General features: G+C 35.3%; 62 protein-coding genes (2 of these 62 only partly in view). 28 read left to right on the top strand and 34 right to left on the bottom strand.

Translation table 11 applies throughout. The annotated features are described in order from the left end of the window. The 4 genes from hflX to LY01_RS03695 all read right to left on the bottom strand — a co-directional run. Window positions 1-1,181 carry the 5' portion of a GTPase HflX gene (gene hflX / locus LY01_RS03710; protein WP_104514453.1) on the bottom strand. The gene continues 34 nt to the left of window position 1, outside the view, so only the first 1,181 of its 1,215 coding nucleotides appear in the window; it begins with the start codon at window positions 1,179-1,181; its stop codon lies beyond the left edge, outside the window. A gap of 131 nt (window positions 1,182-1,312) precedes the next feature. Then, complete coding sequence (locus LY01_RS03705) at window positions 1,313-1,774, bottom strand: hypothetical protein (RefSeq protein WP_104514452.1); 462 nt, start codon at window positions 1,772-1,774, stop codon at window positions 1,313-1,315. A gap of 69 nt (window positions 1,775-1,843) precedes the next feature. Next, complete coding sequence (locus LY01_RS03700) at window positions 1,844-2,884, bottom strand: transporter (protein WP_104514451.1); 1,041 nt, start codon at window positions 2,882-2,884, stop codon at window positions 1,844-1,846. A gap of 101 nt (window positions 2,885-2,985) precedes the next feature. Continuing rightward, window positions 2,986-3,339 (bottom strand): hypothetical protein, encoded by a 354-nt coding sequence (locus LY01_RS03695; RefSeq protein ID WP_104514450.1) that lies wholly within the window; start codon window positions 3,337-3,339, stop codon window positions 2,986-2,988. 173 nt (window positions 3,340-3,512) lie between these two features. On the opposite strand from LY01_RS03695, the gene LY01_RS03690 reads away from it, so the two are divergent. Further along, on the top strand, window positions 3,513-4,436 hold the full coding sequence (locus LY01_RS03690) for a histone deacetylase family protein (RefSeq protein ID WP_104514449.1): 924 nt from the start codon (window positions 3,513-3,515) through the stop codon (window positions 4,434-4,436). Window positions 4,437-4,465: 29 nt separating this feature from the next. Here the strand turns inward: LY01_RS03690 and LY01_RS03685 are convergent, their stop codons facing one another. Next, the gene (locus tag LY01_RS03685) at window positions 4,466-4,897 is read right to left on the bottom strand and encodes a hypothetical protein (protein WP_104514448.1); all 432 of its coding nucleotides are present in this window, start codon (window positions 4,895-4,897) and stop codon (window positions 4,466-4,468) included. 234 nt (window positions 4,898-5,131) lie between these two features. Between LY01_RS03685 and LY01_RS03680 the strand changes: the two genes are divergently transcribed. Continuing rightward, the gene (locus tag LY01_RS03680; RefSeq protein WP_104514447.1) at window positions 5,132-5,683 is read left to right on the top strand and encodes a hypothetical protein; all 552 of its coding nucleotides are present in this window, start codon (window positions 5,132-5,134) and stop codon (window positions 5,681-5,683) included. Between the two features lie 366 nt (window positions 5,684-6,049). Continuing rightward, the gene (locus LY01_RS03670; protein ID WP_104514445.1) at window positions 6,050-6,712 is read left to right on the top strand and encodes an ATP-binding cassette domain-containing protein; all 663 of its coding nucleotides are present in this window, start codon (window positions 6,050-6,052) and stop codon (window positions 6,710-6,712) included. Between the two features lie 2 nt (window positions 6,713-6,714). Here the strand turns inward: LY01_RS03670 and LY01_RS03665 are convergent, their stop codons facing one another. The 5 genes from LY01_RS03665 to LY01_RS03645 all read right to left on the bottom strand — a co-directional run bounded on the left by LY01_RS03665 (window position 6,715) and on the right by LY01_RS03645 (window position 10,159). Further along, window positions 6,715-7,443: a hypothetical protein gene (locus tag LY01_RS03665; RefSeq protein ID WP_104514444.1), complete on the bottom strand. Its 729-nt coding sequence runs from the start codon at window positions 7,441-7,443 to the stop codon at window positions 6,715-6,717. A 33-nt stretch (window positions 7,444-7,476) separates the two neighbouring features. After that, window positions 7,477-8,535: a CNNM domain-containing protein gene (locus tag LY01_RS03660; protein WP_104514443.1), complete on the bottom strand. Its 1,059-nt coding sequence runs from the start codon at window positions 8,533-8,535 to the stop codon at window positions 7,477-7,479. 76 nt (window positions 8,536-8,611) lie between these two features. Beyond that, the gene (locus LY01_RS03655; protein ID WP_104514442.1) at window positions 8,612-8,872 is read right to left on the bottom strand and encodes a GNAT family N-acetyltransferase; all 261 of its coding nucleotides are present in this window, start codon (window positions 8,870-8,872) and stop codon (window positions 8,612-8,614) included. Beyond that, on the bottom strand, window positions 8,802-9,179 hold the full coding sequence (locus LY01_RS03650; protein WP_104514441.1) for a GNAT family N-acetyltransferase: 378 nt from the start codon (window positions 9,177-9,179) through the stop codon (window positions 8,802-8,804). Before LY01_RS03650 ends, LY01_RS03655 begins: the two co-directional genes overlap by 71 nt. 29 nt (window positions 9,180-9,208) lie before the next feature. Next, window positions 9,209-10,159, bottom strand: a complete 951-nt coding sequence (locus LY01_RS03645; protein WP_104514440.1) for an HU domain-containing protein — start codon at window positions 10,157-10,159, stop codon at window positions 9,209-9,211. 189 nt (window positions 10,160-10,348) lie between these two features. Here LY01_RS03645 and LY01_RS03640 point away from each other — a divergent pair, with 189 nt between their 5' ends. The 5 genes from LY01_RS03640 (at window position 10,349) to LY01_RS03620 (ending at window position 13,805) form a co-directional block, all read left to right on the top strand. Beyond that, entirely contained in the window at window positions 10,349-11,059 is a 711-nt protein-coding gene (locus tag LY01_RS03640; protein ID WP_104514439.1) for a hypothetical protein, read from the top strand. Window positions 11,060-11,084: 25 nt separating this feature from the next. Continuing rightward, complete coding sequence (pheS, locus tag LY01_RS03635; RefSeq protein WP_104514438.1) at window positions 11,085-12,104, top strand: phenylalanine--tRNA ligase subunit alpha; 1,020 nt, start codon at window positions 11,085-11,087, stop codon at window positions 12,102-12,104. Window positions 12,105-12,115: 11 nt separating this feature from the next. After that, on the top strand, window positions 12,116-12,511 hold the full coding sequence (locus tag LY01_RS03630; protein WP_104514437.1) for a GTPase: 396 nt from the start codon (window positions 12,116-12,118) through the stop codon (window positions 12,509-12,511). Between the two features lie 48 nt (window positions 12,512-12,559). Continuing rightward, entirely contained in the window at window positions 12,560-12,958 is a 399-nt protein-coding gene (locus LY01_RS03625; protein WP_104514436.1) for a hypothetical protein, read from the top strand. A gap of 265 nt (window positions 12,959-13,223) precedes the next feature. Continuing rightward, window positions 13,224-13,805, top strand: a complete 582-nt coding sequence (locus LY01_RS03620) for a fasciclin domain-containing protein (protein ID WP_104514435.1) — start codon at window positions 13,224-13,226, stop codon at window positions 13,803-13,805. A gap of 76 nt (window positions 13,806-13,881) precedes the next feature. Here LY01_RS03620 and LY01_RS03615 read toward each other — a convergent pair whose 3' ends face one another. The 4 genes from LY01_RS03615 to hemA all read right to left on the bottom strand — a co-directional run bounded on the left by LY01_RS03615 (window position 13,882) and on the right by hemA (window position 17,294). After that, window positions 13,882-14,415, bottom strand: coding sequence for a 3-hydroxyanthranilate 3,4-dioxygenase (locus tag LY01_RS03615; RefSeq protein ID WP_104514434.1), 534 nt, complete (start codon window positions 14,413-14,415; stop codon window positions 13,882-13,884). A 76-nt stretch (window positions 14,416-14,491) separates the two neighbouring features. Further along, complete coding sequence (gene hemC / locus LY01_RS03610) at window positions 14,492-15,445, bottom strand: hydroxymethylbilane synthase (RefSeq protein ID WP_104514433.1); 954 nt, start codon at window positions 15,443-15,445, stop codon at window positions 14,492-14,494. Between the two features lie 10 nt (window positions 15,446-15,455). Beyond that, window positions 15,456-16,022 (bottom strand): hypothetical protein, encoded by a 567-nt coding sequence (locus LY01_RS03605; protein WP_146080365.1) that lies wholly within the window; start codon window positions 16,020-16,022, stop codon window positions 15,456-15,458. An 18-nt stretch (window positions 16,023-16,040) separates the two neighbouring features. Beyond that, on the bottom strand, window positions 16,041-17,294 hold the full coding sequence (gene hemA / locus LY01_RS03600) for a glutamyl-tRNA reductase (RefSeq protein ID WP_104514431.1): 1,254 nt from the start codon (window positions 17,292-17,294) through the stop codon (window positions 16,041-16,043). Window positions 17,295-17,485: 191 nt separating this feature from the next. On the opposite strand from hemA, the gene LY01_RS03595 reads away from it, so the two are divergent. Next, window positions 17,486-18,361 (top strand): helix-turn-helix domain-containing protein, encoded by an 876-nt coding sequence (locus tag LY01_RS03595; protein ID WP_104514430.1) that lies wholly within the window; start codon window positions 17,486-17,488, stop codon window positions 18,359-18,361. Between the two features lie 573 nt (window positions 18,362-18,934). Here LY01_RS03595 and LY01_RS03590 read toward each other — a convergent pair. Further along, window positions 18,935-19,840: a nicotinic acid mononucleotide adenyltransferase gene (locus LY01_RS03590; protein ID WP_104514429.1), complete on the bottom strand. Its 906-nt coding sequence runs from the start codon at window positions 19,838-19,840 to the stop codon at window positions 18,935-18,937. 135 nt (window positions 19,841-19,975) lie between these two features. Further along, window positions 19,976-20,572: a CvpA family protein gene (locus tag LY01_RS03585; protein WP_104514428.1), complete on the bottom strand. Its 597-nt coding sequence runs from the start codon at window positions 20,570-20,572 to the stop codon at window positions 19,976-19,978. Between the two features lie 189 nt (window positions 20,573-20,761). Between LY01_RS03585 and LY01_RS03580 the strand changes: the two genes are divergently transcribed. Continuing rightward, complete coding sequence (locus LY01_RS03580) at window positions 20,762-21,199, top strand: hypothetical protein (protein WP_104514427.1); 438 nt, start codon at window positions 20,762-20,764, stop codon at window positions 21,197-21,199. Window positions 21,200-21,331: 132 nt separating this feature from the next. Here the strand turns inward: LY01_RS03580 and LY01_RS03575 are convergent, their stop codons facing one another. Both LY01_RS03575 and LY01_RS03570 read right to left on the bottom strand, forming a co-directional pair. After that, window positions 21,332-22,879: a glycine--tRNA ligase gene (locus LY01_RS03575; RefSeq protein ID WP_104514426.1), complete on the bottom strand. Its 1,548-nt coding sequence runs from the start codon at window positions 22,877-22,879 to the stop codon at window positions 21,332-21,334. A 208-nt stretch (window positions 22,880-23,087) separates the two neighbouring features. After that, entirely contained in the window at window positions 23,088-23,969 is an 882-nt protein-coding gene (locus tag LY01_RS03570; protein WP_104514425.1) for a hypothetical protein, read from the bottom strand. Between the two features lie 255 nt (window positions 23,970-24,224). Between LY01_RS03570 and LY01_RS03565 the strand changes: the two genes are divergently transcribed. From LY01_RS03565 to LY01_RS03555, 3 genes are all read left to right on the top strand, one after another. After that, window positions 24,225-24,860, top strand: coding sequence for a ComF family protein (locus LY01_RS03565; RefSeq protein ID WP_104514424.1), 636 nt, complete (start codon window positions 24,225-24,227; stop codon window positions 24,858-24,860). 134 nt (window positions 24,861-24,994) lie between these two features. After that, window positions 24,995-25,762, top strand: coding sequence for an enoyl-CoA hydratase/isomerase family protein (locus tag LY01_RS03560; protein WP_104514423.1), 768 nt, complete (start codon window positions 24,995-24,997; stop codon window positions 25,760-25,762). Between the two features lie 102 nt (window positions 25,763-25,864). After that, on the top strand, window positions 25,865-26,131 hold the full coding sequence (locus LY01_RS03555) for a hypothetical protein (RefSeq protein ID WP_104514422.1): 267 nt from the start codon (window positions 25,865-25,867) through the stop codon (window positions 26,129-26,131). A gap of 65 nt (window positions 26,132-26,196) precedes the next feature. Here LY01_RS03555 and LY01_RS03550 read toward each other — a convergent pair whose 3' ends face one another. The 10 genes from LY01_RS03550 to LY01_RS03505 form a co-directional block, all read right to left on the bottom strand. Then, entirely contained in the window at window positions 26,197-27,354 is a 1,158-nt protein-coding gene (locus LY01_RS03550; RefSeq protein WP_394340825.1) for a metal ABC transporter permease, read from the bottom strand. After that, window positions 27,351-28,463, bottom strand: coding sequence for a metal ABC transporter permease (locus LY01_RS03545; protein ID WP_104514420.1), 1,113 nt, complete (start codon window positions 28,461-28,463; stop codon window positions 27,351-27,353). The genes LY01_RS03550 and LY01_RS03545 overlap by 4 nt, the downstream gene beginning before the upstream one ends. A gap of 4 nt (window positions 28,464-28,467) precedes the next feature. Continuing rightward, entirely contained in the window at window positions 28,468-29,205 is a 738-nt protein-coding gene (locus LY01_RS03540; protein ID WP_104514419.1) for a metal ABC transporter ATP-binding protein, read from the bottom strand. After that, window positions 29,205-30,113: a metal ABC transporter solute-binding protein, Zn/Mn family gene (locus LY01_RS03535; RefSeq protein WP_104514418.1), complete on the bottom strand. Its 909-nt coding sequence runs from the start codon at window positions 30,111-30,113 to the stop codon at window positions 29,205-29,207. The genes LY01_RS03540 and LY01_RS03535 overlap by 1 nt, the downstream gene beginning before the upstream one ends. 51 nt (window positions 30,114-30,164) lie before the next feature. After that, a complete protein-coding gene (locus LY01_RS03530) occupies window positions 30,165-30,953 on the bottom strand; it encodes a transporter (protein ID WP_104514417.1) in 789 nt (262 codons plus the stop codon). After that, entirely contained in the window at window positions 30,953-31,606 is a 654-nt protein-coding gene (locus tag LY01_RS03525) for a metal-dependent transcriptional regulator (RefSeq protein ID WP_104514416.1), read from the bottom strand. Before LY01_RS03525 ends, LY01_RS03530 begins: the two co-directional genes overlap by 1 nt. A 96-nt stretch (window positions 31,607-31,702) precedes the next feature. After that, window positions 31,703-32,293 (bottom strand): nicotinate (nicotinamide) nucleotide adenylyltransferase, encoded by a 591-nt coding sequence (nadD, locus tag LY01_RS03520; protein ID WP_104514415.1) that lies wholly within the window; start codon window positions 32,291-32,293, stop codon window positions 31,703-31,705. Next, window positions 32,277-32,876, bottom strand: a complete 600-nt coding sequence (gmk, locus tag LY01_RS03515; protein WP_104514414.1) for a guanylate kinase — start codon at window positions 32,874-32,876, stop codon at window positions 32,277-32,279. The genes nadD and gmk overlap by 17 nt, the downstream gene beginning before the upstream one ends. After that, on the bottom strand, window positions 32,876-33,751 hold the full coding sequence (locus tag LY01_RS03510; protein ID WP_104514413.1) for a YicC family protein: 876 nt from the start codon (window positions 33,749-33,751) through the stop codon (window positions 32,876-32,878). Before LY01_RS03510 ends, gmk begins: the two co-directional genes overlap by 1 nt. A 46-nt stretch (window positions 33,752-33,797) precedes the next feature. Then, the gene (locus LY01_RS03505; RefSeq protein WP_104514412.1) at window positions 33,798-34,388 is read right to left on the bottom strand and encodes a Crp/Fnr family transcriptional regulator; all 591 of its coding nucleotides are present in this window, start codon (window positions 34,386-34,388) and stop codon (window positions 33,798-33,800) included. 389 nt (window positions 34,389-34,777) lie between these two features. On the opposite strand from LY01_RS03505, the gene LY01_RS03500 reads away from it, so the two are divergent. The 6 genes from LY01_RS03500 (at window position 34,778) to LY01_RS03475 (ending at window position 40,038) form a co-directional block, all read left to right on the top strand. Continuing rightward, window positions 34,778-35,434 (top strand): uroporphyrinogen-III synthase, encoded by a 657-nt coding sequence (locus tag LY01_RS03500; RefSeq protein WP_104514411.1) that lies wholly within the window; start codon window positions 34,778-34,780, stop codon window positions 35,432-35,434. After that, window positions 35,427-36,452 (top strand): uroporphyrinogen decarboxylase, encoded by a 1,026-nt coding sequence (gene hemE, locus LY01_RS03495; protein WP_104514410.1) that lies wholly within the window; start codon window positions 35,427-35,429, stop codon window positions 36,450-36,452. The genes LY01_RS03500 and hemE overlap by 8 nt, the downstream gene beginning before the upstream one ends. 9 nt (window positions 36,453-36,461) lie before the next feature. Continuing rightward, window positions 36,462-37,268 carry an EI24 domain-containing protein gene (locus tag LY01_RS03490; protein ID WP_104514409.1) on the top strand — a complete coding sequence of 269 codons (807 nt, stop codon included), beginning with the start codon at window positions 36,462-36,464 and terminating at the stop codon, window positions 37,266-37,268. Further along, window positions 37,265-38,167, top strand: coding sequence for an oxygen-dependent coproporphyrinogen oxidase (gene hemF, locus LY01_RS03485; protein WP_104514408.1), 903 nt, complete (start codon window positions 37,265-37,267; stop codon window positions 38,165-38,167). Before LY01_RS03490 ends, hemF begins: the two co-directional genes overlap by 4 nt. 176 nt (window positions 38,168-38,343) lie before the next feature. Further along, entirely contained in the window at window positions 38,344-39,306 is a 963-nt protein-coding gene (locus tag LY01_RS03480) for an OmpA family protein (RefSeq protein ID WP_104514407.1), read from the top strand. Window positions 39,307-39,327: 21 nt separating this feature from the next. Then, entirely contained in the window at window positions 39,328-40,038 is a 711-nt protein-coding gene (locus LY01_RS03475) for a hypothetical protein (protein WP_104514406.1), read from the top strand. 69 nt (window positions 40,039-40,107) lie between these two features. Here the strand turns inward: LY01_RS03475 and LY01_RS03470 are convergent, their stop codons facing one another. Beyond that, window positions 40,108-41,205: a DNA helicase PriA gene (locus tag LY01_RS03470; protein WP_104514405.1), complete on the bottom strand. Its 1,098-nt coding sequence runs from the start codon at window positions 41,203-41,205 to the stop codon at window positions 40,108-40,110. 95 nt (window positions 41,206-41,300) lie between these two features. Continuing rightward, complete coding sequence (locus LY01_RS03465; protein ID WP_104514404.1) at window positions 41,301-42,455, bottom strand: SPFH domain-containing protein; 1,155 nt, start codon at window positions 42,453-42,455, stop codon at window positions 41,301-41,303. 250 nt (window positions 42,456-42,705) lie between these two features. Here LY01_RS03465 and LY01_RS03460 point away from each other — a divergent pair, with 250 nt between their 5' ends. The 3 genes from LY01_RS03460 (at window position 42,706) to LY01_RS03450 (ending at window position 46,451) form a co-directional block, all read left to right on the top strand. After that, entirely contained in the window at window positions 42,706-43,863 is a 1,158-nt protein-coding gene (locus LY01_RS03460) for an imelysin family protein (RefSeq protein WP_104514403.1), read from the top strand. Between the two features lie 93 nt (window positions 43,864-43,956). After that, on the top strand, window positions 43,957-45,351 hold the full coding sequence (locus LY01_RS03455) for a di-heme oxidoreductase family protein (RefSeq protein ID WP_104514402.1): 1,395 nt from the start codon (window positions 43,957-43,959) through the stop codon (window positions 45,349-45,351). 2 nt (window positions 45,352-45,353) lie between these two features. Continuing rightward, window positions 45,354-46,451 (top strand): imelysin family protein, encoded by a 1,098-nt coding sequence (locus tag LY01_RS03450; protein ID WP_104514401.1) that lies wholly within the window; start codon window positions 45,354-45,356, stop codon window positions 46,449-46,451. On the opposite strand, the gene LY01_RS03445 is transcribed toward LY01_RS03450, so the two are convergent. Next, entirely contained in the window at window positions 46,448-47,191 is a 744-nt protein-coding gene (locus LY01_RS03445; RefSeq protein ID WP_104514400.1) for a metallophosphoesterase, read from the bottom strand. The genes LY01_RS03450 and LY01_RS03445 overlap by 4 nt on opposite strands. After that, complete coding sequence (locus LY01_RS03440; protein ID WP_104514399.1) at window positions 47,188-48,324, bottom strand: ATP-binding protein; 1,137 nt, start codon at window positions 48,322-48,324, stop codon at window positions 47,188-47,190. Before LY01_RS03440 ends, LY01_RS03445 begins: the two co-directional genes overlap by 4 nt. Window positions 48,325-48,461: 137 nt before the next feature. On the opposite strand from LY01_RS03440, the gene LY01_RS03435 reads away from it, so the two are divergent. The 4 genes from LY01_RS03435 to LY01_RS03420 all read left to right on the top strand — a co-directional run bounded on the left by LY01_RS03435 (window position 48,462) and on the right by LY01_RS03420 (window position 52,166). After that, window positions 48,462-49,220 (top strand): UDP-2,3-diacylglucosamine diphosphatase, encoded by a 759-nt coding sequence (locus LY01_RS03435; protein WP_104514398.1) that lies wholly within the window; start codon window positions 48,462-48,464, stop codon window positions 49,218-49,220. A 93-nt stretch (window positions 49,221-49,313) separates the two neighbouring features. Continuing rightward, the gene (locus LY01_RS03430; protein ID WP_104514397.1) at window positions 49,314-51,155 is read left to right on the top strand and encodes a PAS domain-containing sensor histidine kinase; all 1,842 of its coding nucleotides are present in this window, start codon (window positions 49,314-49,316) and stop codon (window positions 51,153-51,155) included. Window positions 51,156-51,299: 144 nt separating this feature from the next. Then, a complete protein-coding gene (locus tag LY01_RS03425; RefSeq protein WP_104514396.1) occupies window positions 51,300-51,686 on the top strand; it encodes a response regulator in 387 nt (128 codons plus the stop codon). A gap of 120 nt (window positions 51,687-51,806) precedes the next feature. Continuing rightward, window positions 51,807-52,166: a hypothetical protein gene (locus LY01_RS03420; RefSeq protein ID WP_104514395.1), complete on the top strand. Its 360-nt coding sequence runs from the start codon at window positions 51,807-51,809 to the stop codon at window positions 52,164-52,166. Here the strand turns inward: LY01_RS03420 and recJ are convergent. Further along, window positions 52,163-53,860 carry a single-stranded-DNA-specific exonuclease RecJ gene (gene recJ, locus LY01_RS03415; protein WP_104514394.1) on the bottom strand — a complete coding sequence of 566 codons (1,698 nt, stop codon included), beginning with the start codon at window positions 53,858-53,860 and terminating at the stop codon, window positions 52,163-52,165. The two genes, LY01_RS03420 and recJ, sit on opposite strands and share 4 nt — an antisense overlap. 126 nt (window positions 53,861-53,986) lie before the next feature. Here recJ and LY01_RS03410 point away from each other — a divergent pair, with 126 nt between their 5' ends. Continuing rightward, complete coding sequence (locus LY01_RS03410) at window positions 53,987-54,577, top strand: carboxymuconolactone decarboxylase family protein (RefSeq protein ID WP_104514393.1); 591 nt, start codon at window positions 53,987-53,989, stop codon at window positions 54,575-54,577. Window positions 54,578-54,651: 74 nt separating this feature from the next. On the opposite strand, the gene LY01_RS03405 is transcribed toward LY01_RS03410, so the two are convergent. Then, window positions 54,652-55,518, bottom strand: coding sequence for a hypothetical protein (locus LY01_RS03405; RefSeq protein WP_104514392.1), 867 nt, complete (start codon window positions 55,516-55,518; stop codon window positions 54,652-54,654). Window positions 55,519-55,761: 243 nt separating this feature from the next. Between LY01_RS03405 and recQ the strand changes: the two genes are divergently transcribed. After that, on the top strand, window positions 55,762-57,516 hold the 5' portion of the coding sequence (recQ, locus tag LY01_RS03400; RefSeq protein ID WP_104514391.1) for a DNA helicase RecQ. The gene runs 408 nt beyond the window's last position; 1,755 of the gene's 2,163 nt are visible here — the first part of the coding sequence; its start codon is at window positions 55,762-55,764; the stop codon falls past the right edge of the window.

Raw genomic sequence — 57,516 nt, 5'->3', positions numbered from 1 at the left:
AATGCGTTATAAGGAAAACGCTTCACGTGAATCTCACGTACACGATCATATACTTTCTTACGGAAATCATCCATATTTTCCTTTTCGGTAGCTGAAATAAAGATCACGTTTTCACCCATTTTTGCCATCCATGTTTCACGCCATTCTTCTAGTGAGTAATGAGCAGAAGTACGCTCTTCCATTAAATCAGTTTCGTCATAATCTTGAGCCTTGTAAGCATCAATTTTATTAAAAACCATAATCATAGGCTTATCGGTCGCGTCTATTTCTCCCAAAATTCTATTTACAGAAGCAATATGATCTTCAAAAGATTCATGGGATATATCTACAACATGAAGCAGTAAATCAGATTCTCGGACTTCATCTAACGTCGATTTAAAAGACTCTACCAGTTGTGTAGGCAGTTTTCTTATAAACCCTACCGTATCTGTCAATAAAAAAGGCATGTTGCGCAGCACTACTTTGCGTACCGTAGTATCTAATGTTGCAAAGAGTTTATTTTCTGCAAATACCTCACTTTTTGCAACGGTATTCATCAACGTACTTTTTCCAACATTTGTGTAACCGACTAACGCTACACGAACTAATGCACCACGATTACCACGTTGTGTGGACATTTGCTTATCGATGGTCAGGAGTTTTTTCTTAAGTAATGTGATGCGATCGCGTACAATACGTCTATCGGTTTCTATTTCAGTTTCTCCAGGACCACGCATTCCTATACCACCTTTTTGTCTTTCAAGGTGCGTCCATAGTCCAACTAATCGAGGTAAGAGGTATTCATATTGTGCCAGTTCTACTTGAGTACGTGCATAACTGGTTTGTGCTCGTTGTGCAAATATGTCTAGAATCAAATAGGTTCTATCAATAATTTTTGCCTCGAGAATTTTTTCAATATTCTTTTGCTGAGATGGAGAAAGCTCATCATCAAAAATAATGGTACCTATATTATGTGATTGCACATAGGCTGCGATTTCTTCCATTTTACCCTTTCCTACAAAAGTCTTAGGATTGGGTTTTTGCATTTTTTGATGAAAACGTTTACTAACGGTTGCACCAGCGGTATAAGCTAGAAACTCTAACTCATCCATGTATTCATTAAGCTTATCTTCATTTTGTTGTTGAGTAACAACACCTACGAGGATTGCTTTTTCGTATTCGTGATTTTCTAATTCTAACATAAAGATTTTTAGACTATAACAAAGATACTTTTTTCCCTTAAAGCGAGCATACTATTTAATAAGAGCTTATGAAATGAAAAAAGTCACATTACCAGCTGATAATGCGACTTTTAAAATAGATAAAACTTTAATTAGTTAGCTAAAATTTCTTTAGCATTAGTAATCGCCGTCATCGTGTGATCTCTTAATTCTTTAATCTCTACTACTTCTTGTTCTAAAACTGGCATTTTTTTATCAAGATCAGCTTTAGTCTCTGGAGATGGTTCACCATAAGGAAATTTCTCAGAATAGTCTGCCATCCAGTCCATCATACCGTCGTGAGATGCTTTTAAGTTACCTGCAGTTGCATCTAACTTCATTAATTGACCTTCACTTAACTCAGCTCCTTCTTTACTAGCAACTAGTTCTCCTTTAAGCTCTATAAGCTCTCCCATTTTAGGCATGATCTCGTCATGTACATCCATGGCCTCAGTCATAAGAAGGTCGTAGGCTTCTATTTGCTTTTGTAATGCTATCTCTTCTTTACTAGGCTCGTTCTTACATGAGGCAAGAGTTAGAACAGCTAGTAATAAAATATAAATTGAATTTTTCATAGTTTTTCTTTCAAAGTTAATGGAATAACTACAATCTAATCAATAGATTGTAGTTATTCTAGATATAAATTAAAATGCGTATTGCAATCCTGCAGTAAACACGTCTTGATTCTTAAGTTGTACACCGTTAAATTCTTGTACAATAGGTAAGCTATATTCTAAGCCTAATCTAAAACCTTTTAATGATCCAGAAGGCGCATAAAGATTAACACCTAGCCCACCATTTAACCAGCTACCACCAGAATTGCGAGTATCTGCCGTAATAACCATAAGCGGATTCAAGTCAGGGTTTGCGCCATCAATATCCTCTACCTTAACTGCCTCTATACGAGTTGACACGCTTAACCAGTCTGTTGCCTTGTAAGCAGCCCAGTTATTCCAGTTTAAACGATCTCCTAGCGTATAACCATTATCGTTATCGCTGAATCTTTTTTCACCTCTCATTTGAGAACCCCAAGAAAAATTCTTGCTTTGTCCTAAATAAGTAACAGCAAGAATACCGCTATAAGTACCACTACCTACCTGCATAGGATAAGGTAAAACGACGTCGTTACCCATACTTGCAGGAATCACATCTTCATTATCAATAGAACCTGTAGGAATAGACACTCCTAATTGTGCATGAAGTCTATAAGTAGGTTTCTTAAAGAACTGATATAATGCAGACAGTGATGTATCTCCTAATCCACTAGACTCTGTAGTAAAAGTACCACCCATAGCAGTTAAATGCTCCATGCTCATATCCATATACATAGTCATTGCCATAAGTGTCAACTTATCTGTAGGCGCATACATAGCTCCTAGCATGTGCATATTCATGGTCATCTCTGTAGGAGTAACCATATAATCGCCACCGTTAGGTAGTAAAACACTCTCAAAAGAAACATCTTCACTACCTCTTTTTAGATCCTTCATGGTAGTTGTGGCAAATCTATAAGAGAACATAAATTCTCCCTTTGCATGTGTATGGTCTCCCATTACATTAATCGGCGCATGACCATCTGGTCGGTTACCATTGTAAGTATGCTCTGTAGATGTTGTGTTGTTATCGCTTTGAGCGAAAGCTGACATACCAGCAAGCAGTACAGCTATAAATTGAAATTTTTTCATAGTAATATATTTCTACTCACGCCTATTTCTTTTTAGAGGCATAAATAATTAAGAGAATATCCCATCAAAGCGATGGCATAGAATAAGTAAAACTGAAGTAATTAAGAAAGTAACCTAGGAGGCGGATTGTAACTCCAAGACCTAGAGTACCTGTAAGAATTATGATACCTGAAGTTATTATGAATATGAGTACTGAAAACAGGTGTCAAATAATCATTATCTATTACCTGAAAAAAAATAGGGTAAAAAGCATTTGCCAGCTGTACAGTCTTAGAATTTGTACCAGCGTCTTCTTGAGCAGCTAGTGTAATTTGCTTGTTAAGATGGCACTTACCATTGCATTTTAATTGCGGTCTTTCTTTATTCACGCAATACTTTGCCACTATCACATCTATATTCATTTGAAAATAGAGATAATAACTCGCCTGATATGCTGGTCGCATGCCAAAAGTCATTAACATTAAAATTGCAAAAAGTGATTTGATAAAATACTATTTATTGCAAAGATAATTGACAGTAAGTGGTCGTTAAAATAAATGTGTTTTAAATTTCAAATAGATGTAATTCTATTCACCTTACTAAGACTTATTTTTGAAAATACCATTAAATAATCTAAAACAACACTTCATTGTTTCCTATAGCTTATCATTCTATCTACCAGCATGTGCTCCCAGACAGACATCGCTTTCCCATGATTAAGTATGAATTGTTGACTCAACAATTACTACATGAAGGAACAGCTACTGCTTCAGACTTTTTTGAGCCTAGCAAACTATGTCCTGATATAGATGTCTTAAGAGCACATACCGATCAGTATCTTAAAGATTTAAAAGAGCTTACTTTAGATAAGAAAGCTATAAGAAAGACCGGATTTCCATTCAGTGCATTATTAGTAGAACGTGAATTGCGCATTGCCCAAGGTACCATAGATGGCTGCATCAAGGCATATGATCACCGCATCGCTATGAATATAGCAGGAGGCACACACCACGCTTATACCGATCATGGAGAAGCATTCTGTCTATTAAATGACCAGGCTATCGCTGCAAGGTATTTGCAACACCACCATCTTGCTGATAAAATTTTAATTGTAGATCTAGACGTGCATCAAGGAAACGGCACTGCTCAAATATTTCAAAACGATGACAGTGTTTTTACATTTTCCATGCATGGTGCGGGAAATTATCCATTTAAAAAAGAACAATCAGATTTAGACATTGCTGTACCAGATGGATCAGGTGACGACTATTATCTCAACGAACTTAAAAACACATTACCAGATCTCATCCATCAAGAAAAACCAGATTTCATATTTTACCTATGTGGTGTAGATGTCCTAGAGAGTGACAAATTAGGTAGATTAAGTATGAGTCTAGAAGGTTGTAAAAGAAGAGATGAATTTGCGTTGTCCGCTTTCGCGAAAGCGAGATCACAAAATAATTCTTTCCCACCTATACAATGCAGTATGGGCGGCGGTTATTCTCCAGAAATTAAAACCATTATCGAGGCACATGCCAATACTTTTAGAGCAGCACGAGAGATTTTTATGTAAAACCTCTCTTAATCTAGTTGGTTAATCATTTATTTGAGCCAACCTTTACTTTTAATACTACGAGCAAATAACCAAAGTGCCACTGATAATACAGGGACAACTATAAAGAAAGTACGGTCTGCAGTTTCCATCATGTTCCATGCATCTACAGAAAGGTCATAAATTCTACAAATTATCACGGCTAGTAAAGAGATTAAAGCTAGCATAACGGCTTGTTTTCTTTTAAACAATAACCCTACACAACAAAACACACCTGCAAATACCGCTATTCCATATGCCCAAGTATACCAAATCGGGAAGCTGGCATAAAAAGCGACTTGCTCGGCAGTATAATTCTCCATAAGAGTTTCTGTACTTCCCATAGCCTCGGCAGTCCATGCGCCGACACCCATAAGATTCCAAACTAGAAAGAGGATCGTCACGATCCAAAACCACATTTTAGGTTTAGTAGAGTAAGCCATAAGTTAAATATTTAAAGGTTAAGTTATAAATTTAATATATTCTTACTTAAACAACTAAAATACTAACTATTATTAACATTAAAGAACTAGTGATTACATATACTGTATTTAAAGAACAAAATAAATCTATCAGTTTCTTCTATGTTAAAAATTAAATTTTGTAGAAAATAAAAGTTTTGGCACTTTCTTTGACTTAAGATATGCGAACTTTGCAAAAGCATCGTTAACTACATTATGAAGACCAGACTGCCTTTTATTTTTCTATTTATTTTCATCACCTTTTTGAGCAATGCTCAAGAAAAAGAGACTACAGTAGAACTACCATTAACTGATAATTGTAAGATATTATTAAGTAGCAAATTAGACTTTTTAATCAATGGAAGTTTTCAAGATGAATCTAGTCTAAGAAAAGAAATAAGCCGTCTAAAGGAGTGTGGTTTAGATGAGTTTGATGTAAAATTCTTTGGCCGCATGGAGTCTATGTCTGCCATGTTGCGCAAGATGACCAAAGAGAAGCAAATAGAACAACTGACTTTTGAAGATTTATTTACTCAAATAGAAAAAATTAAAGCAACAAGCGGATTCACACAAGTAAAGAAAATTACTTTACTTTCTAAAACTCTTGCCACACGCAAAGGAAGTCTCAAAAACTGGAATAAAGACATCAACCTTTTTCAAGAATTAGGCGCTTCAAAAAATGTGATAGGACAGGTTTATGAATATTTAGAATCTCACCCTGATAATACTAAAACGTATCAAGAGATTTTAGAATCTTTTAAAAAGTAATCCTGTTTCACAATAATAGATTGTTAATTAAAGCGTTAAAAATGAGAGTATAGAACTAACTAAAAGAATTTAATTAACGCATGTGGTACCATAAAATTAATCTCTGGTTTACCTGGCGAGTAATGCTTTACAACAGTTGCTTCTCCTTTTTAAGCCTCGCAAAAGGCGATCCTTATTCTACTCTTTTTGTATTTCTAACTGGTGGCTTTATAGTTGGGTTACTAGCTCAAAAAAATATTCATAAACCAGAAGAATATGTTTTTCAAAATTTAGCAATTTCTAATGTACAACGGTACACATTTGCTTATGTTGGGCATATTTTGTTTTCTCTAGTAGCATTTTCACTCATTTGGTTGATTAAGGACTATGTCTAGACTTCATATTCATATCGATAGATACAAAGTAGGCCGATTTAAAAAAATGACTTTGATTAATAACTTGGATTTAACTCTTGAAAAAGGAAAGATTACAGGACTTTTAGGTAGAAACGGTTGTGGAAAATCTTCTTTGATGAATGTTATTTTTGGAAAATCAAAAGCAGATACCGTGGCTCATTTTGATGGAAAACCTATTCAATTACGTGATCATCTAAAACACCAACTCGTTGCTTATTTACCTCAAGATCCATTTATGATAGGTGCAAGAACTGTAGTAGATGCAGTACAAATGTGGTATCCAGATCCCAAAGACCAGGACAAGATCTTATACGAGCCACTTATTCATAAAGTACATCACGTAAAAGTAAAAGCTCTTTCTATAGGAGAACGACGATTTTTAGAATTCTTATTGGTCATCAACTCAGAGCGACCAATTATTTTACTGGACGAGCCATTTTCTATGCTCGCTCCACTTCAAATAGAACGTGTGAAAGAAATTATCAAAACAGTAAAACCTAGAAGAGGTATTCTGATGAGTGATCATTACTATGATAACGTACTCGAGATGTCAGACTCTTGTTATGTCTTTAAAGAATCTACTCTAGTAGCTGTGGAAAATGAAGAGGATTTAAAAAACAATCTTTATATATAAGCTTAAACCAAAGTGCTATGAAGTCTTTTCACCTCGGCAAAAGTATTTCTATGCAATTTTACATTAGGCTTACTCATATGACTGTACTCTGTAAGAAGCTCTTCTATAAGTTCCTTTGCTGCCTCTGGCTTCTTGCGATCTATTAAAAATTGAGCTAAAACTAGTCGTTCTGGATAATGAGAATATCTAACATCGAGAGATCTCAATTGCTTTTCGGCATTATTTAACTTACCTAATTCCTTATAAGATAACCCAAGAAAGAAATGAACCTTGGACGCTCTTAACTCTGAATTGGGTTTTAAAGATCTAGCGACCTCGATAACCTTATTATAGTTTTTAAGATGATAATGAGTTATCACTAGTTGCTCTTGTACATAGGCATCATCCTTATGAGCACCGCCCAAAACAGTCTCATAATTATCTAATGCTTTTTGATATTCTTGTTTATTAAAATAAGCATCAGCTAGTGCAACACGATTTGCAAAGGTGTCAGAAAATTTCACTTTATTAATAAGGTCGTTAATCTTTTTAGTCGGATTAATGACTGTAGTAATCTCGTCGGTAATTACTTGAGCGTCATTCTTCTTAAGTACATTAAGCACTAGATAAATAAGACTCCCTATAACCGGAAGAAGAAATATGATCGCATACCAATATACTTCACTTCTATTCTTATAGGCATGATAACAGCAAAATATCTGTACCGCAACAGTTAGATAATAAAAAATCATTTCTCAAGAATTAAATACAACTGATTACTAAGACTACTTGTTACGCTTTTCCCAATTCTTACGAGCAAGTTGTTGCATGTCTTCTACTTTATCACTCTCGTCCATAATCTCAAGACCTAACATACTCTCTATAACATCTTCCATAGTAGCTACACCTTGAATACTACCAAAATCATCTACCGCAAGTGCGATGTGTTCTTTAGTAGCGATCATGGTTTCAAATAACTGTGGGATAGGCAAACTAGCAGGCACCATCGTGATTTCCCTTTTTAGGTCTTCAAGTGTATTTGCAGGTTTGTCATTAATAATATCAGACAGTATATGATCCTTAAGAACATACCCTTTAATATCATCTCTATTTGCACCGAATATAGGAATACGAGAAAATCTCAAGTCTTGATTTTGATCAAAGAAATCTCTAATAAGAGTAGTTTGTGGCGCCATAAACATAACCGACCTAGGAGTCATAATATCCTGCACCATAATGCTATTAAAATTCATTAAACTTTTAATGTACTGACCTTCTGTAGGTTCAAAAACACCTTCTTGTTCTGCTGTTTCAGTTATGGCAACAAAATCCTCACGAGTCATTGAATTCATGTGCGCACTTTTACCGATAGCCTTAGTTGTTAATTGGAGTACCCATAAAATTCCAGTCCATTTCAATGGAAAAATCATGATATTAAGAGCGCGAGTCGTAAAACCAGCAAGACCTTTCCAGTAAGTCGCCCCTATGGTTTTAGGTATAATTTCAGAAACTACTAGAATTAATACCGTCATAATTGCTGACACCACACCTACTAATGGAATTCCAAAAACGTCAGCACGATAACCTTCTCCTACTAATGCTTCAGCTTGTACACCGACTAGAATAGCACCTACCGTATGCGCTAGTGTATTTAAAGTAAGAATAGCGATTAATGGTTTATCCACATCTTCTTTTAAGATTTTCAAAGAAGAAATATAAGAAGCACCTTCCTGCTCCTTTACCTTTACAAATGTTCCTGTGACACTTAACAAAACTGCTTCTAGTATAGAACACAGAAATGAAAAGAAAATAGAAACAACGGCATAGATAATAAGTAATGTCATGATAAGTTGATTTGATCACGTAAAAATAAACAATTCTACTGCTGTGATTATTAATTTGTTATTAAGACCTGATTTATTAGTCCTTTTTAATCTGTTCCCATGTTTTTCTGTTGATAGAGTAAACTAAAAAACGATCGGTAATTGTACTATCTATATAGTCAGACTCTAGAGACATGCCGTTGTGCAAAGCAACTTTTATGGAACCTATATTATCTTCATGAATTACAGAAACTAGACTGTTACCAAAATTCTTATCGTATCCTCTTTCAAATGCTAGGTCTCTCAACCTTACTGCAGCCTCTTTTGCAAATCCCTGTTTCCAGAAATGAGGTAAAATAGAATAACCTACTTCTAGTCTTTTTTAATCCATTTACAGTCTGGACTAGTAAACCTGACTGACCTATAAATTCATTGGTCTCTTTATGGATCATCACATTCATACCACTAGTACCTTTATCATATCGCCAGAAAGCTTTTTCAAACCACACATCACATTGTTCTTGAGCGGTTAGACCTTGCTTCATCCCTAGAAACCGACCGGTATCTTCTTCTTTAAATATAGATAACCATGTTTGATAATCTTCTCTCTTTAAGAGTCTGAAAGTAGAACGCACCGTAGATTCTCCTGTAAGTAGGTAGTTCATATTATAAATCGATAAAAGTAATTGAAATCTTATTTAGGTAAACTACCAGTAAATAACCAAGCCTTATCAAAACCAAGGGCTCTTAATTTATTAAGCTCATTAGTTGCGTCATCACGATCTACAAAACTAGAAAATGCAACATTATGGAGACCATAAGAATTAACACCTATACGTTTTGCATCAAAACCTTTACGTTTTAATTGAGCAACACGCTTGTCTGCATTTGCAGGATCACGGAAAGCGCCAGCAACTACATGAAAGTTTTTTGTTAACGGTGCAACATCTATAGATATAGTAGGTAAAGGTTCATTAATTAAAAAACTTGCACTTTCTATAGTAGAATTCACTTTATCAGTAGACAACTGTTCTACTGCAAGGGTATCGGTTTTCACTTGAGTTTGATAACCTTTAAAACCAAGACCTAATCCTAAAAGAATAACACCTGCCGCAGCATAACGTATCCAGGAACCAGAATTAGTTTTAGCAGTTTCTAACTCTACAACAGCAACTTCTTCTACAACCATTTCTTCTTCAGCAACAGTAACCGGTGCAACTGGAACTCTATCGATAGCAAATGTCTCGTGAGAAGTAAGGCCAAAAGCTTCTGGCAAATAATTAACCAGATACATAGGTGTAAACTGTAACGCCTTTTCTTCATTACGAGAAAAACGACCCACCTTATGTATAGTTATTGAACCATTCCTATCCATTTCTTGATCTAGAAAACGTACATAATTACGTATCTCTTGAATAGACTCATCATAAGTCAGATTTGCAACACTTGCTATATAGTTAGCCAGTAACCCATCATTTTGTTGGATTTGAGCATTAAAACTCAATCCTTTTTTAGGTGGATATATAGTATGACTGCTAGCAAAATGTTGTGCAGGAACGCGACGTGAGATAAAAGCTCCAAAACCTGGAACAACTACACACTCGTGGCGGTACAATAAATCTGATATGTAAGTAGCGATTTGCATGTCACAAACATAAAAATTAAAACAAAACGATCAAGCACTTGGGGTAACTAGTTATTAAGAAATTGAGGTCAACGTATCTAACTCATTAATTTTTAACGTATCCGCTTTCGCGAAAGCGTAACTTTTTACATTCATTTAACCATAAACACCTATCAAAAACCCTTTATTTGTCGCTAAAAACAGCTACATATGATCAACTTCTTGCTGCAACAAGTAAATGATAGCGGTCCTATTTACAAAGAAACCATAATGGGACGATTCCCTGTGGAACCATTCAACACGGCTAGCAACCTTATTTTTCTAGCCTCCATTATTTATTTCAGTATTTTAATTTATAAGTCAAAAAAGAAACACTGGTTTTTATCCTGTTGCATGCCTGTTTTCCTAGCAGGATTTATAGGCGACACTATCTATCACGCCACTCGTAGTGATGAGTTTTGGCTCTTATTAGATTGGGTTCCCATAGTCGTGCTGTGTTTTGCCTGTTCTCTATATTTCATATTTAGGTCTCCAGTAAGTTCTTGGGAAAAGATCGCATTAGGTCTTGCTATATTAGGACTAAACATCATCCCTAGAACATTACCTATACCCAAAGGTTATCGCAACTCTATAGGCTATATAGGTACCGCTATTGCCGTATTACTTCCTATTTTTCTATATGCCTACCGTCATAAATGGAAGCATTTTAAATTTATAGCATTTGCTCTACTTTCCTTTATTACCGCAGTTTCTTTTAGAACTCTAGATAAAAAATACGACATAGAGTTTCTATATATGGGCACTCACTGGTTGTGGCATACCTTCGGTGGTATAGCTGTGTTTTTCTTAATGAGATACATTTATATGGACAACGAGAATTCTGAGCGATATATGACTAGAAAGCACCTTAAAAATGATTAAATTTGCCAGCTTATAACGTGAGATCATGCTGGATAAAGTAAAAGAACATATTGAGAAAGTACAAGCCTTTAAAGCAGATTCCAAAGAGTCTATCGAGGCTTTTAGAATTGAATACCTAGGTAGTAAAGGATTACTCAAGGATTTATTTGCAAAGTTTAAAGAAGTCCCTAACGAGCAGAAGAAAGCATTCGGTCAGGCAATCAATGAACTTAAAGAAAAGGCCAAAGAAAAGGTTGAATCTCTAAAAGAAACTATAGAGTCTAAGGAAGAAGAAGCTGGAATTTACGGCGACCTTACGCGTACTGCATATCCTATGGAAATAGGTGCAAGACACCCTATATCTATAGTAAAAAACCAGATTATTGATGTATTCTCTCGCATAGGTTTTAATGTAAGTGAAGGTCCAGAAATAGAAGACGACTGGCACAACTTTACAGCACTTAATTTACCTGCACATCACCCAGCTCGTGATATGCAAGACACGTTTTTTATACAGACAGATCCAGATGTATTATTAAGAACGCACACCTCTAGTGTACAGGTGCGTTATATGGAAGATAATAAACCACCTATAAGAACTATTTCTCCAGGTCGTGTTTTCCGTAATGAAGCGATAAGTGCTCGTGCACACTGTATATTCCATCAGGTAGAAGGACTTTATATAGATAAGGATGTAAGCTTTGCAGACATGAAGCAGACTTTACTGTATTTCACTCAAGAAATGTTCGGTAAGTCTAAAATACGCTTGCGTCCATCTTATTTCCCTTTTACAGAGCCTAGTGCTGAGATTGATATTTATTGGGGTCTAGAAACAGAAACAGATTATAAAATAACTAAAGGTACTGGCTGGCTAGAAATAGGTGGTTGTGGTATGGTAGATCCCGCTGTACTTACTAATTGCGGTATCGACCCAGAGGAGTACAGTGGTTTTGCATTTGGTATGGGTGTAGAACGTATCGCAATGTTGTTATATCAGATAGGTGATATACGTATGTTCTTTGAAAACGATGTGCGTTTTCTCAAGCAGTTTTCTAACGCTTTATAAAAATTAGTATCGTGAAATCACAACTCATTTTTGTTTACAATGCAAACTCTGGTAAGCTTAATGCATGGCTAGATAGCGCGCATAAAATAATAAGTCCCAAAACTTATGAGTGCAGACTTTGCGATCTTACTTATGGTATTTTTAAAGAAAATGCAGAATGGGCACGCTTTCGCGAAAGCGTAACTAACACCTATCCATCGATAGAATTAAAGTTCTTACACATAGATGAATTTGAGAAAGAATATGCCTCAAAGTGGCTGCCTAAATATGAATACCCTTGTATTCTTTTAAAAACTCCTGAGACAGATTCTGGTTTTGAAATTTTTATGAGCGCTGGTGAAATGAATGAAATCACTACTACACCAGACCTTATTAATGCGTTAGAATCTAAAATGAAAGCTATTTAATACTATAGTCGCGCTATCTTTTGTAGATACTAATCAATACATCAATTTATGAAAAAAGACATCGTTATACCAGTGGTAAAGGACGTTTACATCGCTATCGTAAAAGAAGATAATAAAGAAAAAACAGCACAAGACTGGATCGTGTACTTAATTAATGACGGTCTAGAACCTATTGAATCTATCATGATCATGAGTCGTGGTAAACATGAAGACGGTCGCAAGACATCTACATTTAGACACGCCTTCAAATTAGTTGCAGCAAAATCTGCTTTAAAAGTAGAACTGATCATGGAAGACGTATTTCCATTTAAGAATGAATTTATTCTCACTTATTTTATTGGACCTACTCTATATGACCGTGTATTTACTGCAGCACCACACTCTTTAAGTGAGGACCATTTCACTGCTTTACCAATAATGAAACAAGAAGGTATATTACTTTCTTAAATTGCTATATTTTTCATCATAACCCCATTATAAGGATCAATTTACACTGTCAAAAACAGTTCTAATTGACTTATTTACAAAACCTTAAACACCTTAATTAATATTTAATTAAGGTGTTTTTCATTAAAAATAGCCCGTTTTCACAAAGTGTCTTAAAAAAGATTGTTTTAGGTTAATAGAGCGTTAAAACAGGTTAGTTGCAAAACCATATGCATACTAACCTAGTATATCAAACGTATTAACGATATAACTAAAACAAACAATTATGAAAAAGTCAAATTTTTTGAGCGTAGCGCTCGTAGCAATTGCATTATTTGCAGGACAGTCAACATTTGCTCAAGAGGGTAAAATGATGAAAGAAAAAACAGTAATGGTAGGTGGTGCTGAAATGTATCCTTCTAAAACAATTGTAGAGAACGCTGTAAACTCAAAAGACCACACAACTCTAGTAGCTGCTGTAAAAGCTGCAGACCTAGTAGATGTACTATCTAGTACAGGACCATTTACTGTATTTGCTCCAACTAATGCTGCTTTTGAAGCATTACCAGCAGGAACTGTAGAAACGCTTGTAAAACCAGAAAACAAAGAAAAATTACAAGGCATCCTTACTTACCATGTAATCGCAGGAAAATTTAATGCAGCAGATGTAGTTGCGTTAATCAAAAAGAACAATGGAAAAGCAGTTGTAAAAACAGTAGCAGGATCTGAATTAACTTTATCTCTTAGTGGTGACAAAGTAATTGTAACAGACGCAAACGGTGGTAGCGCAACTGTTACTATTGCAGACGTAAATCAATCTAACGGTGTTATACATGTAGTAGACGCAGTATTACTTCCTAAAATGTAAATCCCTATTTATATTTTACAAGAAATCCCAAACTTTATAGGTTTGGGATTTTTTTTGTTATTAAAACTAAACCTTCTTACTCGACAAATCTAGGATCAGTAGGCATGGTTGTATTGCAATTATCACAGGTGCGCAATTCTTCACTTGCATAAAACTCTCTAAAACGTGGCTGAAAATCTTTTTCTATATCTTCTAGAATAAAAAATGTCTCGTGCAATTTATGATTACAATTATCACAATACCATAATAAACCATCTATTGCACCAGCTTCTAGACGCTTGCGTTCTATTACCAGACCTATAGAGTTTTCATGACGTACAGGAGAATGTGGCACTTTAGCAGGATGTAAATACATATCACCAGGCCCTAATTTCATAGTACGCTTCTTACCATCTTCTTGAATATGAACCTCTATATTACCTTCTAATTGGTAGAAAAGCTCTTCAGTTTCGTTATAATGGTAATCTTTACGAGCATTAGGACCTGCCACTACCATTACTATATAATCTCCTGCATCTTTGTACAGATTCTTATTACCTACTGGTGGCTTTAAAAGATCTCTATTATCTTCTATCCACTTATTAAGATTAAAAGGTGCTTGAATAGCCATTTTTTATCGTTTTTTAGAAATTAAAGGTACGAGATTACCTAATCATTCACAACGCACAAATTGTAGTAAGATTTGGTTAGCCAAGAGACTCTTTAATCTCTGCCATTAATTCTTTTCCTCCTTGAGAAAGAACTTTTTGTGATTGCGCTTTCGCGAAATCGATACATGCATCTTTATCTACATTATCAAACCATGGCATAGAATCACTAACATCTATACGTTGCTTGCCATCGAGACTCATCAATGTACCTTTAAACGATAATTGATCATCTTTCACAACAGCAAAGGCACCTATAGGCGCGGTACATCCACCTTCTAGATCTCGTAAGAATGCGCGTTCCATATCTACACATACAGCAGTCTGTTGATGGTTAAGCGCTGCTACAGCAGTAAGAACTTCTTTATTGTTTCCCATAGCAGTGATCATCATCGCGCCTTGTGCTGGTGCTGGGATAAAACTATCTAGGTCAGTATATTCAAAACCGTAATTTGCTTTTAATTTTGCTAAGAGACCTATGCGATCCAGACCTGCTTTGGCAAATATGGCAGCACTCCATTCTTTATTAGTATGTAGCTTAGATAATCGTGTGTTTACATTACCACGTAGATCTACCACATTATGATGACTGTATAAATCTAACCATTGTGATTTACGACGCAAACTACCAGTCGCGATGGTAGTTTCTTCATCTGGATTAAAATTACTTTTATAAACGAGAATATCCTTAGAAGACGCGCGTTCCATAACCGCTGCTTGGACCATTCCTTTAGGCAATTGTGTAGGAACATCTTTTAAACTGTGCACGGCAATATCTATTTCTCCTTTTACCAGCGCCACATCTAGTGTTTTAGTAAAAATACCAGTGATACCCATTTCATACAAAGGCTCTGTTAAGTTAAGATCTCCTTGAGATTTAACAGGATGCAAGATCGTTTTATGTCCCAAAGCTTCTAGCTGTGCTTGCACTGTTTTTGCTTGCCACATAGCAAGCTCACTATCTCTGGTTCCTATTCTTATTATACTAGACATACTTTTAAATCTATTTAAAAAATGTGGTTTTTAATTTAAGTTTTTCAGCGCGGTTTTCTAACCATGTTCCTAAAAGCACAAATATAACTGCAATAAATAAGGAATGAGCTAAAACTAATGCTTGTGTACCTAACATAAGGTCTATCTCAGCAGTGTGCGTAGGTGGTAAATAATCGCGATGTATAGAAGTCACTATAATAACCCAACGCTCCATCCAAAAACCTATATTAGATAAAAGACTTACAAGGAAAAGAATCCATACTTTACTGCCCGCCTTAGGAATAAATAATACTAAAGGAAGAATCAAACTTCCTAACAACATTATTATATAGAAAGAAGAATAAGGACCATTTAATCTATTTAAGCTAAAAATTGCCTGGTCCGTAAAAAATGAAGTGATTACCAATAACCAATGGAATAAACAGTTAATTAGAATCAAAAATCTCATTATTTGTAAGGCAATCTTACTCGATATTTTTGGTAGTAACGATAGGAAGTAGATAAATAGAATAATAACAAAGCCCAGACGAACGAAGTTTGCATTAATAAACTCTTGAATATTTGAGAGTATTTCCATAACCAGAATCTACGGTTATTAGGAATTTATTTGCTCTAGCTTAAAAACCTTATTTAGTAACTCGATAGCCTCTTCAGTACTTTCTTCTTCATTGCGCAAATGATTTGCAAAATGACCGGCTATTTTCTGTATAATTTTATCAGCAATAAGGTCTGCTTGTTCTTGATTAAAATCAGTAATTTTAGTCCTGTTGCTTTTAATTTCTGCTTCTTTAAGAGTAGAAAGCTTTGTTTTTAAGGCATTCATAGTAGGTGCAAAACGACGTGACTCTTGCCATAATTTAAACTCACTATGTATCTCTTTAATAATTTGGTGCGCTTGTGGTATAAAGTTCTCGCGATTTTGAAGGGTGCGATTAGTAATTCTAGAAAGTTCATCTAGATGCACTAGATTTACATTACTTAATTCTTTTACATTCTCGTTTACATTCTTAGGAATAGAAAGATCTAAAATCAATAAAGGTTTATTGGTAAATATAAGATCTTTAGAAACCGTAGGATTTTGCGCTCCAGTGGCCACAATAAGAATATCTGTTTGAGCAATTTGCTCTTCTAATTGCGCATAATCTTTTACAACTAGGTCAAATTTACCTGCAATACGCTCAGCTTTATCCTTTGTCCTATTAATAAGAGTAATCTCCTTATTATCAGTGTGTTTAATAAGGTTTTCACAAGTATTGCGTCCTATTTTACCGGTACCGAATAAAGTTATATTTTGATTAGATCCTTTTTCAAAATTCTCTAAGATGTACTGCACACTAGCAAAACTTACAGATGTTACACCACTACTTAAATCGGTTTCTGTCTTAATGCGCTTACTAGCTTGTATTACGGCATTAATTAATCGCTCCATATAAGGGTTGACTAATTGATACGATTTTGATTTCTTAAAAGACATTTTAAGCTGACCTATAATCTCAAAATCTCCCAAAATCTGACTATCCAGACCAGTTCCTACTGTAAAAAGATGGTCATTTGCAGCTTCATTTTTATAGATGTAAGCTATTTTCTCAAACTCTTCTACCGTTCCATGAGAATGCTCACATAACAATTTAATTAATTGAAAAGGATGTTGAGCAAATCCATACAACTCTGTACGGTTACAAGTAGAGATTACAGCTAGAGAAGGAATACCTTCAGCCTTAGCCTGTATCAGCAGGTTATCAATAGCGTCTGCACTCAATGAAAACGAGCCACGCGTGACAGCGTCTGCCTTGCGGTAACTAATTCCTATTGCGTAAAATGTGAAATGTGATGCTGCTGCCGCGGCCATAAATTACTTTCTGTAGTAGTCGACAAAATTAACAGAGGATTGGCTTTAAAAATAACGCTTAACGATCCTTTTTCGTCGCTATGAGTTATCTTTGCTTTATCAAACTGTATAATAGACTATTGATGGTGCTTATCTCGCTTTCGCGAAAGCGGAATAACACTTATTTAGAGTCGTTTTAAATAACAATGAAAATGGAAAACATCGCTAAAGGTGCTGGAGAGGTAACTATCATAGAAGACGGATTTCACGTCATACGTTTAAAAAATGATAGTGCAGAAAAAACAACTTTTTCACATCATGTCGATAGCAGTTTTTTACAGTTTCACTACTGTCTAAAAGGAAGCGTGCAACTAGCTTTTAATGAAGGTAGTTACAAACTAGATTTAAAAGAACAGAATTCCTACTTGCTATATAATCCGTCACGCGACTTACCTATGGACTTAAGTATAGCGCCTAACACATGGTTTATATCTGTACTGGTTTCTATTAAGAAATTTCACTCTCTTTTTTCTCCAGACGCACAACATGTTAGTTTTTTAAGTGCCGATAATAAGGATAAAAAATACTATGTAGATGGAAAAATATCTCCATCTATGGCTGTTGCCTTGCACCAGTTAATGAACTATAACCTCAACGATACAATAAAACAGCTTTACTTTAAAGGAAAGTCCTATGAGTTGCTATCCTTATATTTTAATACCGAAGAAGAAGCAAATCTAGAGGCATGTCCATTTCTAGCTGACGAAGAAAATATGCGCAAAATAAAACGCGCCAAAGAAATAGTAATAGAACGCATGATCGATTTACCTTCTCTACAAGAGCTATCTATAGAGATAGGGTTATCTCTTAAGAAATTAAAAGAAGGTTTTAAGGAAGTGTATGGCGATACGGTTTTTGGTTTTGCACTAAGTCATAAAATGGATTATGCTAGACAGTTGCTCGATAGCGGCCAGCATAATGTAAATGAGGTAGGCCTAAAAGTAGGATACTCTACTGGTAGTCATTTTATAAGTGCATTTAAAAAGAAATACGGAACAACGCCTAAGAGATATATATCTGGGAAATAAGAATGAATTTGAGAAGGTAAAAGTTTTTAAAATCTAACATATAATGCAACCATTCCTCAGCCTTAAAGAGTGAGGTTTCAGTCATATTTTTGATTAGAATGATCTAGAAATTACAATAATGTTAACCAATTATATTTATGATACTTTATCATTATGCATTCTGTTTATATTACTATTCATTATTTATAAAAAAATACAGAAAGTAAGAAACAACAATGGAAAGCACAGTTTGAAGATTTTACCAATTCTATTGATTCTTATGCTTGTATTTTCATTATTAGCACTGCTGTATTTCATCGTCAAAATTTTATACATCGAGAATTGATTGAATTCAAAACCCAAATCAAAACTTGAAAATGAAATTTAAAACCTTTGCCAAAATTTAAAAGAGTAACAAGTTTTGATTTGTTAACTCAGGTGGATAATAGTAAAATCTATACATCAAGAAAGTCAAAAGCAGATCCTGAATAAAGTTCAGGTTGAAAATACAAGACATAAAAAAAACCGCCTGCGAGCAAAGACTGCTCAACAGGCGGCTTCCAACCAACCAAATCTTAAATCAGTTTTACCTGATTATTTTTTATTTTCCATTGCTCTATTATAATCGAGCATTCTATTCTTTGTACTATTAACGCTAGAAGCGTTTTTTAATTGTATATAACCACGACCTTTAAATCTGTAAGTAGTACCGCTATCGATATGATACATTTCTATAGTCCTATCATCTACGATGTAAAGATCGAAATAATCATTCCATATAAAATCATAACCTAACGTTAATTGCTTGTTAATACTTCCTGGAGACTGATCGCGGACGGTATAATCACCACTGTAGTCCCAAAACAAACTACTTGAGTTTAGTCCGTTTCTATCTTGAGAACTTTCAAAAATATCTTCATTATTTCCCGGAAAGAATCTCAGGTAGTTTTCTCTGTCAAAATCATTGATAGCCCCAACATTACTGGTATAAACTTTTTCCCAAGCTTGATATTCCTGTAAAAAATACTGAACGTTGTCATAAAACAACTGATCGTAATCAAAGTTTGCCCTATCATAACCGTCTAGAAAATATCTCGTATTGTTATGTAGATCTCTTAGTTCTAATCTGTCGTATGCCCTGACTATGACTTCAAAATCATGCAACCCATCTATATCATGAAGAATAGCAAGTTGATTATTAACCGCATTATAAGAACCTACATCTATTCCTAACCCTGCGCCTGCACTTCCTACACCTACTAGGTTATTATTTGCATACACGGTACCAAAATCAAAACTTAACGTAAACGCTCGAGTCATAAATGGCACATTAGGTGTTCCTTGTGTGCTGTTTAAATCTACGTACCATACCTCGCTAGAAGCAAGCACTTCATTTAGTGTAGGAGCGTTATATCCGTCACCTATCACTATTTCTGTATCACAGCTCGTTAATGAAAAAGCTAGTAATGCAGATGCTAAAAAAGTAGTTATTGCTTTCATAATAGTAATATTTAAAAGTTACTAAGTGGTTTTCTAAAACCATGCCGAAATTTCAAACTACTGATTTAAAGCGTTTTGATAGTTACGCTTTCGCGAAAGCGGAATAACATCAACCTACTATTTAACCATAAAACACTAGAATATATTAAAACCTGTAGAGTCTTGAGATTGCTCTAGGTCCTGTTCTTGATTTTCATTCTCATCAATTTCTACAGCATCTTCACCACGTAACTGTCTGTCTACACGATCTGCCTCTTCTAGAATTTTAGGCAATAAGAATGGAGCAAGTGGTTCTACATGCTCATAAACGATACTTTTCTCTTTAATATCCTTATCGATAATATGAAACTCACCACTAGCCGAATTAATAAACATTAAAATCACACTAGCTAGAAATCCCATTTTCACAATGCCAAAGGCGGCACCAGCAAGTTTATTAATAAAACTAAGATTAACGGTTTTAAGCACCTTAGTAATTAATTTACCTACATAGGTAATTACAAATATGATAACCAGGAAGGTGACTATAAAACTAGCGATAGTAATATAAACGTCATCCCATTGCACCTGTTCTCGCAACCAGTCACCAGCATAGTTAGAAAAGTAAATGGACCCATAAATAGCAGCAACTAGCGCTATTAAAGATGTTAGTTCTACAAAAAAGCCATTTAAATAACCTTTATAAAGACCTATTAATAAAACAATGCAAATAATTATATCTAACCAATTCATCGGGCTAAGTTAGTTAAAATTGCCGTTAAGCAAACTCATAGTCGCATGAGATCCTATCAAGACGGTTTAACTAATCAAGTGCGCCTTTCATAGTACGAGAGTGAATGCATATCTATTGAGTATAGATATAACAAGAGGTTATAATTAATTTTCACATCTCAATTACATATTCATTTAACAAACTCATCCATGAAAAATTTATTTAAAACATCCCTTTTAATTTTCATATCCATCCTACTTTTTAGTTGTGACAATGATGATGGAATGGCCGATAATCAAAACGTGTGCACTTATGAAGGTCTTACCTTTTTTGACGGCACTACACAAACACTTATCCCTGAATCACAATTAACTACCGAACTTTTTCTTAACGGTAGCGGTAACGGCATACCAGAAATAGAGATTTATGAAACAACTAACCCTGGCAACATATGGTTGCTTACTAAAGCAGTAACAGCCAATTCTAGTGACGGTGGTACGCTAGGGTTAGGTAATACTAATTATACGGTAGCGGTAACCTGCCAGCGATCTGGTACTGCAGTAGGAGACGAATTCAGATTTGACGTAGTAACGGCAAACGGCCTAGAAGGTGAATTATGTGTCGTTCTAGATGCTATTATTCCATAAATACTGACAATCCACGACTCTATATGGAACGAAAAAACGGCACAGATTTAAAAATCTGTGCCGTTTTTTATTTTATAAAGAAATCATTCTATATTAAATAAACATAGAACCTATTCTTTTGCTTTAAGAAGATTAGATCTTTCTCAACCACTCACTCATACTCACACGCGACTCTAGATAACTTTTAAGATCTTTAATTGCCACACGTTCTTGCGTCATGGTATCACGATCTCTTACTGTTACAGCGTGATCTTCTTTAGTATCATGATCTATCGTTACACAATACGGTGTACCATTTAAATCATGACGCGCATAACGTTTTCCTATAGAATCTTTTTCTTCATAAGCTACGTTCATAGACCATTTTAATTCGTCCACGATCTCGTTTGCTATTTCCGGCAGTCCATCCTTTTTTAACAATGGTAAAATAGCAGCTTTAACCGGTGCAAGAACCGCAGGTAATTTAAGTACCGTACGCTCGCCACCACCATCTAGTTTCTCATCTACTAGAGAATTAGAAAATACAGCCAGAAACATTCTATCTAGACCTATAGAGGTTTCTAGAACATAAGGAACATAACTCTTATTATCTTCATGATCAAAGAATTGTAGTTTTTTACCACTGTGTTCTTCATGTGCTTTTAAATCAAAGTCTGTACGAGAGTGGATTCCTTCTAATTCTTTAAAACCAAATGGGAAGTCAAATTCGATATCGGTCGCAGCATTTGCATAGTGAGCCATTTTTTCATGATCGTGAAAACGGTAATTCTCATCACCCATCCCAAGAGATCTGTGCCACGCCATGCGCTTTTCTTTCCATATCTCAAACCACTTCAACTCTGTACCTGGCTTTACAAAATATTGCATCTCCATTTGTTCAAATTCTCGCTGACGGAAAATGAACTGACGTGCAACGATCTCGTTTCTAAAAGCTTTACCAGTCTGTGCAATCCCAAAAGGAATCTTCATACGACCGGACTTCTGTACATTTAAGAAGTTTACAAAAATCCCTTGAGCCGTTTCTGGTCTAAGAAATAAATCTGTAGCAGTGTCTGCACTAGCACCTATTTTAGTACCGAACATAAGGTTGAACTGACGTACATCTGTCCAGTTTTTAGAACCTGTATCAGGGTCTGCTATTTCTAGTTCTTCTATTAAAGCTTTTACACCTTCTAGATCTTCAGCCTCTAGCAATTGGGCTAGTCTTGCTGTAGGCTCAGTAGCTTTTTTCATATAACCCATCACACGCGGATTAGTCTCAGCATACATTTTTGCATCAAAGTCTTCACCAAAGCGTTTTGCCGCCTTAGCAATTTCTTTATTTGCCTTCTGTAAATGTTTCTCACAGTAGTCCTCCACGAGCACGTCTGCACGGTAACGTTTTTTAGAATCCTTATTATCGATCAATGGATCGTTAAAAGCATCTACGTGACCAGAGGCTTTCCATACCGTAGGGTGCATAAATATCGCCGTATCTATACCTACTATATCTTGATTTAATTGAGTCATCGCTTGCCACCAGTATTCTCTGATGTTTTTCTTTAACTCAACTCCATTCTGTCCATAATCATAAACGGCACTTAAACCGTCGTAGATTTCACTAGATTGAAATACATATCCGTACTCCTTTGCATGAGAGAGTACTTTCTTAAACTGATCTTGGTCGTTGTTCTTTGCCATAGCTGCAAATGTAAAAAAATGTGATTAGTTAACGTTGTGATTTTGTGTATTTCGCTTTCGCGAAAGCGAGAAAAAAAATCAATTATTTACTAGTATCTAAAACTGTTGATTTATCAAACTCTTTATTTAAACCTAGCAATAGAAAAGGAACACAAAAAAAGGTGTAATAAAACATTACACCTTTAAAATATAGCATTGTGTTTTAAAATTACCTCAGTGTAATCTCATTACTACTCACACGTATAGGCCCATTATAAAGATTTACTCTATAACGTCCTTTTATAATATTATCTTCGTTTGCATCTACTACCTCACAAAGATCTAGCTCTTTACCTTTATAATTAAATTGTACTATCTTAGAATAAGTCAATTCTTGACCATCAAAAACTTGTTTCTTATTAAGACCTAGCACATTATTATCTGGATTAATTACTTGCAGGTAAAAAGAAGTGACTCCAGTACTAGCAAGTGGATTTTCTGGCAGTGTAAAACATACTTTTATATCATCTACTCTACGCGCTCTATCGTTTTCTATTTGCTTACCTGAACTTCTTACTATAATTCCTACCGGTTCAAAATTAGTAGGTACTAACGCAGCTGCACGAGCCATATTAGCATTCATGTTCTCTATGGTCGAATTTTTATCCTGATTTTTTAAGATTTCACTATTTAAAGCCGATAATGTACTATCATTAACCTTAGATAGGTTTTGATTCACTATTTCAAGGGTATTTATTCTATCCTGTAATAAATCACGCTCTTTTCTAATATTAGATAATTCGGCACGCATTCTAGACAGCACTCTTACATCTGTTTCTAACTTACCGACACTATCTACTAATCTTGTAATGCGATCTCTTGCATCTACTAGGTCTGCATTAAGGGCGTTACCCTTATCTATTTCTATACTATATTCCGTAGAGATGTTCTCTAGTTCTTTTTGAATTTGTGCTTTTTCATCTTTTAAAGCTACCTTGATACCTTCATTTTCTTGATACGTACTATAGGACCACACTCCTAATCCTATGAGTGCCAACAGTAAAACTGCTAGTAAAACTTTAAATATTCGGTTATCTTTTTGCTGTGCCATGTTGGGTTGTTTATATTTAGAACGTAATTATACCTATTTCAATTATAAATATCGCCTATAAATCGGTTGTCTTAAAGTGTAAATGCATTAAAAAAACATCCTACGGTAATGACCTTGCCAGATATTGTTGCTTTTTTCACTTCTCGTCCGTTTGATTTATGAACACCACATTTATAATTAAAATAAATATGACTAAAATATTTTATTCTGAGGTGGATTTCTGATTTTATTAACTTGTTTTTTCCTGTCGTCTGTATGGGTTGTGACTGCAGTTTAACGACTGGAGAACAGATTGTTTGCACCACCTGCCGTGCCGAAATCCCTACATCTCTCAATCATTTACAAAAAGACGATAAAGTGAAAGAACTTTTCTTTGCTAGAGTAAATATCGAGACTGCCACCAGTTTATTCTATTATGAAAAAATAGGCATTGTACAACAGTTGATCTATCAGTTAAAATACAATGGACATGAAGAAGTAAGCCCCTTTTTAGGAAAATGGCTTGCTACCAATCTTAAGGAAGATCCTGCTTTTAAAAACATAGATCTAGTAATTCCTGTTCCTGTGCATCCCAAACGACGCGCAAAAAGAGGCTATAATCAGGTGGATGGTTTTGGAAAAGAACTAGCTGCTGTTTTGGGTGCTCGCTTTCGCGAAAGCGTACTCATAAAAAAACGTAATACCATAAACCAAGCTCAATTGGGTCAAGTAAAGCGTAGTGACGAGACGCAATCTCCATATGAACTAGTTGAGAAAATTGCACCAGGCACTCATGTTTTACTGGTAGACGATGTAATTACTACTGGAACGACACTAACCCTTTGTGCCAAGGAGCTGCACAAAAATCCTAATATTAAAATCTCTATTGCGACCATGGCCATATCTGTGTAGAGCAAACTATTAACCTGACGATTCTTAATTCAAGATTCTGAAGGCAGAGCCGTAGATTGTTGTCACTTGAAACTTATGATTTTCTTTAATCATGGCTTTAATATTCTTTTTACTTTTGTTTTCAAACATTTACTATGAACAATATTCTAGTTGCTACCGAAAATAAAATTACAACCATAACCATAAACAGACCTACAAAATTAAATGCTCTCAATAAAGAGACCATTGAAGAATTGAGTCAGGCTATATCTACTGCAGAAGAGGACGTTAACACGCGTGTTATCATCCTTACTGGAAGTGGTGAAAAGGCATTTGTGGCTGGAGCTGATATTTCAGAATTTGCGGACTTCTCTCCAGAAGAAGGTAAGAGACTAGCTGGTAAGGGTCAGGAATCATTATTTGATGCTATTGAAAATTGTTCTACACCAGTCATTGCTGCCATTAATGGTTTTGCTCTAGGCGGTGGTCTGGAGCTTTCTATGGCGGCACATTTTAGAGTAGCTAGCGATAACGCTAGACTAGGACTTCCAGAAGTATCTCTAGGTGTGATACCTGGTTATGGTGGTACCCAGCGTTTACCACAATTAGTAGGTAAAGGACGTGCTATGGAAATGATCATGACTGCAGGAATGATAGATGCAGACACAGCTCTTTCTTATGGACTTGTAAATCATGTAGTGACTCTAGAAGAATTGATCCCTACTTGTGAAAAACTAGCTTCTAAGATTATCAAAAATAGCCCGATGGCAATAAGTGCTGCCATAGACGCAGTAAACGCTGGCTATATAGATGGTACTGATGGCTACCAGGTTGAGATCGATAACTTTGGATCTTGTTTTGGTACAGAACAGTTTACTGAAGGAACAACAGCTTTTCTTGAGAAACGTAAAGCACAGTTTTAGAAATAAAAATTTTATTTAATACCACAAAGGGCAGAATTAATTCTGCCCTTTGTGGTATATGATTGTTAATTAATTACCTGATATTTATGGTTTATTAGCATCATGAATTCTATTCTTCTCAACTTACTACCTTTATTACTATCGCCTGTTTTTATTTTAATAGCAATAGCTTATTACTATGATTATAAAAAAGACCAGAAGTATTTACTAAGCGGTTTTAAGTTTATACTCTGGTTTGTCATCTTTATGGTAATTTATTTCTGGCTTACTAAAATTTTAAGTTTTGGTCTTTTAGAATCTGTGCTAGGTTTTGGTATTGTGATTCCATTAGCAATAGCAGTAAAAAATAGTAGTACAAGAAATCAATAAAGTTATTCATTAAAAAAGGGCAGAATTAATTCTGCCCTTTTTTTGTAATGTAAGTATTGAGACTTCTATCCTCTAAACAAGAAGAAATCATCCTTCATGTCTTCGATTTGTTCATCTTTATTAGTGATGATATAGTCCAGTGCTTTCTCGGTAAACTTAAGACCTTTATTAGTGAGAGAAACCACCTCATCTTGCATGGTAATCATGTTGTTTTTTTGTGCTAATTCAAGAACAGTTTTGGCACGTACTTTACCCCAATTGATATGTTCTTGTAAGTGGGCAACTCTTCTTTCTTCTATACTATCATGATTATTCAGATGAAGTAAGAATGTCAATAAAGAAACTTCTGTACGCTGCCTTTTCTGTCGAAACAGAACTGCTATCAAGCCTTTAGTCGGTGCAAAAAGATAGACCAGTAAAAAGATTAATCCCAAGACTGTTGTAATAGAACCACTAATAGAAGCATCTAACCATACTGCAAAATAATAACCGCCTATAGCACTCATGATTCCAAAAAGAATGGACAAGACGATCATCTTTTTTAAATCTGTAGTAAGTAAATAAGCGGCAGCGGCTGGTGCGATCATTAATGCGACCACAAGAATAGCTCCTACTGCATCAAAAGAAACCACTGTAGTTACTGATGCAACACTCATTAAACCATAATGTAATATAACAGGAGAAAAACCTAAAGCAGATGACAACCCTATATCAAACGTGCTTAATTTCAATTCTTTATAAAAAGCAAATAATAGAGCTAACGTTATTACTAGAGTTATAGAAATGGTCCACATACTCTTGGGACCATAGCTTACATGATCTATCATTAACTTATCAAAGGCAGCATACTCCAGTCTACCTACTAATACAGCATCGGTATCTAGATGAATATCGTTTGCATAAATAGCAATTAATAAAACCCCTATACTAAATAAGGCTGGGAATACTAATCCTATCGCTGTATCTTCTTTTACTAAACCGGTTTTTTGAATAGCTTCTACCAGCACAACAGTTATAATACCACTGAATGCGGCAAGCAATATCAACCATGGTGAAGCAAGGTCTTCTGTAATAAAAAAACCGATTACTATACCTGGAAGAATAGAGTGACTTATCGCGTCACTAATTAACGCCATTTTACGTAAAACTAAAAACACACCTGGTATAGCACAAGCTACAGCAGTAAGGCAAGCAATTAAGATAATAGCTAATTCTGCATTCATGATTCAGGCATATTAGTGTTATACAAATTCTCTGCTGTTTGAAAACCTTCTTCTGTTAGTGACCAGTCTTGTCCTTTTATGGTTATCCAGCTCTTATCTGACAGCGCTTTTAAGGTACCTCTTGTAAAACCTTGAAAACCATTTAAAATTTTAATAGAGTGAGGTCTAGAAATATCTTCATGTTTTTCTACAATACCATACATGAAATACAAAGTCTTTTTCAACTCTAGATCTCTACGGTTTCTTATCAAACGTATTTGTTTAAATAAAACACCACGACTAGGAGAAAAAATAAATGACACTCCTACAAAAACTGCGGCAACTAAAACAATCACTGGACCAGTAGATAGGTTGTTATAACTAGCACTTATTCCTGTACCAAAAACACCAGAAAAAGCACCAAATACAGCTGCTAGAATCACCATCGTCCCAAGACTATTAGTCCACTGTCTTGCCGCTGCTGCTGGAGCTAGCAACATGGCACTCATTAAAACAACACCTACCGTTTGTAAACCTATAACTATAGCTAGCACTATAAAAAAGCTGATCAATCCATCTATGAATCGTGTATTAAAACCTAGAGTCATGGCATAATTCTTATCAAATAACAAGAGTTTAAACTCTTTCCAGAACAGCAACATTACCACAAGACTTATACCTGTTACAATAATCATGACTATTACATCACTTTGCACAAGTGTAGCCGCCTGCCCAAATAAATACTTATCTAATCCTGCCTGATTTGCATCTGGTTGTTTCTTTAAATAACTTAAAACCAATTCTCCAAAGCCAAAGAACAAACTCAAAATAAGACCTAAAGCCGTATCTGTTTTAAGATGTGTTTTAGTCACTATTCCACGTATCCACACCGTACCTATAAAACCACTAATTAAAGCCCCTAAAAGAAGGACATTAGAATCCTTTAATCCAGTGAATAAAAACGCTAGCGCAATACCTGGTAACGCGGCATGAGAAATCGCATCACCTAGTAGGCTTTGTTTTCTCAACACAGCAAAGCTACCTAACATACCACAAATAGCCCCTAGAACAGCTGTCCCTAGTGTTATGGTACGCAACGTATAATCTGTAAAGAAATCTGTTAATTCCATCTGGTTATTTTTGAACAGCTACTTTATAGTTGATACCATAAGTCTTTGTAAGGTTATCATCATTAAAAATATCTTTTACAGGACCTGTAGCGATATGTTTTACATTTAAAAAAGTAACCCAATCAAAGTATTCAGGAACTGTCTGCAAATCATGGTGCACTACTATTACCGTTTTACCAGCTTTTCTCAGTTCTTTTAAAATATTAATGATTGCTATTTCAGTAGTAGCATCAACACCTTGAAAAGGCTCGTCCATAAAATAGATCGCTGCATTTTGAACTAATGCACGTGCTAAAAATATACGTTGCTGCTGCCCACCAGATAATTGAGATATTTGCCTTCCTTTAAAAGCAAGCATTCCTACTTTTTCCAGTGCTTCAAGCGCTTGTTTTTTTTGCTTTGCACCTGGTCTTTTGATCCAGCCTAGAGCGCCATAAGTACCCATCATGACCACATCTAGTGCTGTCGTAGGGAAATCCCAATCAACACTACCCTTTTGTGGCACATAAGCCACTTTATCACGTTGTTTCTTATAAGGTTTACCATAAATAGCAACAGAACCTGCAATGGGGTCTATAATACCTAAAATAGATTTTATCAACGTAGATTTTCCTGCACCATTAGGACCTACTATCGCCATTAATACACCTTCTGGAATAGATAAATCTATATCCCAAAGAACTGGTTTATAGTTATAAGCCACCGTAAGGTCATCTACCGCTACTGCTATTTTCTGTTCCATTATTTAAGTGCGTTTACAATAGTACTCACATTATGTTTATACATACCTATGTATGTACCTTCTATCGTTCCAGCACTACCTAATGCGTCGCTAAAAAGCTCTCCACCTATCTTTACATCATGATTTTGTGCTTTAACCGCAGCTTGTAATGCCTCTACCGTACGTCTAGGGACACTACTTTCTATAAATACCGCATTAATTTTATTTTCTATTATAAAATTTGTTATGCGTTGAACATCTTTAACTCCAGCCTCTGTAGCAGTAGAAATACCTTGTAAACCTACCACTTCAAAATCAAATGTTCTACCAAAATAATTAAAAGCATCATGAGCAGTTACTAGAATACGGCGCTCCTTAGGAAGTTCTTGTATCTTCACGTTTAAAGCCGCTCTTAGATCAATTAATTGGAGTCGGTAAGCATCTCTATTTGCTTCATAAGCTAGTTTGTTTTCAGGATCTAATTCAATAAGCTTTTCAGTGACGTAGTATGTGATTTCATTCCAGTAAGTCAGATCAAACCATATGTGCGGATCGTAATTACTTGCAAAATACTCACTACCTATAAGTGATTTCTCGGACACCCCATCACTTATCGCGATAGTAGTTTTACCTTGCTCATTCATTTTTTCAAAAACCTCTACCAGTTTCCCTTCTAGATGTAAACCGTTGTAAAAAATAACGTCTGCACCATCCAGTTTCATCACATCTCCTTGACTTGCTTTGTATAAATGAGGGTCTATCCCGCTACCCATTAAACCATTTACATCAACTAGATCACCACCTATGTTTTCTACTAGGTCTGTAATCATGGTAGTAGTTGTCACAACTTGTAGCTTACCGTTATCTTCTTTTTTTTCTCCACAGCTCACTATCGATAAGACTGTTAAGAGGAATAGTATTTTTTTCATTTTGTAAATTTTAAATGTTCCGCTTTCGCGAAAGCGGAATTAAAAAAAGCTCTATTTATTATTTCTAATTCTATAACTTAAACCAGCGCTTAATAAAAGGTTTTGACCATCTGTAATTCCAGAACCGAAGGTTAAATCAAATTGTAAGTCATCATTTGCTAAGTAGGTAAATCCTGCGTCCCAATTATGATTTGCCTTTGTATCTTCAGGAAAATCACCGTAAAGCTCTGCATAAACCCCTATCCTAGAACTTAAATCATAACCATAAGCCAGTGTATAGATATAAGCTAGTTCTGGATTTCCAGCATCTAATTTTGCTCCTAGATTATAAGCTATTCCAGACTTATCTGTAAGTGTGTGGTCAAATGAGAATCTAAAATCTAAACCTGTATTCTCTGGCTTATAATCTGATGCAGCGCTAAATGGAAGACTCAAATGACCTAGAATTGCTATTTTAGGCATCCACCCATTTTCCTCGGCTATAGCTATTTTTGCTCCTAACAATAATGGAGATGTACCATTGAGTCGCTCTCCTACTCGTTCACCATTAGCTTCAAACTCTGTAGTTAGATAATCTATTCCCAATCTCAATTCTAAATTATCTAGAAGTCCGTAACGCAATAAAGTAGTATTATAAACGGTTTCTTTAGTTTTAAAACTATCTTCTCCACTTTCTGTGTAAAAGCCACCTGTTTCTATTTGTAAAAATCCTTTTCTTATTATGTTAGGAGATTCTGTTGCATCGGGCCTGTCTGTTACCAGTGCGCCTATATCATCAGTCTGAGCGATGGCAACCGTCGAGGATAAAAGTATAGTTAGTGCGAGTATTATTTTTTTCATTATTTCAATTTTATATAAAGGTTATCGGCAATTTGTTTTGAAATTTGAAGAGGCGACTCATTCACTTTTATAGAATAGGATAGGTCAAATTCTTCAAATTCTATGATCTCTATGTTAGTTCCCAACTTCATATGTTGTTTATCTAGGTACTTGAGAAAGTTCTTTGATGAATCTATTAAACCTATCAAGGTACCTTTATCTCCTTTTTTCAATTTAGAGAGTATGGTTTTGTTAGTTTTTTCATAATTACCATGACTATCTGGAATAGGGTCACCATGAGGATCCTTCTTAGGAAAGCCGAGATGTTTATCGAGTTGATCAATAAGTTTTTGTGACTGAATATGCTCCAGTTGCTCTGCCACATCATGCACCTCATCCCATGAAAAATCTAGTTTCTCTACTAGAAACACTTCCCACAGTCTGTGTTTTCTAATAATTTGATTGGCACATTGTACTCCTTTATCCGTCAGTTTCGCACCTTTATAAGGGACATATTCTGCTAGGTTTTTATCTGCTAGCTTTTTAAGCATGTCTGTCACAGACGATGCTTTTGTATTCATGCGCCCTGCAATTTCATTAGTAGACACTAGTGCTTTACCATCTTGTAGGTGGTAAATAGCTTTGATATAATTTTCTTCGGATATTGAATGCATGCGGCAAAGGTAAAGTTTTTATTTGATTTAGGTAAATTAATTTTTAGGCTAGACTAAAAATTAAGTCAAAAGAAGAACCGAACGCGATAATTTAATCTATTCGTAGAAATGCATTTCTTCCACATATTTTTGCACATCATGATGCATAAAATATCTCAAATCTTTACCTGACGCAATACCGTTGCGTATCATGGTAGAAGAAATCTCCATAATAGGTGCAGGAATAAGAGTGATTTTAGGGTGGTTTACAAACTGCTCAGGAACATCACCAGATGAAACTCTAGGGTAAACTATGATACTATAATCTTCTAATATCACATGATAATTCTTCCATTTATGTAAACTTTTCAAATTATCTTCTCCCATTATAAGAGTAAAATCCTTTGTAGTATACTTTTCAGAAAGATATGCGAGAGTATTTACCGTGTAGTTAGGTTGTGGTAAGTTAAACTCAATATTACTTGCATTTATCTTATCATAATCATCAGTAGCAAGATGTACCATATGTAAGCGCTGGTAGTCATCTAACAATGTTTTCTTTTTCTTATGAGGATTATGAGGTGTAACCACCATCCAGATTTCATCTAGATCGCTATTTTCTACTAGGTAATTTGCAATAGCTAGATGCCCTATGTGTACAGGGTTAAATGTACCAAAGTACAGACCTATCTTACTCTTCTTCGTCATCACTGACTTCTTTATTTATAAACTCATGAACCGTCTGGAACGCTTTTAACTTTGCAGCATCAAGATTATCATTCTCAATAATCACGTCAAATTGCGGTGCTGTCGCCATTTCAGTACTCGCCTTTGCCACTCGCATAGCGATTTTCTCTGCCGTTTCTGTTTTACGTTTTTTAAGACGTATTTGCAACTCATTAATAGATGGTGGCTTAACAAAAATAGCTAGTGTACGATTAGGAAATTTTTTCTTTAAACGTAAACCACCCACCACATCTATATCAAATATTACATGTTTACCTTGAGCCCAAAGTCTTTCTACTTCTTCTATAAGAGTACCGTAAAACTGGTCTTTATAAACCTCTTCAAATTCTAGAAAATCATTTGCCCTAATTCTATTCTTAAATTCATGGGTTCCTAAGAAATAATAATCCTTTCCGTGAACCTCTCCATCACGTGCCTCTCTAGAAGCTGCGCTTATAGAAAAAGCAAGATTAAGATCTTCTTGAGTCAATAAATGTCTTACTAGAGTGGTTTTACCAGCACCAGAAGGAGCACTAAAAACTATTAGTTTAGGTAATACTTTCATTATAATACGTTAAGCAGTTGTTCTTTTATTTTCTCTAACTCGTCCTTCATCTGTACGACTAGTTGTTGCATAGTAGCATCATTTGCTTTGCTACCTATCGTATTTACCTCTCTACCTATCTCCTGACATATAAAAGCTAGTTTCTTACCTTGAGATTCTGTGATACTCATAGTATCCATAAAGTAGTTGAGGTGATTTTCTAGACGTACCTTTTCTTCAGTAATGTCATATTTTTCAAGATAATAGATAAGCTCTTGTTCAAATCTATTTTGATCTATCTTTTCTTTTAGATCAGACACAGCTTTCTCTAGTCGAGTTCTTACGCCAGCTAGTCGTTCTTTATCTTCTTCTACCACTTGGTCTAGAAGGACTTTAATGTTAGTAATACGCTTATTGAATTCTAGTTCTAGCACATTACCTTCTTCTTTTCTAAACTCTTGCACCGCAGCAATAGCCTCTACAGCAACTTGTTGAATAGCAGCTACATCTTCCTTTGCTACTTCCTTACTTTCTTGAGAAAAAACGTCTGGAAATCTAGTTGCCATTTCTAGCAATTGCAGCTTGTGCTCCGAACTATCAAATGAAACACCATCTAACTGTGCCATTTGCTTCATATAGCCTTCTACTACCTCTAAATTAAGTTTTGCAGTAGCTGCGACACCAGTTTGCTCGATGTGAACAGAAAAATCTACTTTACCTCTCAATAAAGACTTTGCAACTAACTGCCTTAAAGGCAATTCTTGCTGTCTATATAAAGAACTTAATCTTATATTAAGATCTAGATTTTTACTATTAAGAGTTCTTATCTCAATAGTTATTTTTTTGTCTGATAATTGATTGACTGCTTTACCATAGCCAGTCATAGAAGTAACCATTCCCTAGTTTTTTGGCAAAGATAACAATTAAGAAAAGGATTTTTGTTTATGCTTTAGTTTCATCGATCTTACCACGCAATCTACTTAAAGACTGTTGCCTTATACCTAGAAAAGATGCAATCTCCTTAAGCGGTAACCTGTCTACTATGCGATCGTAACGTTCAATAAATTTAAGATATCTAGTAGTAGCATCATGACTTATCATTCTCGATTTCTCGTCCACCATATCATGATATCTTTTCAACATAATCTTATGAAAAGCTGGTGACAGACCAGAATACAACTTGCTCATGTATTCAAAATCTTGATATTTAAAACACAACACTTCACCTGCCTCTACACAAGTTATTTGTAGTTCAGAAGGTTTTTGATCTATAAAACTATACATAGATGCCATGACATTACCATCTGCAATAAAACGTACCGTATGTAAATTACCGAACTCATCAATAATACTTCCCTTCAGTATTCCCGATTTAACTATAAATATACAGTCTGCAACCTCACCTAAGTGAAGTAAAACCTGTTTTTTGTGCACTTTAGACACTTCGAGCATGCTAAAAATTTCATTAGCATACTCTAATGAAGGTTTATCACCTTCTCCAGTTAAATCGTATAAAAATGATGGTAATTCCATAATATGGATTAGATTTATTTACTCGTTTACTAGTAAATATCGATAAAATTAATAATTAAACAAAGTTCAAAACCTTATCGCGCATAGAATAAAAATCACGAAGCAAATTTAAAATCTTAATTAACTGATTATCAATACTTAATTAAACACAGTTAGTGAATCAAGAAAATCAAAACTATGTTACTCGTCGGATAAAAATCACTAGCCGTCCTGAATTCGGTAAGATTAAAGCCGTAAATGGTAAAACTGAAGCCAAATTACTTTCCACAAAAAATTAACAGAATTTCTAAGAAAAAACTTTGATGAAAAATGAACTTTTTAGACATTAAAAAAGGTTTAATGAATCTAAAATCGAATAAATCGTTCAAAAAGAATATATTGTTCCCTTTATGAAGAACTCTTTACTCTCTACTAAAACACTCACACCAGCCCAGCAAGAACTAGTTCTTAATACAGGAATAGGATTAACACATTATAATATATTGAGAACAAAGCCCATAGTCATTAAGGACGACATTAATTGGGACCATATAATAATAACTAGTAAAAATGCAATCCCAGCGTTATTACCTTATTTAAATCAAATTAAAAACATTTACTGCGTGGGTAATCAAACGGCCGCTTTACTACAAGAAAATGGACTCCATCCCAATTATACCGCACAAAACGCAGCAGACCTTGCGGTAGAATTAACTTCAACTTATTCTGGTGAAAACTTTTATTATTTGTGCAGCGAGCAACGCCGTGATGAACTTCCTGCGTTCTTTCTAGATAAAAAAATACCTTTAAAAGAAGTTTTTGTTTATAGTTCTATTGCGGTCATGAAAAGCTTTGATCGTATTTTTGCAGCTATAGCTTTCTATAGTCCTCGTGGTGTGCACGCTTTCGCGAAAGCGAATCCTAACAACAAACCTCTAATCGCAGTTTGTATAGGAGAAACAACAGCCAGTACTGCAAGGCTCTATTATAAAAATATAGCAGTCGCAAATAAACAGACTATAGAAAACACATTGATAACAGCAATAAAAGCATTACGTAATGATTAAGAACGATCTTTTTTTAAGAGCATTAAAAGGTGAAACCGTAGAACGTCCACCAGTATGGATGATGAGACAAGCAGGTAGATATTTACCTGACTTCATGAAGCTTAAAGAAAAATATGATTTCTTTACTAGATGTCAAACTCCAGAACTAGCTACAGAAATTACCGTAATGCCTATTGATCAAATAGGTCCAGATGCTGCAATTTTATTCTCTGACATTCTTGTGATACCACAAGCAATGAATATAGATGTAGAGATGAAAAACGGTATAGGACCATGGTTACCCAACCCTATTAGATCTGTAAAAGATCTAGACCGTGTGGTAGTACCTGATGTAAAAGACTCCTTAAGTTATGTTTATGAAGCCATAGATATGACTAAAAAAGTACTGGATAACAGAGTGCCTTTAATAGGTTTTGCAGGTTCTCCGTGGACTATTCTTTGCTATTGTGTACAAGGGCAAGGAAGTAAAAACTTTGACAAAGCAAAAGAATTTTGTTTTACGCAACCAGAGGCGGCTCATATATTACTTCAAAGAATTACAGACACTACCATCGCTTACTTAAAAGAAAAAGTAAATCACGGCGTGAATGCTGTTCAAGTTTTTGACTCTTGGGGTGGTATGTTATCTCCTACAGATTATCAAGAATTCTCATGGAAATACATCCAGCAAATAGTAGATGCACTTAAACCTCATACAGAGGTTATCGTTTTCGGTAAAGGATGCTGGTTTGCACTTAATGACATGGCAAAGAGTGGCGCAAGTGCACTAGGTGTAGACTGGACATGTAGCGCTAGAAACGCACGTTATTTATCTGGTGGAGAAATTACATTGCAAGGTAACTTTGACCCTTCTAGACTATTCTCGCCACCTGCTGAGATTAAGAAAATGGTAACGCAAATGATTAACGACTTCGGTAAAGATCGCTTTATTGCTAACTTAGGTCATGGTATCTTACCTAACATTCCTGTAGAGAACGCACAAGCATTTGTAGATGCTGTGAAGGAATACGGACAATAAAAGACTACTATGTTTAAAAACATCCTTAAAGGACTTAAATCTTATAAAGACAGTCTTAAACTGATCAAAGAGTTAAAACTATGGTCGTTTTTTCTAGTCCCTATGGGTATAAGTTTACTTTTTGGAGCATGTATATTTTTAGCGATTTACGGTCTATCAGATAATTTAGGCCGTTTTATTGCTGGAATATGGTTTTGGGAATGGGGTAAAGAAACATTTACCGATATAGCCACATGGATAGGTGGACTAGCGATAGCCGTTTTAGGGTTTATATTATATAAACACGTTGTAATGGCATTAAGTGCTCCTTTCATGTCACCTGTTTCAGAGCGTATTGAAAAACATCTCTATCCTGATTTACATGACGATATTAAACATCGCAAAACAAGTAATACCGAACAATTAATGCGAGGTTTACGTATTAACATAAGAAATTTACTTTACGAGATTTTTATAAGCATACCTCTTCTTTTTTTATCGTTCATTCCAGGAGTTAACTTTATTACCACACCTTTACTCTTTTTAGTGCAGGCATATTATGCAGGTTTTGGTAATATGGATTATACTCTAGAACGTCATTATAAATATAGAGACAGTGTCAATTTTGTTAAAAAAAGTCGTGGTTATGCCATAGGAAATGGAATCGTGTTTATGGCGATGTTATTTCTGCCTATTATAGGTATTATACTTGTTTTACCAGTTGCAGTTACTGCTGCTAGTAAAACAACACTAGAATTATTAAGAGAACGTAAAATGCTGGTACAACGTGAACAGCAACAGTTAGAACAATCACACACTCCAAAACTAGAATCGTGAAAGATCAATTTTACTCCTTTATAGTAGAGCTTCAAAATACCATTACTTCAAAATTAGAAGCCATAGATGGTGGTGCAACCTTTCATCAAGATGAGTGGCACCGCAAAGAAGGCGGCGGCGGTTTTTCTCGCATTATTCAAAATGGTAATGTATTTGAAAAAGGTGGCGTGAGTATAAGTGCCGTTCATGGTGATTTACCACCAGCAATGCAAGCCTATTTTAAAGTAGAGGATTGTAATTTCTTTGCCACTGGTTTAAGTCTGGTATTGCATCCAGAGAACCCTATGGTACCTACCGTACATGCAAATTTCAGGTATTTTGAAATGTACGATCAGTCAGGAACTATAGTAGACTCGTGGTTCGGTGGTGGACTAGACCTGACACCTTATTACCTATTTGAAGAAGATGCCCGTCATTTTCACCAGGTATGTAAAGATGTATGTGACCGTCATGAAATTGCAGACTACGCTCTTTTTAAGAAGAAGTGTGATGCCTATTTTCACAACTCACATCGTGATGAGGCTCGCGGAATAGGTGGTTTATTCTATGATTATTGTAAAGTATCAGAAAAATTCTCCATGCAAGAATGGCTTGCTTTTCAAATGGATATGGCCAGTCATTTTCTAGAAGCTTATGTACCTATAGTAGAAAAAAGAAAAAGTTTACCTTATACAGAAGAACAACGCAAGTGGCAAGAAATACGTCGCGGACGCTATGTAGAATTCAATCTAGTGCATGATAAAGGGACACTCTTCGGTCTTAAAACAAACGGTCGTATAGAGAGTATTTTAATGAGTCTACCACCACATGTCCAGTGGGTTTATGATCACCATCCAGAGTCTGGTAGTGAAGAAGAAAAATTACTTAAGGTACTTCAACAACCTATTGACTGGATTTAGATCTTAATTATCATTTTAAGCTATTTGTAAAATTCCGCTTTCGCGAAAGCGGAACAAAACGCACCTTATCGGTTAAAAATACTTTTTAACGGTTTTTAACTCGCTCTTAAGCACGATTTATACTTTTACCCTGATTTTACCCTAATTTTAGTACTTCACTAATAATCAACTAAATAATGGGAAAACTAAAATATCCGATAGGAATTCTTCTAACTATTATCATAGGCATACTACTCACCATGTGGTTGTGTTGCGGCACATGTTATAGTGGCAATTGTGATAGTCAGGAGAAAACAAAAACATCTATCACAACAGATAGCGACAGCTCTTCTCAAATTGAAACAGCATCAAAAAAAGATCGTTTTAACGGAATTGAACTCTATGATAGTAATCAAGAATTAATTGAAAGATCAGATGATAATCTAGATTTTAAAAGCAATGATTATCACCATATCACTCCTGTATCAGATAACATAACTACTAGCTTTAACACTATCAAAAGTTATCTAGAAAAAAACCCTGATAAAAAATTAAATATTACTGGTCTCTATACGAGTAGAGAAACTAACTCTAGTGCTTTTACTAACCTAGGTGAGGCGAGGGCAAATGATGTAAAAAACCATTTAACTAGTTTAGGGTTTGACAATTCTAGAATAGATATTTATGGCAGCTTAAATGATGACATGACAGCTACTGATAGTATTTTTAAAGGACCTATTACCTATTCTACAGCGTTAATACCGCAAGGAGATGCTGCAAAAATGGAAAACCAAAAGCTAGACGAGTTAAAAGCTCAAATTAAAGCAAATCCCTTGATCTTACATTTTCAGACAGGAAGCAATACGGTACAATTAACAGCGGTACAACGTAAGAAAATATCTGACATTAACTATTACACTAATATAAGACCTGAAGATAGAATTCTAGTCATAGGACACTCTGACAATGTAGGAAATAGAAACTCTAACATCACCTTAAGTAAAAAACGTGCCGTAGAGGTAAAAAAATACCTTATCGAAAACGGTTTACCTGAGTCTAAAATAGAGACTTTGGGTAAAGGTCCAGACGCTCCTATTGCAAACAATAATACAGCAGAAGGAAGAGCAGAAAATAGACGTGTAGAAGTAACAATTAAATAAAACCAACTAAAAATTAATATTATGAGTTTATCAAATACATGGTGCTGGTTATTACCATTATTAGCAGGTATTATTTCAGCAATAATAGGTTATTACTGGGGTAAATCTAATTCTATAGTTACTAATGATTGTGATGACTGGATAGATAAGAATAAATCATTACAAACAGAAATAGACCAACTAAGGGATCAATTAAAAAGTTGTGAGATCAATTCTTCTAGCTTAAAAAACAAAGTATCTCAATTAACTGAAAATTCAAACAATCTAAAAATAAAAGCATCAAAGGCAGTGGCTGATGCAAAATCACTTCAATTAAAATTAGATCAAGCACCTGCAGTAGATGCAACAAACACAGCAAATCTAGCTAGCGGATTTGTAGCAGGAGCAGTTGCTAATACTGTTATCGACAGTGCAAGTGAAGACAGCAATTTAAAATATGATGCCGATGCAGCAAAGGCCGCAATGGGTAAAAGAATAAAACCAGACGACCTTACTATAGTGGAGGGAATAGGTCCTAAAATTTCTGAACTATTTCATGCAGCAGGAATTAGAACCTGGTATAAACTATCACAAACTGACCCTGTTAAATTAAAAGAAATTTTAAATAACGGCGGTCCTAGATTTCAGGTACACAAACCTGGTAGCTGGCCTAAACAAGCAGGCATGGCTTTTAAAGGTGAATGGTCTCAATTATCAAAATGGCAAGATGAACATAAAGGCGGTAAGGAATAAAACCATAATTTATGTTACTAGAAGATGCCCGATATTTTATCGGGCATTTTTGATTATTACATTAACTTATTACTGTTGAGTATTTATAAAATAAACTATCCCACCGATAACAATCAATGCAGCTAGAATAGCTAGAAATATCTTCCAAAAAGAATAAGGTCTTGTTCCATGAATAACACCAGTCTGTCCATTTACATAAAAGTTATAACGTTTTCCATTAAACTTATAAGAGCTTATGTAAACTGGTAATAGAATATGTTTAAAGGTCTGGTCACTTAATTGCATTTCTAATCTATGAATGCGCTGGGTATCACCACCTATATCACGCCTCACCCAATTTGCGGCAATATCTCTTGCTTTTTCTTTGGCATCTAGATGTCCATCTTTAAGAGGTATGGTATATTTTTCTGTCACATAACCGGCTAGAAATCTAGTATCAAATGTTTTGAGGTGATCTAGATTCCATGAAGCAATTTGAGATGGGATCTGACCTCCTTTTTGTTGAGATGCTTTTACTAATGTATCATCTACAAAACCAGAAATCTCACCAGATGCGTCATACCATCTCGTACGACGTTCTTGCGTGGTTCGTTTATTTTTGCCAGAACCACGTGTTACTGTAACATAATAATACTCACCACGTTCTCCTTCATATTGAGCATCTAACTCTGCATCAAAGGTCCAGTAAGGAACATAGAGCCCTTTTGTATTCTCAGGACTTAGACTTGCTTTTTGTAAATTATTAGGCGCCCACCATAAACCAGAGACCCACTTTTTAAATATTTGATGCGCTTTATCAGACTTAAAATCAAAAGGCACAACAGCTCCAGGTAGAATCCAATCGTCTTTATAGGCCTCTTCAATTATAAGCGGCATAGTACAGTACACACAATGTAACGATTTATAACTCTCTTCTACATGCTGGTTTGCCCCACAATTATCACAGTGCAACATGGTAATTTCCATGGAGTGCGACTGGGCACCCATTTGATCCATGTATTTATTAAGCTCCAGTTCTTGAAATGGCTGGTCAGACTGCTCAATAACTTCTTTATGACCACAATAATCACAAGTAATAAGATCTGTTCCTGGCTCATAAGTAAGCTCTGCACCACAATTGATACAGGATTTTTTACGTTCAGAATTTATGGAAGATGTTACGTTCAATGGATAAATAGAAATAATAGAATGATTAAAACCCTAGTATTTTAACATTAGGACTTAATCATTCTATCTAGGTTAATAAAGTTAATAAAATCTAATTACATAGGTAATGGCGGCGGTGTATTACCACCTAGAAAAACTTTTAGTTCTTCTACCTGACTCACTGCTTTCCAACCATCCATACCTGCTTTCCATACTAGAGTATCTTTATTAATCGTACGACTAGCAAAAAGAGATCTTAATTGATCAAAAGAAACAGGTCCAGCCTGCGCACCGTTTAAAGCATAAAAATAACTTACTGCTTGTGGCATAGGTGGTGGCACAGCAGCAGCTTGAGGTTGCTGGTACTGTTGCTGTTGTTGAGGCATTTGTTGCTGTCCGCCCATTTGTGGTGACATCATACCGCCCATTTGTTGCGCCATGACAAAGCCCATTCCCATTCCCATACCTGCACCAGCAGTACCACCATCATTATTTGCTGCAGCTTCTATAGCTTTGGCAGTCTTAAATTTAGTGAGTTTATCTAGGTCAATTTTATCTAATCTACTGTATTCAAAGATCTCCTTTTTGAGTTCTTCTGGCATAGAAACATTCTCGATGTAGAATTTTTCTAATGATATACCTACACTTAAAAATTCGGTTTTCATTACTTCCTGACAGGTTTCAGAAAGCTCTGTTGTATTTGCTGCGTATAATTCTATAGGTAAATTTGCCTCTCCTACTGTATCTGTAAATCTAGTTGCGATAAGACTTTTAAGATGCTCATTGATCTCAAAATTGGTAAAATTGTTATCTGTACCTACTATATCTATGATAAATTTACCAGCGTCGGCTATCTTAAATGCATAAGTACCAAATGCTCTAATTTCTACAAGACCAAAACGATCATCACTTAAAGTGATTGGGTTTTTAGTACCCCATTTTTCATCAGTAAATAAAGTCGTGTTTACAAAATAAACCTCAGCTTTAAATGGTGAGTTAAAACCATATTTCCATCCTTTAAGCGTGCTTAGAATAGGAAGATTTTGAGTGGTCAGGTCATAAGTACCAGGTTTAAATACATCTGCCAGTTGTCCTTCATTAATAAAAACAGCCATTTGCCCTTCACGTACTATTAATTTAGCACCGTTTTTAATTTCATTTTGATAACGTTCAAATCTATGCGCGATGGTGTCATCAGTGTAATCTAGCCACTCGACTATATCAATAAATTCGTGACTTAATTTCTCTTTAATCTTATCAAATATGCTCATGCTGGTTTGTTTTTAATTTGGATTTCTAAGGTACAGTTTTTTTAAATATTCCGCTTTCGCGAAAGCGGAATTAACACCATTCACCTCTATACGTCTATTACAGCTCTTTTTTGTTACAGTTTGAGAACTCTAGCAAACAACTATTTAACCTTCTTATCTAGAATTAATCTTAATAAAGTCTTGTTAAAATGAAATGACCCACTATATTTGCGCCTTATTTATAATTAGTCTTAATTAATATAACTATATAATGAACTTTAAATTTAACTACCTAACGGCAGCTTTATTAGCCACCGGACTAGTATTCACAGCCTGTTCTGACGACGATGACCTATCTACAGGAACACAAAAAAGCGCAGTAACAACAAATTATGCAAATCTTGTTCTTGCAAATTATCAAAATGCACTTACAGATGCACAATCTCTCGAAACCGCTTTACAAACATTTACCACTACGCCTACAGATGCTAACTTTACAGCTGCAAAAAATGCATGGTTTACAGCTAGAGAATCTTATGGTACTACAGAGGCTTTTAGATTTGCAAACGGACCTATCGACACAGGTAGCACAGAAGATATAGAAGGTTATTTAAATTCATGGCCTATGGACGAGGCACATGTAGATTATGTAGATGGTGATCTAACTGCTGGTATCATTAACAACCCAACATTATTTCCTACGATTGATAAAAACACATTAATTAATCAAAATGGTAATGGTGGTGAAGAAAAGGTTTCCATAGGATACCACGCTATCGAGTTTTTATTATGGGGACAGGACAATACTGCACCTAGCGCGGGCCTACCAGGACAGCGTCCTTTCACTGATTTTGTAGATGCAGGAACTGCCTCAAATCAAGACAGAAGAAGAACATATATCAATGTATGTGCAGACTTAATCACCGACCACCTAGAAGTAATGATAGAGCAATGGACTGGAGATTATAAAAATACTTTTCTTGCACAAGACACAGACACATCACTTACAGACATGATTAACAGTATATCTGAATTATCACGTAGTGAACTAGCTATAGAACGTATGTCCGTTGCCTTACAAAATCAGGATCAAGAAGATGAGCACTCTTGTTTCAGCGATAATACAGATCGAGATATACGTCTTAACCTAGAAGGTATCGTAAATGTATATAATGGTAGTTATGCTACTGTAAATGGCGCTTCTCTTAAAGACATTATTACAGAAGCAGACAGTGATTTAGGTACAGAACTAGATATATTACTAGCAACAGCTACTACAGAGGTAGATGCAACTTTATCTCCATTTGATCTAGCTATAGTTAATGGGCCAACAAGTACAGAAGGAATTAAAGTACAAAATGCAGTGAGAGCGCTTGTTGCTTTTGGAGATAGATTACTAGATGCAAAGGTAGTTTTAGGTCTTAATTAAAAGACGACACCGCATATTACTAGATTAATAAATTATTTAAAACTGGACGTATTTCTATACGTCCAGTTTTCTGATTCATACAAATTATCATTCATGCGCGTTTATTACAAGTTATTTATATTGCCACTACTGTTGTTCATTACCTCATGCAACACAGACGATTCTTACACAGCTCTAACGCCAGAAATAGGAGAAGAATTATCTGGTGGAGATAATACGTCGTTCAATTTTTCGGCAGAGGCTTTTGGGTTTGCAGCTCCTAATTTGAGTTTTGAGGAGCGTGTGACCTTTGGTGTAGGAAACTCATTATTTAATCAGAGTTGGGTGACTGCACCAGCATCTACCACAGCAAGAGATGGTCTAGGTCCATTTTTTAATGCTCGTAATTGTTCTGGTTGCCATTTTAAGGATGGTAGAGGTAGAGCAAGTGCATTTGCAGGAGAGCTATCTCATGGATTGTTATTGAGATTAAGTACACCAGGTACTGGCGTTAATGGTGGTAACTTACCAGAACCTACTTACGGTGGACAGTTTCAAGACAACTCTATTCTATCACAAATGGACGAAGGAATTTTTGAAGTAGTGTATGAACCTAAAGTAGTTACATATAGTGATGGAACAACAGTAAGTCTACGCAGTCCTACGTACACATTCCCTTTGCTTAATTACGGTGCGATGGTAAATAATGTACAAATATCACCACGTGTAGCAAATCAAATGATAGGTTTAGGACTTTTAGAAGCAGTTCCTGAGACTACCATTCTAGCACTAGCAGATCCGTTTGATACTAACGGCGATGGAATTTCTGGAAAAGCTAACTATGTATATGATATTGCGAGTGGGACTAACACTCTAGGACGTTTTGGATGGAAAGCAAACCAACCTAATTTAAGACAACAGGTAGCAGGTGCATTTTCCGGTGATATAGGTATTTCCTCTTCCCTATTTCCTGATGAAAATTGTCCTACTGGAGTAGATTGTTCTCAAATACCCAATGGAGGTACACCAGAAATAGATAACGCAAATCTAGATAAAGTAACCTTCTATTCTTCTACACTTGCTGTCCCAGCCAGAAGAAATTTTGAAGATCAAATTGTATTAGAAGGCAAACAGCTTTTTAATGAGATAAGTTGTACCTCTTGCCACGTAGCATTGCTACAAACTGGCAACCATGAAATCGCAGCGTTATCTAACCAGACCATTAGACCTTATACAGATTTATTGCTACATGATATGGGTGATGATCTTGCAGATAATACTCCAGACTTTTTGGCCACAGGAAATGAATGGCGCACACCACCTTTGTGGGGAACTGGACTTATAGAAACTGTAAACGACCATACAAATCTATTACATGATGGTAGAGCACGTAATGTAGAAGAGGCTATTTTATGGCATGGTGGAGAAGCGAGCCCAGCCCAAGAAAGATTTAAAGAATTAAGCTCGAGCGAGCGTAGTAAAATCATTGCATTTATAAATTCACTGTAATTATGAAATTTTCAATTCTTCGAATACTTGCACTTTTTGCAATATCCTTAACTCTTATTATTTCTTGTGATAGTGATGATAGCTCTAGCAATACTGATACGGCAGCAGCGCGCGAGACTCAAATGGCGCATTTATATGATAACTACATCATCTTATTGCAACAGCAGCATGTTAATCAAGCTAATGATTTAATTAATACGAGCAACGCGTTTACCCTAAATCCTACTTCGGTAACTCTACTAGAAGCTCGTGATTCTTGGAAAGCAGCATTCCTAACCTGGAAGAACATAGAGATCTTTAATGTAGGACCTATCCAAAACGCTTTCTTAATACCACGAGTGCATACATGGCCAGTAAGCAGTACAGGTATTGAAAGTAGGATTATAGATGCCACTGTGCAAAACAGTGATGATGTCGATATTATAGGTGCTACCATTAAAGGCTATGCGGCTATAGAGTATATGTTGTTCAATCAAAATGATCAGGTAGTAATAGATCAATTCACTACGGGAGCAACAACTACAGATAGAAAAGCTTACTTAAATGCACTGTCAGAAAATCTAGCATCTAGAGCTAGAGAATCACAAGACTTATGGATAGATTTTGAATCAGATTTTAAAACAAATCTAGAGTCTGGCGTTAATGGTAATTTTAACCGAATAATCAACGCAATGGTTGCCGGTTTAGAAAGTATAAAAGGACGTAAAATAGAAGAAGTATTAAATAGTTCTCCTACGGACATCACCCTTTTTGAAAACTACAGAAGCCAAATAAGCAAAGAGGCTATAAAAGCAAATCTAGATGCTGTTTACTTTACCTACACAGGTGATTTTAATGATATAGAAGGCTTTGGTGTAGAGGAATACACTTCTGAAGTTCTTAACCGTGAAGATTTAAACGTAGAATTACAATCTGCTTTTACTGCCGCATACAGCACTTTAAATAACATGAATGATTCTCTAGAAAACATAGCTATAACAGACATTAATCAGCTAGAGGTTCTTAAAGATGATGTTCAGAATATCATTAGATTACTTAAAGTAGATTTTTCTAGTGCTGCGAGCATAGTCATTACTTTTAATGATAATGATGGAGATTAATTTCTCCCATTCTCATCTGGATAAAAAGTATGCACAGGCTCGCTTTGCCACACCTCTTTAGTTTCTACGCATATGGCTGTTAATGGGCCTTTATAAGCCGCTGCGGTATCTATATTCCACACGCAGGCCGCGTTAATAGGTTGATGAGAGCCTAGACGATCTGTAGGAGTATGACCTATATACACCTCATTATATATTTTTAATCTACCTGGATACCGATCGTTATCTCTTTCTAGATTAGGATCTAATGCTAGAGCTAGCTCCCATAAAGTACGGTCCCAATAAGTGATATTTGCATAATACTCGTGATGCGGTCCTTTTAAATTATGAAATCCTGCATGAAAAAAACCATTGCCGTCTAACTCATAGAAATTATGAAGTTCGTTTCTCAAAAAATTAAAATGCAGTTCTAATTCGTTTTTACTTCTATTCTTGTAGCTATCTACTGTGCTTTGCCCACCGTGAAATAACCACATTTCACTAGGTATTGTTGCTTGTAAATTATCTACCACTAATTCATCATGATTACCTCTCAAATAAATAGGTGCAACTTGATTGTTTTGTTTCCGCTTTCGCGAAAGCGAGATTAAAAAATCTATTACCTCAAAACTTTCTGACCAGCCGTCTACATAATCTCCTAGAAAGATTAACTGATCGTCATCTTTTAAATCTATCCTTTCTATAAGTTGAAGTAAGGCCTTATAACCGCCGTGAATATCTCCTATTGCAATAGTTCTCATGAATTATATTTTACTTTGCGCAAAACGCGTAATGCTTCTTTATATGATTTATAGGTATCTGGATAGTTTTTAAGAAAACTCTTATGAGATTTCATCTTTTCTATGGGTTCTCCTACATTATTAAACTGGCAAATTAACATAGTCTCAGGCAACTGTCTAAGATCAATTAACTCTTGATCTTTTAAAAGAATGCCGTTTGAGATCTTATGTAAAAGGGACAAGTTCGTGTTATAAATATGATGCAAGGTACGACGATCATAATAAGGTGGATTAAATAAAATCTTATTCTCTAATAGATAGGTTCCATTAGGAAAAAACCGGAGCGTCTGTCTTTCTAGTGGATGGTAACGCTGTCGGTCTCCTATACCTAATTCAACAAACTCTAAGATACTGAAGCTGTCCTCGTCAAAAGAAATTTGAACCTCATCTAACGTACTGTAAAAAATTTTAACCTGTTCATTTACCATCTCAATGTCCACTCGATGATAATATCGCTGTCCTTTATTCACCTTTACCTTTCCAGACCAGCAGATAACAAATTGCTCTTTAAACACCTTATAATGGGACTCTAGATCTTCGTTTTTACGATTTAAAAACTCTACAACACTATCTAAGGTATGTTCTATATTATTGCTAGCTTGTTTTTCTAATTTCTCTACTATCTCTGAATTGACATCTTTGATTTCAAGATCAAAAGTTTTAGGCATTGACATACTTCCATCTCTGAAGAATACACTACCACCGTAATACTTCCATATATTCTTACGCAATGATGTGAGTCCTATTTGCCCTCTTATAGTAACTAACCCAACAACTTTACCCAGCGGCAAGTGAGGAAAAGGGATATTTTCATATTGAATTATGGGAGCATTTGTAAAGTAAGCATTTATCAGGTTTTGAAGTTTTGAATCATCAAAGAAATCTACACCTACTATAGCATTAGTCTTGTCATCAATACCTATTACTATATAACTGTTATTTTTAGGGTTAGAATTTGATAAGGCACAGATATGTTTTAAAAACTTCGCCTTTCCTTCCTTACTGCTCAGATCTATTTTTAACTTTTTATCATAGAAACTATTCTCGTCGTTATGAGCAAGCAAGTTCTTAACTAGAAGTCGTTTATTAATCATCAGGTCTAATATACTCTCTTTATGCGATGTACAAATGAAAGGAATGTAAAAATTAAGCTAAATAAACTGTAATATCATAGCTATACATTAACCTCTTCCATAAGTCAGATAGCAGTAAGTGTATTATCTTTGTATCTATGCAAATTCCCGAAGGAAAAAAAATATATTTCTCTAGCGACAACCATTTAGGAGCGCCTACTCAAGAACTAAGTAAACCACGTGAACAGAAATTTCTAGCATGGTTAGATCAGGTTAAAGAAGATGCAGCTGCCATATTCTTATTAGGGGATTTATTTGATTTCTGGTTTGAGTACAAACATGTCGTACCAAAAAACCATGTAAGAGTATTGGGTAAACTTGCTGAGATTGCAGATAGCGGTATCCCTATTTACTTTTTTGTCGGAAATCATGATTTATGGATGTTCGGTTATTTTGAAGAAGAATTAGGCATTCCAGTATATCACAAGCCGCAGACTTTTGAATTTAACAATAAGAAATTTTTAATAGGTCATGGTGATGGATTAGGACCTGGTGATAAAGGTTATAAACGCATGAAAAAGATATTTACTAGTAAATTCTTTCAATGGTGTTTTAAGTGGGTACATCCAGATATAGGTGTAGGAATAGCTAGATACTTATCTGTTAAAAACAAACTTATATCTGGAGATGAAGATGCTAAGTTTCTAGGTGAAGACCAAGAATGGCTAGCGTTGTACGCAAAGCGTAAATTAGAAACAGAACATTTTGATTACTTCGTTTTTGGCCACAGACATTTACCTATGGAGATAAAAGTGGGAGAATCTTCTACTTACATTAACCTAGGTGATTGGATAAATCATTACACCTATGGAGTGTTTGATGGAGAAAACTTTAGGCTAGAAAAAATAACTTCTTAATTCAATCTACCGTTAATCGGATTTAACTCTTAAAAATTTAACAGTTTTTTAGGAAATCACCAGTTATCTCGATTAGTATTCTAAATTCGAAGAATGGAGCAGCAAGAAAATCATAAAGTACACGATCAGATCAATATTATTGTTCAGGCTCCTATTGCAGTAGCTTTTTTAGATAATCAATTGAGGTATGTTGCACACTCTGCAAAATGGTGTACTGATTATAAATTATCAAAGACAGATTTAAGAGGCCTTAATCATTATGATCTATTTCCTGAAATAAGTGATGAATGGAGGGCAAAACATCAAAGAGTTTTAAATGGTGCCGAAGAATCGCGAGATGAAGAACTGTTTATACGTGAAGATGGCAGTGAACAGTGGCTAAAGTGGAGTGTAAAACCATGGTATTACCATGATGGAAAAATAGCTGGTATAGTCATGGTTACAGAAGACATTAGCTCACAGGTTCTTATTAAAAAACGTGATCAATTAGATTTTAAAATTTTGCTAGACCTATGCTCACATGCAAACATAGGTACCTGGCAATACAATAATGTGACTAGAGAACTGTACTGGTCAGATGCAACAAAAGAGCTTCATGAAGTATCTGATGATTTTATACCAAATCCTACTCAAGCTATAAATTTTTATAGAAACGGTGAATCTCGCAATAAAATATCAGAAGCTTTTCTCAACTCTATTTCTAGAAATGAACCATACGATCTAGAATTAGAATTAGTAACCGCAAAGGGTAATTGCATTTGGGTAAGAGCAACAGGTCAAAGTGAGTTTAAAGATGGGTTATGTATAACACAATACGGGACATTTGAAAACATAAGTGACCGCAAAAAGAAGGAACACGAGGTTAAAGTTACATCACAAAAATTTCAAAAGTTATTCTTTAATTCAAACTTAGGTGTTGCCATATTAGATACTGCAACACTGCAGTTCCTGAATGTAAATCCGACATTAGAACAAATAACTAAACTAAAAAACAAAGAACTTTTAGCTACCTCATTTGATAAGTTGATCGATGAAACTGATTTTGGAGAATGGTTCCATCATCTAGAAAAAGTTTTAAATAAGAAAACCGATCATATAAAACAAGCTATTACCCTAAGAGCATCTAATGGGGCGACAGTCTACACTCAAACTATATGTAACGTATTACATGATGAACATGGTGATCCAGAAAATCTAGTTATACAAATACTAGACATTACCAATGAGCGAAAAGTGGAAAAGGAAAAGAAATTGTTTCTTAAAGAAATAATGAGTAAAAATGAAAGGCTGCTCAACTTTGCCTATATAGTTTCTCATAATTTAAGATCGCACTCTAGTAATTTTAAAGGACTTATTGATTTTTATAAAGAAAGTGAAGAGCTAGAAATTCGTTCTAAAATCATATCCATGTTGGATATATCTAGCGATAACTTAAATCAAACCATAGAGGATCTAAATCAAGTAGTTTCTGTACATTCTAATAAAATAGAATTGAAAAACATAGCTTTAAAAGACTTTGTCCTTCATACTTTAGAAAGTGTCTCTTTAGAAGTAATGAAGAATGAATACGATATAGAAGTAGACATAAAAAACGATACAAAGATCGTGGCTTTCCCTGCTTATTTAGAAAGTATTCTACTTAATCTAATTACTAACAGTATACGATATAGAGACCCTAATAAACAATTAAAAATAATAATCTCTGCAAAGATCCGTAACGAGTCTTGTACCATTATGGTATCTGATAATGGAATAGGAATAGACCTAGAAAGAAATAAGGATAAAATATTTGGAATGTACAAGACATTTCATGAACATAAAGATTCAAACGGACTAGGCTTATTCATGACTAAAAATCAAGTGGAAGCTATGGGAGGAAATATATCTGTGCAAAGTAAAGTGGGAACTGGAACAAAGTTTACCATAGAATTATAAATCTACTAATGGTATAACGCGTCTTTTAAAAAGTGCTTTTCAGCCGTTATTACAAACATTTGAACGATTACAAATTAAGTTAACCGTCTATTCTCAAAACGTAGTTTAAAAGTATGAAATTTATATTTCAAAACTACAAGTCTTATGACCACATCTAAAATTTGGATAATTGACGATAATCCTATAGATTCATACGTGATTAAAACCATGCTAGAAGTAAACGATCTAGCAAATAATATAGAAGTATTCTCTGATAACAAAGAAGCTCTAAAAAATTTAGATCAATTAAACACTACCGACTCAAAAGAATCCATTCTAGTCATCACAGAAAACAAGACTAATGCAGTAAATGGATGGGATCTTATTACAGATATGTCAGAAAAGAAGAAGGATTTAGATATCAAATTTCACATGACTAGCGAGCTGTATTCTAATAAGGATTTTAAAGAATTTAAAGCAACAGAACCTTTACTTTCTATAAATAAAAAGCCTCTAAGACTAGACGATCTAAAAAGCATAATAAATGAATAAGGAATCCTTAAAATAAAGGAATAATATAACATTCTTGAAGAACTATATTTAAGCGTTAAACTCCATAACCTACCGATCTTTGTAGGGTAATTAAAAGTTTAATCTTAAAACATTATAGTTATGAAAAATTCAAATTTAAAAACCGCAGCATTTAGTATTATTTTTTTATTTTTCACTTTATTCTCCTTTGCACAAGAAGCTCAAAAAACATCAAACAGCTTATCTAATTCTCTAGAAGAAATAACCATAACAGTTAAAAAATCATCACTCAAAGACCAAGCTATTTTTAAAAACAATAAAAAAGCATTGCGCAGGGCTGCAAAACTAAGTAAAGGTGATATTAACAAATTTAAAAATGAAATAGCTACTTCTATCCCATCATTCAGCGATGTAATAGATAACAACTGGGAAGAACTCTATGACGAGTCTAAACTACTTACACTCATCGGTAAAGTAGAATCCTTACCGTCTGTACTTTAAGAAGTGATATCTCTCAACCTCAATTGCAAAGAAACATTTCCTTGCCATTCATTTTCATCAATGGAATAAGCAATGTGGAATTTTTTACCATCGGTAATTTGATCGCATTTCTCACCCATATTAAAACCTATGGCATTAAAGCCATTCTTCTCCCCTTTTTTTGAGGCCACCTTAATTTTAAGGTGGTCTTCATCTTTCCCCACACGTTTACCGTACCCAGTATCTACCACGTTTTCTGTCATAAACACAGGGGGCATATTACCTGGGCCAAATGGTGCCATTTGCTGTAGTATGCGATAAAATTTAGGTGTAATTGCGCTTAAAGGCAGCTTAGAATCAATATGTATTTCTGGTGTAAGATGTTTATTCTCTATGGTAGCACAAACCACCTCTTCAAATCTTGCTTTAAACTTCTCATAATTATCCGGTAACAAGGTGAGTCCAGCAGCGTACATATGCCCACCGAATTGTTCTATATATTCCGAGCACTGTTCTAATGCATTATAGACATCAAAACCTTTAACACTACGAGCACTTGCAGCCAGCCTATCACCAGATTTACAAAACACTAAAGTAGGTCTATAGTAGGTTTCAGTTAAACGAGAAGCCACAATACCTATCACTCCTTTGTGCCATCCATCATTATAAACAACACTTGTAAATTTTTCTTCTTCTTTATTTGTTATAATTTGATCTAACGCTTCTTCTGTTATGGATCGATCTAGCTCTCTTCTATCAGAATTATAATTTTCTATAGCAGCCGCAAATTCTTTAGCCCTATCTAGATCTGTCTCTTTGAGCAATTCTACCGCATGCAGCCCGTGTTTCATTCTACCAGCAGCATTGATACGTGGCGCAATGGTAAAAACAACGTCAGTAATAGTAAGGACCGTTTTATTTAAATTCTCAATAATAGCTTCAAAACCAGCTCTCGGACTAGTATTTATAACATTAAGACCATGATATGCTAGTATTCTATTCTCTCCAGTCATCGGTACAATATCTGCCCCTATCGCAGTGGCTACCAGATCTAGATAAGGTATCAAAATATCAAAATCCCAATCATTTACAATAGCAAGAGCCTGACATAATTTAAACCCAACACCACAACCGCACAACTCATTATAAGGATAGCTACAGTCTGCTCGTTTAGGGTCTAGAACTGCTATCGCATCTGGCAGTTCCTTACCAGGTCTGTGGTGATCGCAAATAATAAAATCTATTCCCTTTTCCTTTGCATAGTCAACTTTATCTACAGCCTTAACACCACAATCTAATGCAATAATTAATGAAAAATCATTATCGGCCGCAAAATCGATTCCCTTATAACTCACCCCATAACCCTCATCATAACGGTCTGGTATATAAGTAGAAACACGATCATAAAAACTTTCTAAAAACGTAGACATCAATGCAACACTAGTAGTCCCATCTACATCATAATCACCATAAACAAGAATATTCTCGTTATTACCTACTGCTTTTTGAATACGTTTAACAGCCAGCTCCATATCCTTCATTAAAAAAGGATCATGTAATTCTTCAAGATCAGGTCTGAAGAAGGATTTCGCTTTCGCGAAAGCGTCCACACTACGTTGTACTAACAAACCAGCTAGAAAAGGATCTACTCCTAACTCTTGAGCTAGCTGCTGTTGTTTTTGAGAATCTGGTACCGGTTTTAAAGTCCAACGCATTTGGTAAAGATAAGGTCTAAAAAAGAGTCTAAGCTCTTTAATTTAATTTGCAATTTTCACTTTTGTGATGTTTCCTTTATTTTTAAAACGTAAATTACAAGACAAGAAAATTTAAATAAAACAAACATGCCATTAGTAACCCCATTAGACGCCAGTCATGATCCAGAAACAGCGCAACTAGCAGATTTCTTTAATGAAACATTAGGTTTTTGCCCTAATTCTGTCCTTACCATGCAACGACGCCCAGCCATATCTAAGGCTTTTATCAACCTCAACAAAGCTGTCATGGCAAACGAAGGTCGTGTAACCAGCGCTTTAAAAAGAATGATTGCTTGGGTATCTAGTAACGCAACAGGATGTAGGTACTGCCAGGCACACGCCATAAGAGCTGCAGAACGTTATGGAGCAGAACAAAAACAACTGGATAATATATGGGAGTACCGCACACACTCCGCCTTCAGTGAAGCAGAGCGTGCTGCACTAGATTTTTCTCTAGCCGCTAGTCAGGTGCCTAATGCCGTTAACCAAGACATAAATGACAGACTACACCAACATTGGGATGATGGAGAGATAGTTGAAATGCTAGGTGTAATCTCACTATTCGGCTACTTAAACAGATGGAACGATTCTATGGGAACTACCTTAGAAGGTGATGCTATCGATAGCGGTAACCAATACTTAGGAAAACATGGCTTTGAAGTAGGCAAGCATGTTTAAGCTACTCTAGAAATTCCTCAAATAAAAAGGGTGCTGGTTTAAACCAGCACCCTTTTTATTTATGAACCTATATATTATGGAACATTTACAAATTCAATAATCTGTTCTTTCTTGTTGTTGATGTACTCGATAACAAAATTATCACCATTCATGTATCCTACACCTGCAAACTCTGATGTATGAACTAGGTAAGCATTATTACTTTTCTTAAGTGCTACACCTATAGGTAGATTGTTATCAAAGATTAAAAAGCCTTTGGCGCTTTTCATTAATGCATATCCTTCTTTTGAAGTGAATTCATATTCGCTAGACGGCGCAGCATCATCTACCACGTCCTTTTCAAACTTTGGCGATTCGTCAAGTGCTACCTTTGTAATTAAGGAGTTTTGAGTTGGTTTTTTAACCTCTTCTGTTTCTTTTACGACATTACCTGGTTGACTAGACATAGTTTGCACACTATCTATTCCCATAGCTGCTGCTTCACTATTTGGAAGTGTTTTTATATCATTAGGCTTTACATATTTATAATCAACAGCGTCAAAAGAAGTCATCGCATCTCTTAGTGCTTCAAAATAGGCTTTGTCATTAGACTTAGTTCTCCCTACACCTTTTTTAGTTGTGAAAACAGTATCACCAGCACAGTTAACCAGTCTTAAAATTAAATTTCTTGTGAGACTACCACTTTTATCTATTTTCAATTGAAGCGCATTACACACTCCTCTATTCATATCTTCTGGCAGAATTGCTGAATTTCTAAAAGCATTAAAATTGCGTTTTTTAAACTCAAAAACAATCAACTCGTTTAATCGGTATTCATTTGCCTCACTCTGAAAATCGTATTGATTTTCTACGACTATGTATTTATAATCATTCAAATCTTGATTTTGAGCAACTGCAAAAAATGTTATTGTAAAAAATAAAAATGCAAATAGATATTTCATAAACTGATATAAATTGAACTGTAAAACTTCTCTATAACGATAAATAAGGCATTTATGTTGTTAGAAATCTCGCTTTCGCGAAAGCGGAAAAATACAAATTAACTAGATAGAAAAGTGTCTATCTCACTAGCTAAATCAGGAAGTGGCCTCATCAAGTTATAAACAAAGCTTTATAAAAACACACTGAAACCCTACCTTTGAAACTTGTCTTTTAAGACGTTACACGCCATTCAAATCAATATCATGAAAAAGCTAGAACTACTCAAAAAGTATTTTGGTTACGACAGTTTCCGCCCATTACAAGAAGAAATTATAGACAGCGTTATTGCTGGAAAAGACCTTATGGTCGTCATGCCTACTGGTGGAGGTAAATCCATGTGTTTTCAATTACCCTCTTTACTTCTAGACGGCATTACACTAGTTGTATCGCCACTTATTGCTTTAATGAAAGATCAAGTAGATGCGTTGCGAGCAAACGGTATTGCAGCATCTTACTTTAACAGTTCACAAGACGCTACACAGCAACAAGAAATGCTAGAAGAATTGCGCTCTGGACGTCTCAAATTAATTTATGTAGCTCCAGAGAGCATCGGTTTACTGAATAATCATCTTCAAGGAATTCCTGTTTCTTTAATTGCCGTAGATGAGGCGCACTGTATTTCTACATGGGGTCACGATTTTAGACCTGCATATACACAGTTATCTTATTTTAAAACGAGTTTTCCAGACGCTAACCTGATAGCACTAACCGCCACCGCAGACAGAGCTACTAGAGCAGATATAAAAAAACAATTAGGCATTCAAAATGCAGAAGAATATGTCTCTTCCTTTGACCGCCCCAATTTAACTCTAGAAGTACGTCCAGGAAATAATAGACTGCAGCAAATGCGTCGTTTTTTACAAAAGAACAAAGACGAGTCTGGTATTATCTACTGTCTAAGCCGTAAAACCTGTGAGTCACTTGCTAGCAAAATTTCGGCATATGGTTTTGATGCGGCAGCTTATCATGCTGGTCTAAGTCATGAAGAAAGAGAAAATGTACAAGAGAAATTTATTAAAGACGACCTTAAAATTGTGTGTGCGACTATCGCATTTGGGATGGGAATTGATAAGTCTAATGTGCGTTTTGTACTGCACTATAACATGCCTAAAAACATAGAAGGTTATTATCAAGAAATAGGTCGTGCTGGTCGTGATGGTATTAACTCGCATGCGTTATTATTTCACAGTTATGCAGACGTGATCCAGCTGCGCAAATTTGCCGAGGGAAGTGGTAACTCTGAATTGCAAATAGCAAAATTAGAGCGCATGAAGCAGTTTGCCGAAGCACTAACCTGCCGCAGGAAAATGCTCTTATCCTATTTTAATGAATATCTAGATGAAGACTGTGGCAACTGTGATGTATGTCTTAACAAGCCCGACTTCTTTGACGCCACACTACCTGCACAAAAAGCATTGAGCGCCATTATACGCACTAATGAACGAGCATCTCTTAATCTTTTAATAGATGTACTACGTGGTGCACAAAATGCCGCCATAATGGAAAGTGGTTTCCAGCATATTAAAACTTATGGCGCTGGTAAAGAAATTACATGGAACAACTGGCAACAGTACATCGTACAAATGATTAATCAAGGTCTGGTAGAAATAGCTTTTCATGAGAACAATCATTTAAAAATCACACCTCAAGGTAAGGAGGTGCTTTTTAACGGTCGCAAGGTATCGCTAGCAGTTATACCTAAACCAGAAGAACTACCCTCTCGTAGAGCACAACGTACCAAAGAAGAACTACCGACAGAGGTGAATCGCGATCTTTATGAAGCATTGCGCAAAACTAGATTACAACTGGCTAATGCTGGAAATCTAGCACCTTACATGATTTTTAGTGATGCGACTTTAAAAGATATGGCAGCCAGAATACCACTGGATGATAATGAATTTGCTGACATTACCGGTGTTGGAACTCATAAACACGATACCTATGGTGCAAAGTTCTTA

The organism is Nonlabens xylanidelens, from assembly GCF_002934445.1.
Lineage (GTDB): Bacteria > Bacteroidota > Bacteroidia > Flavobacteriales > Flavobacteriaceae > Nonlabens > Nonlabens xylanidelens.
This window is presented reverse-complemented; position numbering and strand designations above follow the sequence as displayed.

What these genes read in the sequence shown, in the direction of transcription:
- LY01_RS03705 (WP_104514452.1), bottom strand. Translation starts at nt 1,774, where the DNA reads ATGAAAAATTCAATTTATATTTTATTACTAGCTGTTCTAACTCTTGCC.
- LY01_RS03700 (WP_104514451.1), bottom strand. Translation starts at nt 2,884, where the DNA reads ATGAAAAAATTTCAATTTATAGCTGTACTGCTTGCTGGTATGTCAGCT.
- LY01_RS03695 (WP_104514450.1), bottom strand. Translation starts at nt 3,339, where the DNA reads ATGACTTTTGGCATGCGACCAGCATATCAGGCGAGTTATTATCTCTAT.
- LY01_RS03685 (WP_104514448.1), bottom strand. Translation starts at nt 4,897, where the DNA reads ATGGCTTACTCTACTAAACCTAAAATGTGGTTTTGGATCGTGACGATC.
- LY01_RS03680 (WP_104514447.1), top strand. Translation starts at nt 5,132, where the DNA reads ATGAAGACCAGACTGCCTTTTATTTTTCTATTTATTTTCATCACCTTT.
- LY01_RS03670 (WP_104514445.1), top strand. Translation starts at nt 6,050, where the DNA reads ATGTCTAGACTTCATATTCATATCGATAGATACAAAGTAGGCCGATTT.
- LY01_RS03665 (WP_104514444.1), bottom strand. Translation starts at nt 7,443, where the DNA reads ATGATTTTTTATTATCTAACTGTTGCGGTACAGATATTTTGCTGTTAT.
- LY01_RS03660 (WP_104514443.1), bottom strand. Translation starts at nt 8,535, where the DNA reads ATGACATTACTTATTATCTATGCCGTTGTTTCTATTTTCTTTTCATTT.
- LY01_RS03650 (WP_104514441.1), bottom strand. Translation starts at nt 9,179, where the DNA reads ATGAACTACCTACTTACAGGAGAATCTACGGTGCGTTCTACTTTCAGA.
- LY01_RS03645 (WP_104514440.1), bottom strand. Translation starts at nt 10,159, where the DNA reads ATGCAAATCGCTACTTACATATCAGATTTATTGTACCGCCACGAGTGT.
- LY01_RS03640 (WP_104514439.1), top strand. Translation starts at nt 10,349, where the DNA reads ATGATCAACTTCTTGCTGCAACAAGTAAATGATAGCGGTCCTATTTAC.
- pheS (WP_104514438.1), top strand. Translation starts at nt 11,085, where the DNA reads ATGCTGGATAAAGTAAAAGAACATATTGAGAAAGTACAAGCCTTTAAA.
- LY01_RS03625 (WP_104514436.1), top strand. Translation starts at nt 12,560, where the DNA reads ATGAAAAAAGACATCGTTATACCAGTGGTAAAGGACGTTTACATCGCT.
- LY01_RS03620 (WP_104514435.1), top strand. Translation starts at nt 13,224, where the DNA reads ATGAAAAAGTCAAATTTTTTGAGCGTAGCGCTCGTAGCAATTGCATTA.
- LY01_RS03615 (WP_104514434.1), bottom strand. Translation starts at nt 14,415, where the DNA reads ATGGCTATTCAAGCACCTTTTAATCTTAATAAGTGGATAGAAGATAAT.
- hemC (WP_104514433.1), bottom strand. Translation starts at nt 15,445, where the DNA reads ATGTCTAGTATAATAAGAATAGGAACCAGAGATAGTGAGCTTGCTATG.
- LY01_RS03605 (WP_146080365.1), bottom strand. Translation starts at nt 16,022, where the DNA reads ATGGAAATACTCTCAAATATTCAAGAGTTTATTAATGCAAACTTCGTT.
- hemA (WP_104514431.1), bottom strand. Translation starts at nt 17,294, where the DNA reads ATGGCCGCGGCAGCAGCATCACATTTCACATTTTACGCAATAGGAATT.
- LY01_RS03595 (WP_104514430.1), top strand. Translation starts at nt 17,486, where the DNA reads ATGGAAAACATCGCTAAAGGTGCTGGAGAGGTAACTATCATAGAAGAC.
- LY01_RS03590 (WP_104514429.1), bottom strand. Translation starts at nt 19,840, where the DNA reads ATGAAAGCAATAACTACTTTTTTAGCATCTGCATTACTAGCTTTTTCA.
- LY01_RS03585 (WP_104514428.1), bottom strand. Translation starts at nt 20,572, where the DNA reads ATGAATTGGTTAGATATAATTATTTGCATTGTTTTATTAATAGGTCTT.
- LY01_RS03580 (WP_104514427.1), top strand. Translation starts at nt 20,762, where the DNA reads ATGAAAAATTTATTTAAAACATCCCTTTTAATTTTCATATCCATCCTA.
- LY01_RS03575 (WP_104514426.1), bottom strand. Translation starts at nt 22,879, where the DNA reads ATGGCAAAGAACAACGACCAAGATCAGTTTAAGAAAGTACTCTCTCAT.
- LY01_RS03570 (WP_104514425.1), bottom strand. Translation starts at nt 23,969, where the DNA reads ATGGCACAGCAAAAAGATAACCGAATATTTAAAGTTTTACTAGCAGTT.
- LY01_RS03565 (WP_104514424.1), top strand. Translation starts at nt 24,225, where the DNA reads ATGGGTTGTGACTGCAGTTTAACGACTGGAGAACAGATTGTTTGCACC.
- LY01_RS03560 (WP_104514423.1), top strand. Translation starts at nt 24,995, where the DNA reads ATGAACAATATTCTAGTTGCTACCGAAAATAAAATTACAACCATAACC.
- LY01_RS03555 (WP_104514422.1), top strand. Translation starts at nt 25,865, where the DNA reads ATGAATTCTATTCTTCTCAACTTACTACCTTTATTACTATCGCCTGTT.
- LY01_RS03550 (WP_394340825.1), bottom strand. Translation starts at nt 27,354, where the DNA reads ATGAATGCAGAATTAGCTATTATCTTAATTGCTTGCCTTACTGCTGTA.
- LY01_RS03545 (WP_104514420.1), bottom strand. Translation starts at nt 28,463, where the DNA reads ATGGAATTAACAGATTTCTTTACAGATTATACGTTGCGTACCATAACA.
- LY01_RS03540 (WP_104514419.1), bottom strand. Translation starts at nt 29,205, where the DNA reads ATGGAACAGAAAATAGCAGTAGCGGTAGATGACCTTACGGTGGCTTAT.
- LY01_RS03535 (WP_104514418.1), bottom strand. Translation starts at nt 30,113, where the DNA reads ATGAAAAAAATACTATTCCTCTTAACAGTCTTATCGATAGTGAGCTGT.
- LY01_RS03530 (WP_104514417.1), bottom strand. Translation starts at nt 30,953, where the DNA reads ATGAAAAAAATAATACTCGCACTAACTATACTTTTATCCTCGACGGTT.
- LY01_RS03525 (WP_104514416.1), bottom strand. Translation starts at nt 31,606, where the DNA reads ATGCATTCAATATCCGAAGAAAATTATATCAAAGCTATTTACCACCTA.
- nadD (WP_104514415.1), bottom strand. Translation starts at nt 32,293, where the DNA reads ATGACGAAGAAGAGTAAGATAGGTCTGTACTTTGGTACATTTAACCCT.
- gmk (WP_104514414.1), bottom strand. Translation starts at nt 32,876, where the DNA reads ATGAAAGTATTACCTAAACTAATAGTTTTTAGTGCTCCTTCTGGTGCT.
- LY01_RS03510 (WP_104514413.1), bottom strand. Translation starts at nt 33,751, where the DNA reads ATGGTTACTTCTATGACTGGCTATGGTAAAGCAGTCAATCAATTATCA.
- LY01_RS03505 (WP_104514412.1), bottom strand. Translation starts at nt 34,388, where the DNA reads ATGGAATTACCATCATTTTTATACGATTTAACTGGAGAAGGTGATAAA.
- LY01_RS03500 (WP_104514411.1), top strand. Translation starts at nt 34,778, where the DNA reads ATGAAGAACTCTTTACTCTCTACTAAAACACTCACACCAGCCCAGCAA.
- hemE (WP_104514410.1), top strand. Translation starts at nt 35,427, where the DNA reads ATGATTAAGAACGATCTTTTTTTAAGAGCATTAAAAGGTGAAACCGTA.
- LY01_RS03490 (WP_104514409.1), top strand. Translation starts at nt 36,462, where the DNA reads ATGTTTAAAAACATCCTTAAAGGACTTAAATCTTATAAAGACAGTCTT.
- LY01_RS03480 (WP_104514407.1), top strand. Translation starts at nt 38,344, where the DNA reads ATGGGAAAACTAAAATATCCGATAGGAATTCTTCTAACTATTATCATA.
- LY01_RS03475 (WP_104514406.1), top strand. Translation starts at nt 39,328, where the DNA reads ATGAGTTTATCAAATACATGGTGCTGGTTATTACCATTATTAGCAGGT.
- LY01_RS03465 (WP_104514404.1), bottom strand. Translation starts at nt 42,455, where the DNA reads ATGAGCATATTTGATAAGATTAAAGAGAAATTAAGTCACGAATTTATT.
- LY01_RS03460 (WP_104514403.1), top strand. Translation starts at nt 42,706, where the DNA reads ATGAACTTTAAATTTAACTACCTAACGGCAGCTTTATTAGCCACCGGA.
- LY01_RS03455 (WP_104514402.1), top strand. Translation starts at nt 43,957, where the DNA reads ATGCGCGTTTATTACAAGTTATTTATATTGCCACTACTGTTGTTCATT.
- LY01_RS03450 (WP_104514401.1), top strand. Translation starts at nt 45,354, where the DNA reads ATGAAATTTTCAATTCTTCGAATACTTGCACTTTTTGCAATATCCTTA.
- LY01_RS03445 (WP_104514400.1), bottom strand. Translation starts at nt 47,191, where the DNA reads ATGAGAACTATTGCAATAGGAGATATTCACGGCGGTTATAAGGCCTTA.
- LY01_RS03440 (WP_104514399.1), bottom strand. Translation starts at nt 48,324, where the DNA reads ATGATTAATAAACGACTTCTAGTTAAGAACTTGCTTGCTCATAACGAC.
- LY01_RS03435 (WP_104514398.1), top strand. Translation starts at nt 48,462, where the DNA reads ATGCAAATTCCCGAAGGAAAAAAAATATATTTCTCTAGCGACAACCAT.
- LY01_RS03430 (WP_104514397.1), top strand. Translation starts at nt 49,314, where the DNA reads ATGGAGCAGCAAGAAAATCATAAAGTACACGATCAGATCAATATTATT.
- LY01_RS03425 (WP_104514396.1), top strand. Translation starts at nt 51,300, where the DNA reads ATGACCACATCTAAAATTTGGATAATTGACGATAATCCTATAGATTCA.
- LY01_RS03420 (WP_104514395.1), top strand. Translation starts at nt 51,807, where the DNA reads ATGAAAAATTCAAATTTAAAAACCGCAGCATTTAGTATTATTTTTTTA.
- recJ (WP_104514394.1), bottom strand. Translation starts at nt 53,860, where the DNA reads ATGCGTTGGACTTTAAAACCGGTACCAGATTCTCAAAAACAACAGCAG.
- LY01_RS03410 (WP_104514393.1), top strand. Translation starts at nt 53,987, where the DNA reads ATGCCATTAGTAACCCCATTAGACGCCAGTCATGATCCAGAAACAGCG.
- LY01_RS03405 (WP_104514392.1), bottom strand. Translation starts at nt 55,518, where the DNA reads ATGAAATATCTATTTGCATTTTTATTTTTTACAATAACATTTTTTGCA.